The organism is Mesorhizobium captivum, assembly GCF_033977165.1.
In the GTDB taxonomy this organism is placed as follows: domain Bacteria; phylum Pseudomonadota; class Alphaproteobacteria; order Rhizobiales; family Rhizobiaceae; genus Mesorhizobium; species Mesorhizobium captivum.
On record NZ_JAVIJB010000036.1, the window covers coordinates 1 to 57,265 of the forward strand.

The 57,265-nt window shown below is 64.1% G+C and carries 49 protein-coding genes, 1 tRNA gene, 2 pseudogenes and 1 riboswitch (1 of these 53 cut by a window edge); of the genes and pseudogenes, 22 read left to right on the top strand and 30 right to left on the bottom strand.

Annotated elements, in window-relative coordinates:
* Positions 1-451, top strand: a 451-nt coding sequence (locus RFM40_RS25230) for an aminotransferase class I/II-fold pyridoxal phosphate-dependent enzyme (protein WP_320278517.1), incomplete at its 5' end; no start/stop codon positions are given.
* Positions 452-606: 155 nt separating this feature from the next.
* On the opposite strand, the gene RFM40_RS25235 is transcribed toward RFM40_RS25230, so the two are convergent.
* Both RFM40_RS25235 and mscL read right to left on the bottom strand, forming a co-directional pair.
* Positions 607-1,773 (bottom strand): pyridoxal phosphate-dependent aminotransferase, encoded by a 1,167-nt coding sequence (locus RFM40_RS25235; protein WP_320228701.1) that lies wholly within the window; start codon positions 1,771-1,773, stop codon positions 607-609.
* A gap of 111 nt (positions 1,774-1,884) precedes the next feature.
* Positions 1,885-2,304 (bottom strand): large conductance mechanosensitive channel protein MscL, encoded by a 420-nt coding sequence (gene mscL, locus RFM40_RS25240; protein ID WP_320228702.1) that lies wholly within the window; start codon positions 2,302-2,304, stop codon positions 1,885-1,887.
* A 236-nt stretch (positions 2,305-2,540) separates the two neighbouring features.
* Between mscL and RFM40_RS25245 the strand changes: the two genes are divergently transcribed.
* The gene (locus RFM40_RS25245; protein WP_320278518.1) at positions 2,541-6,026 is read left to right on the top strand and encodes a PAS domain-containing hybrid sensor histidine kinase/response regulator; all 3,486 of its coding nucleotides are present in this window, start codon (positions 2,541-2,543) and stop codon (positions 6,024-6,026) included.
* 25 nt (positions 6,027-6,051) lie between these two features.
* Here the strand turns inward: RFM40_RS25245 and RFM40_RS25250 are convergent, their stop codons facing one another.
* Entirely contained in the window at positions 6,052-6,687 is a 636-nt protein-coding gene (locus tag RFM40_RS25250; protein ID WP_320228704.1) for a TetR/AcrR family transcriptional regulator, read from the bottom strand.
* Positions 6,688-6,781: 94 nt separating this feature from the next.
* Here RFM40_RS25250 and RFM40_RS25255 point away from each other — a divergent pair, with 94 nt between their 5' ends.
* On the top strand, positions 6,782-7,438 hold the full coding sequence (locus RFM40_RS25255; RefSeq protein ID WP_320278519.1) for an O-methyltransferase: 657 nt from the start codon (positions 6,782-6,784) through the stop codon (positions 7,436-7,438).
* A gap of 115 nt (positions 7,439-7,553) precedes the next feature.
* Positions 7,554-7,802, top strand: coding sequence for a hypothetical protein (locus tag RFM40_RS25260; protein WP_320228706.1), 249 nt, complete (start codon positions 7,554-7,556; stop codon positions 7,800-7,802).
* A 63-nt stretch (positions 7,803-7,865) separates the two neighbouring features.
* On the opposite strand, the gene RFM40_RS25265 is transcribed toward RFM40_RS25260, so the two are convergent.
* Entirely contained in the window at positions 7,866-8,525 is a 660-nt protein-coding gene (locus RFM40_RS25265) for a response regulator transcription factor (RefSeq protein WP_320228707.1), read from the bottom strand.
* 135 nt (positions 8,526-8,660) lie between these two features.
* On the bottom strand, positions 8,661-9,098 hold the full coding sequence (locus tag RFM40_RS25270; protein ID WP_320228709.1) for a hypothetical protein: 438 nt from the start codon (positions 9,096-9,098) through the stop codon (positions 8,661-8,663).
* 171 nt (positions 9,099-9,269) lie between these two features.
* Between RFM40_RS25270 and RFM40_RS25275 the strand changes: the two genes are divergently transcribed.
* From RFM40_RS25275 to RFM40_RS25285, 3 genes are read left to right on the top strand one after another with little or no spacing between them, the layout of a single operon-like run.
* The gene (locus RFM40_RS25275) at positions 9,270-9,620 is read left to right on the top strand and encodes a DUF952 domain-containing protein (RefSeq protein WP_320278520.1); all 351 of its coding nucleotides are present in this window, start codon (positions 9,270-9,272) and stop codon (positions 9,618-9,620) included.
* A complete protein-coding gene (locus tag RFM40_RS25280; protein ID WP_320278521.1) occupies positions 9,617-10,690 on the top strand; it encodes a quinone-dependent dihydroorotate dehydrogenase in 1,074 nt (357 codons plus the stop codon). Before RFM40_RS25275 ends, RFM40_RS25280 begins: the two co-directional genes overlap by 4 nt.
* Positions 10,596-11,681 carry a PLP-dependent cysteine synthase family protein gene (locus tag RFM40_RS25285; RefSeq protein WP_320278537.1) on the top strand — a complete coding sequence of 362 codons (1,086 nt, stop codon included), beginning with the start codon at positions 10,596-10,598 and terminating at the stop codon, positions 11,679-11,681. Before RFM40_RS25280 ends, RFM40_RS25285 begins: the two co-directional genes overlap by 95 nt.
* Positions 11,682-11,709: 28 nt before the next feature.
* Here RFM40_RS25285 and RFM40_RS25290 read toward each other — a convergent pair.
* Positions 11,710-12,961 (bottom strand): annotated as a pseudogene (locus RFM40_RS25290) (MATE family efflux transporter).
* Between the two features lie 205 nt (positions 12,962-13,166).
* On the opposite strand from RFM40_RS25290, the gene RFM40_RS25295 reads away from it, so the two are divergent.
* Positions 13,167-14,069 (top strand): histone deacetylase family protein, encoded by a 903-nt coding sequence (locus RFM40_RS25295; RefSeq protein WP_320228714.1) that lies wholly within the window; start codon positions 13,167-13,169, stop codon positions 14,067-14,069.
* A gap of 10 nt (positions 14,070-14,079) precedes the next feature.
* Here RFM40_RS25295 and RFM40_RS25300 read toward each other — a convergent pair whose 3' ends face one another.
* On the bottom strand, positions 14,080-14,343 hold the full coding sequence (locus tag RFM40_RS25300) for a DUF6460 domain-containing protein (protein ID WP_126096252.1): 264 nt from the start codon (positions 14,341-14,343) through the stop codon (positions 14,080-14,082).
* A gap of 218 nt (positions 14,344-14,561) precedes the next feature.
* Between RFM40_RS25300 and RFM40_RS25305 the strand changes: the two genes are divergently transcribed.
* Positions 14,562-14,635, top strand: a tRNA-Gly gene (locus RFM40_RS25305).
* A 252-nt stretch (positions 14,636-14,887) separates the two neighbouring features.
* On the opposite strand, the gene RFM40_RS25310 is transcribed toward RFM40_RS25305, so the two are convergent.
* A complete protein-coding gene (locus RFM40_RS25310) occupies positions 14,888-15,229 on the bottom strand; it encodes a protamine-2 (modular protein) (RefSeq protein ID WP_320228717.1) in 342 nt (113 codons plus the stop codon).
* 104 nt (positions 15,230-15,333) lie between these two features.
* Positions 15,334-16,323 (bottom strand): LysR family transcriptional regulator, encoded by a 990-nt coding sequence (locus RFM40_RS25315; protein ID WP_320228718.1) that lies wholly within the window; start codon positions 16,321-16,323, stop codon positions 15,334-15,336.
* A gap of 292 nt (positions 16,324-16,615) precedes the next feature.
* On the opposite strand from RFM40_RS25315, the gene chvE reads away from it, so the two are divergent.
* The 5 genes from chvE to RFM40_RS25340 all read left to right on the top strand — a co-directional run bounded on the left by chvE (position 16,616) and on the right by RFM40_RS25340 (position 22,223).
* Complete coding sequence (chvE, locus tag RFM40_RS25320) at positions 16,616-17,683, top strand: multiple monosaccharide ABC transporter substrate-binding protein (RefSeq protein ID WP_320278522.1); 1,068 nt, start codon at positions 16,616-16,618, stop codon at positions 17,681-17,683.
* Between the two features lie 190 nt (positions 17,684-17,873).
* Entirely contained in the window at positions 17,874-19,409 is a 1,536-nt protein-coding gene (gene mmsA / locus RFM40_RS25325; protein WP_320218919.1) for a multiple monosaccharide ABC transporter ATP-binding protein, read from the top strand.
* Positions 19,406-20,698, top strand: a complete 1,293-nt coding sequence (gene mmsB, locus RFM40_RS25330) for a multiple monosaccharide ABC transporter permease (RefSeq protein WP_320228721.1) — start codon at positions 19,406-19,408, stop codon at positions 20,696-20,698. The genes mmsA and mmsB overlap by 4 nt, the downstream gene beginning before the upstream one ends.
* Positions 20,699-20,906: 208 nt before the next feature.
* Positions 20,907-21,896 (top strand): AraD1 family protein, encoded by a 990-nt coding sequence (gene araD1 / locus RFM40_RS25335; protein WP_320228723.1) that lies wholly within the window; start codon positions 20,907-20,909, stop codon positions 21,894-21,896.
* 27 nt (positions 21,897-21,923) lie between these two features.
* Positions 21,924-22,223 (top strand): hypothetical protein, encoded by a 300-nt coding sequence (locus RFM40_RS25340; RefSeq protein ID WP_320228724.1) that lies wholly within the window; start codon positions 21,924-21,926, stop codon positions 22,221-22,223.
* Between the two features lie 106 nt (positions 22,224-22,329).
* Here the strand turns inward: RFM40_RS25340 and RFM40_RS25345 are convergent, their stop codons facing one another.
* Both RFM40_RS25345 and RFM40_RS25350 read right to left on the bottom strand, forming a co-directional pair.
* Positions 22,330-23,100: an ABC transporter substrate-binding protein gene (locus RFM40_RS25345; RefSeq protein ID WP_320228725.1), complete on the bottom strand. Its 771-nt coding sequence runs from the start codon at positions 23,098-23,100 to the stop codon at positions 22,330-22,332.
* A 93-nt stretch (positions 23,101-23,193) separates the two neighbouring features.
* Positions 23,194-24,288 (bottom strand): 2'-deoxycytidine 5'-triphosphate deaminase, encoded by a 1,095-nt coding sequence (locus RFM40_RS25350; RefSeq protein ID WP_320228726.1) that lies wholly within the window; start codon positions 24,286-24,288, stop codon positions 23,194-23,196.
* Positions 24,289-24,498: 210 nt separating this feature from the next.
* Positions 24,499-24,576: riboswitch (SAM riboswitch) on the top strand.
* Positions 24,577-24,631: 55 nt separating this feature from the next.
* Between RFM40_RS25350 and RFM40_RS25355 the strand changes: the two genes are divergently transcribed.
* Positions 24,632-25,819, top strand: a complete 1,188-nt coding sequence (locus tag RFM40_RS25355) for an O-succinylhomoserine sulfhydrylase (protein WP_320228728.1) — start codon at positions 24,632-24,634, stop codon at positions 25,817-25,819.
* A gap of 37 nt (positions 25,820-25,856) precedes the next feature.
* Here RFM40_RS25355 and RFM40_RS25360 read toward each other — a convergent pair whose 3' ends face one another.
* Entirely contained in the window at positions 25,857-27,002 is a 1,146-nt protein-coding gene (locus tag RFM40_RS25360) for a ceramide glucosyltransferase (RefSeq protein WP_320228729.1), read from the bottom strand.
* 218 nt (positions 27,003-27,220) lie between these two features.
* Here RFM40_RS25360 and apaG point away from each other — a divergent pair, with 218 nt between their 5' ends.
* A complete protein-coding gene (apaG, locus tag RFM40_RS25365) occupies positions 27,221-27,613 on the top strand; it encodes a Co2+/Mg2+ efflux protein ApaG (protein ID WP_292339828.1) in 393 nt (130 codons plus the stop codon).
* Between the two features lie 177 nt (positions 27,614-27,790).
* Here apaG and RFM40_RS25370 read toward each other — a convergent pair whose 3' ends face one another.
* The 3 genes from RFM40_RS25370 to RFM40_RS25380 form a co-directional block, all read right to left on the bottom strand.
* On the bottom strand, positions 27,791-28,798 hold the full coding sequence (locus tag RFM40_RS25370) for an Hsp33 family molecular chaperone (protein ID WP_320228730.1): 1,008 nt from the start codon (positions 28,796-28,798) through the stop codon (positions 27,791-27,793).
* A 117-nt stretch (positions 28,799-28,915) separates the two neighbouring features.
* Entirely contained in the window at positions 28,916-29,827 is a 912-nt protein-coding gene (gene argF / locus RFM40_RS25375) for an ornithine carbamoyltransferase (protein WP_320228731.1), read from the bottom strand.
* Positions 29,828-29,843: 16 nt separating this feature from the next.
* On the bottom strand, positions 29,844-31,043 hold the full coding sequence (locus tag RFM40_RS25380; protein WP_320278523.1) for an aspartate aminotransferase family protein: 1,200 nt from the start codon (positions 31,041-31,043) through the stop codon (positions 29,844-29,846).
* Positions 31,044-31,399: 356 nt separating this feature from the next.
* Here RFM40_RS25380 and RFM40_RS25385 point away from each other — a divergent pair, with 356 nt between their 5' ends.
* Positions 31,400-31,918, top strand: coding sequence for a GcrA family cell cycle regulator (locus RFM40_RS25385; protein ID WP_320228734.1), 519 nt, complete (start codon positions 31,400-31,402; stop codon positions 31,916-31,918).
* 149 nt (positions 31,919-32,067) lie between these two features.
* Here RFM40_RS25385 and RFM40_RS25390 read toward each other — a convergent pair whose 3' ends face one another.
* From RFM40_RS25390 to RFM40_RS25400, 3 genes are all read right to left on the bottom strand, one after another.
* Positions 32,068-33,078, bottom strand: coding sequence for a magnesium and cobalt transport protein CorA (locus tag RFM40_RS25390; RefSeq protein ID WP_320278524.1), 1,011 nt, complete (start codon positions 33,076-33,078; stop codon positions 32,068-32,070).
* A gap of 88 nt (positions 33,079-33,166) precedes the next feature.
* Entirely contained in the window at positions 33,167-33,892 is a 726-nt protein-coding gene (phoU, locus tag RFM40_RS25395; protein WP_320228736.1) for a phosphate signaling complex protein PhoU, read from the bottom strand.
* 107 nt (positions 33,893-33,999) lie between these two features.
* Entirely contained in the window at positions 34,000-35,265 is a 1,266-nt protein-coding gene (locus tag RFM40_RS25400; protein ID WP_320228738.1) for an ATP-binding protein, read from the bottom strand.
* A gap of 192 nt (positions 35,266-35,457) precedes the next feature.
* On the opposite strand from RFM40_RS25400, the gene ppk2 reads away from it, so the two are divergent.
* Positions 35,458-36,363, top strand: a complete 906-nt coding sequence (gene ppk2 / locus RFM40_RS25405) for a polyphosphate kinase 2 (protein WP_320228739.1) — start codon at positions 35,458-35,460, stop codon at positions 36,361-36,363.
* 86 nt (positions 36,364-36,449) lie between these two features.
* Here the strand turns inward: ppk2 and RFM40_RS25410 are convergent, their stop codons facing one another.
* From RFM40_RS25410 to RFM40_RS25420, 3 genes are all read right to left on the bottom strand, one after another.
* A complete protein-coding gene (locus RFM40_RS25410; protein ID WP_320218743.1) occupies positions 36,450-37,196 on the bottom strand; it encodes an enoyl-CoA hydratase-related protein in 747 nt (248 codons plus the stop codon).
* An 11-nt stretch (positions 37,197-37,207) separates the two neighbouring features.
* Positions 37,208-37,846 (bottom strand): acyl-homoserine-lactone synthase, encoded by a 639-nt coding sequence (locus tag RFM40_RS25415; protein ID WP_126096273.1) that lies wholly within the window; start codon positions 37,844-37,846, stop codon positions 37,208-37,210.
* A gap of 277 nt (positions 37,847-38,123) precedes the next feature.
* The gene (locus tag RFM40_RS25420) at positions 38,124-38,855 is read right to left on the bottom strand and encodes a LuxR family transcriptional regulator (protein ID WP_320228741.1); all 732 of its coding nucleotides are present in this window, start codon (positions 38,853-38,855) and stop codon (positions 38,124-38,126) included.
* A gap of 227 nt (positions 38,856-39,082) precedes the next feature.
* On the opposite strand from RFM40_RS25420, the gene RFM40_RS25425 reads away from it, so the two are divergent.
* On the top strand, positions 39,083-39,955 hold the full coding sequence (locus RFM40_RS25425; RefSeq protein WP_430691728.1) for an ABC transporter substrate-binding protein: 873 nt from the start codon (positions 39,083-39,085) through the stop codon (positions 39,953-39,955).
* A gap of 25 nt (positions 39,956-39,980) precedes the next feature.
* Here RFM40_RS25425 and RFM40_RS25430 read toward each other — a convergent pair whose 3' ends face one another.
* Positions 39,981-40,391, bottom strand: coding sequence for a tellurite resistance TerB family protein (locus RFM40_RS25430; RefSeq protein WP_292339817.1), 411 nt, complete (start codon positions 40,389-40,391; stop codon positions 39,981-39,983).
* Positions 40,392-40,548: 157 nt separating this feature from the next.
* Here RFM40_RS25430 and RFM40_RS25435 point away from each other — a divergent pair, with 157 nt between their 5' ends.
* Entirely contained in the window at positions 40,549-42,198 is a 1,650-nt protein-coding gene (locus RFM40_RS25435) for a lysine--tRNA ligase (protein ID WP_320278526.1), read from the top strand.
* Here the strand turns inward: RFM40_RS25435 and RFM40_RS25440 are convergent.
* From RFM40_RS25440 to RFM40_RS25475, 8 genes and pseudogenes are all read right to left on the bottom strand, one after another.
* Positions 42,161-43,048, bottom strand: coding sequence for a thermonuclease family protein (locus RFM40_RS25440; RefSeq protein ID WP_430691729.1), 888 nt, complete (start codon positions 43,046-43,048; stop codon positions 42,161-42,163). The two genes, RFM40_RS25435 and RFM40_RS25440, sit on opposite strands and share 38 nt — an antisense overlap.
* A gap of 10 nt (positions 43,049-43,058) precedes the next feature.
* A complete protein-coding gene (locus tag RFM40_RS25445) occupies positions 43,059-43,700 on the bottom strand; it encodes a S24 family peptidase (RefSeq protein WP_320278528.1) in 642 nt (213 codons plus the stop codon).
* A gap of 101 nt (positions 43,701-43,801) precedes the next feature.
* Positions 43,802-44,338: pseudogene (locus tag RFM40_RS25450) on the bottom strand (thioesterase family protein); the annotation flags it as partial.
* 61 nt (positions 44,339-44,399) lie between these two features.
* A complete protein-coding gene (locus RFM40_RS25455) occupies positions 44,400-46,619 on the bottom strand; it encodes a 3-hydroxyacyl-CoA dehydrogenase NAD-binding domain-containing protein (RefSeq protein ID WP_320278529.1) in 2,220 nt (739 codons plus the stop codon).
* Positions 46,620-46,632: 13 nt separating this feature from the next.
* A complete protein-coding gene (locus tag RFM40_RS25460) occupies positions 46,633-47,841 on the bottom strand; it encodes an acetyl-CoA C-acetyltransferase (protein ID WP_320278530.1) in 1,209 nt (402 codons plus the stop codon).
* Between the two features lie 33 nt (positions 47,842-47,874).
* On the bottom strand, positions 47,875-49,044 hold the full coding sequence (locus tag RFM40_RS25465; protein WP_320278531.1) for an acyl-CoA dehydrogenase family protein: 1,170 nt from the start codon (positions 49,042-49,044) through the stop codon (positions 47,875-47,877).
* A 114-nt stretch (positions 49,045-49,158) separates the two neighbouring features.
* Entirely contained in the window at positions 49,159-50,955 is a 1,797-nt protein-coding gene (locus RFM40_RS25470) for an acyl-CoA dehydrogenase (protein ID WP_320278532.1), read from the bottom strand.
* Between the two features lie 237 nt (positions 50,956-51,192).
* Complete coding sequence (locus RFM40_RS25475) at positions 51,193-51,654, bottom strand: MerR family transcriptional regulator (RefSeq protein ID WP_320278538.1); 462 nt, start codon at positions 51,652-51,654, stop codon at positions 51,193-51,195.
* A 460-nt stretch (positions 51,655-52,114) separates the two neighbouring features.
* Between RFM40_RS25475 and RFM40_RS25480 the strand changes: the two genes are divergently transcribed.
* Positions 52,115-56,236 (top strand): peptidoglycan-binding protein, encoded by a 4,122-nt coding sequence (locus RFM40_RS25480; RefSeq protein WP_320278533.1) that lies wholly within the window; start codon positions 52,115-52,117, stop codon positions 56,234-56,236.
* Between the two features lie 211 nt (positions 56,237-56,447).
* Positions 56,448-57,265, top strand: the 5' portion of a protein-coding gene (locus RFM40_RS25485) for a sulfite exporter TauE/SafE family protein (RefSeq protein WP_320228775.1). It continues 106 nt past the right edge of the window; the window shows 818 of its 924 coding nt (coding positions 1-818); the start codon lies at positions 56,448-56,450; the stop codon falls past the right edge of the window.

Here is a 57,265-nt window from a genome sequence, read left to right on the forward strand (position 1 = left end):
CACCGCGCTGCCGCCGGCGATCGCGGCCGCCGCCACCACCTCGATCAGGCATCTGAAGCGCTCGCAGGCCGAGCGCGACGCGCAGCAGCGCCAGGCGTCACGCACCAAGCAGGTGCTTGCCGCGGCCGGCCTGCCGGTGATGGAATCGGCCACCCATATCGTGCCGGTGCTGGTCGGCGATCCGGAACTCTGCAAGATGGCCAGCGACCGCCTGCTCGGCGTCCACGGCATTTACATCCAGCCGATCAACTATCCGACGGTGCCGCGCGGCACCGAGCGGCTGCGCATCACGCCGACGCCGTTCCATTCCGACGCGCTGATCGCCGAACTGCAGGACGCGCTGGTCGAGACCTGGGATGCGCTCGGCATCCCCTATGCCACCTCCGGCCGACCTGCGGTCGCCAAGAGCGACCGGATCATTCCGCTGCTGGTGCCGAAGTCAGGCGGCTGAAGCCCGTTTGAAACTCTACTCCGGCGGCCATCTGACCCGGTTTTCTGTGCTTCCGGTGCTCACGGACCTGAATGTCCGCTGCGCTCCGGATCTCGAAAGCTGCACCGGCTGACTCGCCAGAGCGAGTTTCAATTCGGGCTTCATCGTCGGTGTAACTAGATCGTCTTCATCCATTTCGCCAGGCGATGCGCCGCTTCCTCGAGCTGATCGAGGCGGCGGTGGAAGCATAGCCTGAGGAAGGCCTCGCCGCCGGGGCCGAAGGCCGTGCCGGGCGCAAGGCCGACATTGGCATTGTCGACGATGTCGAAGGCGGCGGCGCGGGAATCGGTGATGCCGTCGACGGTGAAGAACAGGTAGAACGCGCCTTGCGGTACGGTGAAGCGCGCCTTGCCGGTCGCACCCAGGATATCGCAGACGAGGTCGCGCGCCGCGCGTGCACGCTCGACTTGGCTCTCGATGAAGCCGTCGCCCTCGTCGAGGGCGGCAACCGCGCCGCGCTGCATGAACTGCGCGACGCCCGAGGTCGAATACTGGATCAGGTTCTCGAACACCTGCTGCAAGGCGGGATGCGTCTTGATCCAGCCGACGCGCCAGCCGGTCATCGCCCAGTTCTTGGAGAAACTGTTGACGAACAGGATGCGGTCTTCGGCCGTGGCGACGTCAAGGAAGGACGGCGCGCGGCCGTGGCCATAGTGGAACAGCGCATAGATTTCGTCGGCAATGATCCAGAGATTGCGGGCGCGGGCCAGATCGAGGATCGCTAGAAGAGTCTCCTCGTCGGCGGTCCAGCCGGTCGGGTTCGACGGGGTATTGATGAACAGCGCTTTCGTGCGCGGGGTGATGGCGGAGGCGATCTTTTCTACATCGCAGGACCAGCCATTGCCGGACTGGTCGAGCGTGACCGCAACCGGGACGGCGCCGGCGACACCGGCGGCGGCAGCGAAATTCGGCCAGGCCGGCGACAGATAGATCACCTCGTCGCCGCTGCCTGCGATCGCGTCGATGGCCAGTTGGATGGCATGCATGCCGGAAGCGGTGACGATGAACTCCTCCTCGGCGACGTGCTTGCCGAAATGCCTGGCGTAATAGCGGGCGAGCGCCTGCCTGAGCTCTGGAACGCCCTTCTGCCAGGTGTAGAAGGTCTCGCCGTTGGCGAGCCCGCGGGCGGCGGCGTCGCTGATGAAGGAAGGCGTCGGCAGGTCACCCTCGCCGGCCCAAAGCGGGATCAGGCCTTCACGCAGGCGGCCGTGGTTGACGACGGCGACAATGCCGCTTTCGGGTGCGGCGCGGGCCTCGGTGCGCAAGGTCTGGATCAGGGTCATGCAAGAATCCGTCCGGTTTTCCATGACTGCTAACGTCTTTTACGAGAGCCGCAAACAGAAAACCCCGGCCGCGAGCGGCCGGGGTTTTGGTCCAGCGTGTCTGTCTTGATATTACTTCCTGGCGAGCAGGTCGCGGATTTCGGTCAGAAGCTGGACGTCCGCCGGCGGCGCGGCAGCGGCAGCAGGCTTCTCGCGCTCCAGCCGCTTGCGCAGATTGTTCACCGCCTTGACCATCAGGAAGATGATGAAGGCAAGGATCAGGAAGTTCAGCACGACGGTGATGAAGCTGCCATAAGCAAAGACCGCCCCCTCTTTCTTGGCGTCGGCCAGCGCGGCTGAATGGACGTTCGAGGACAGTCCAAAGAAATAGTTGTTGAAGTCCAGCCCGCCGAAGATCGCGCCGACGATCGGCATGATGATGTCGTTGACCAGCGAATCGACGATCTTGCCGAAGGCGGCGCCGATGATGACGCCGACGGCCAAGTCCATAACATTGCCCTTGGAAATGAATTCCTGGAATTCTTTCAGCATTCGGCCCTCCTTGCCGCGACAGGCCGCGAGCCGCCTCCCTGCCCTCCGGCGCCGACCCGAAACCACAATAGCAAAAACCCCCAGTTGCAAAACCGGAAAAAGGGCGAAGCCACCGGTTTGTCTTAGGCTGCGTCATCAGCCACATATGCGCCGAAAGCCGCGATGGACTTGGGCTCCAAGCTGTGGTTGCGTCTTAATGACCGGGCGAGGAACCGGTCAGGGAGGAAGTTCGAACCGTGCAAGGCTGGTTCGTCGTCATCATTGCGATCGCCTATGTGACGCTGCTTTTCGCCATTGCGAGCATCGGCGACCGGCGCTCGGTGGCAGCCGGGCTCGGCCGCGCGCGGCCCTTCATCTATGCGCTGAGCCTCGCCATCTACTGCACCTCCTGGACCTTCTTCGGCTCGGTCGGCCTTTCGTCTGAGCGCGGCCTCGAATTCCTCGGCATCTATACCGGCCCGGTGCTGGTCTTCGTGTTCGGCTTCCCGCTGCTCAACCGCATCGTAAAGTTAGCCAAGGGCGAGAAGATCACCTCGATCGCCGATTTCCTCGGCGCCCGCTACGGCAAGAGCTTCATCGTCGCGGCGATCGCGACGCTGATCGCGACGATCGGCGCCGTGCCCTATATGGCACTGCAGCTGAAAGCGATCTCTGGCTCGGTCAGCCTGATGATCGAGCACTATACCGGCTCGCCGCCTTCCTTCGATCCGTTCGTCAGCGACATCTCGTTGGTGGTGGCAATGCTGCTTGCATTGTTTGCCGTTCTCTTCGGCACGCGCCATGCCGACGCCACCGAGCATCAGGACGGGTTGGTGCTGGCGGTGGCCGCGGAGACCGTGGTCAAGCTCGCCGCTTTCCTCGCCATCGGCCTGATGGTGACCTTCCTGATCTTCGGCGGCCCCGGCGACATGCTGGCGACGCTCGCCGCAAATGCCGAGGTGCGCCAGGCCATGGGCTACAACACCTCTTTGGCCACCTGGCTGGTGCTGACGAGCTTGAGCGGCTTTGCCATCCTGATGCTGCCGCGCCAGTTCTACGTCACCATCGTCGAGAACCGCAGCGAGGCCGAGCTGCGCACCGCGACCTGGGTGTTCCCGCTCTACCTGGTGGCGATCAACCTGTTCGTGCTGCCGATCGCCTTTGCCGGCCTGTCGCTGGTCGGCGCCAGGACCAGCAGCGACCTCTATGTGCTGTCGCTGCCACTGTTCAGCGGCCATGACGTACTGGCCATGACCGCTTTCATCGGCGGCCTGTCGGCGGCAACGGCCATGGTCATCGTCGAGAGCGTCGCGCTGTCGATCATGATCTCCAACGACCTCGTCATCCCGCTCTTCGTACGCCGATTGCTCAAGACCACCTCTTCGCAGAACGAGGACTGGTCGACGCTGATCCTCAACGTGCGCCGCGCCTCGATCTTCATCATGCTGTTCATCGCCTTCCTCTACTATCGCGAGAGCACCAACAGCGCGCGGCTGTCCTCGATCGGGTTGATGTCGTTTGCCGCGATCGCCCAATTCGCGCCGGCGCTGATCGGCGGGCTGATCTGGCGCGGCGCCAATGGCCGGGGTGCGGCGCTCGGCATGGTCGCCGGCATTCTGGTGTGGGGCTATACACTGCTGCTCCCCTCGCTCGTGGCTCCAGAGACCGATATCGTCGTCTACGGCCTGTTCGGCTTCGAGGCGCTCCGACCGCAGGCACTGTTCGGCACCGTGGGTGAGCCGCTGAACCACGGTGTGCTGTGGAGCCTGTCGATCAACGCGCTGTTCTTCGTGCTGGGATCGCTGTCCCGCGCGTCCGTGCCATTGGAGCGCATCCAGGCGGCGATCTTCGTGCCGCGCGAAGCCAGCCCGATGCCGAGCCTGCGCCGCTTCCGCACCGCCGTCACCGTCAATGATCTCAAGGACACGATCTCCCGCTATCTCGGCGTCGAGCGCACCGAGCGTTCCTTCCAATCCTTCGAGAAGAACGCGAGCGTCTCCCTGCATGGCAAGGAACAGGCCAGCATGGACGTCATCCGCTTCTCGGAACAACTGCTGGCGAGCGCCGTCGGCTCGTCCTCGGCGCGGCTGATCCTATCGCTGCTGTTCCGCCGCAACGATCGCGACTCCAAGGATGCCTTCCGGCTGCTCGACGACGCCACCGAGGCGCTGCAGCACAATCGCGACCTGTTGCAGATCGCGCTCGACCAGATGGAGCAGGGCATTACCGTCTTCGACCGCGACTTCCGGCTGATCTGCTGGAACCGACAGTACCGGGCGCTGTTCGACCTGCCGGACGAGATGGGCCAAGTCGGCGTCTCGCTCGACCAGATTCTGCGCCACCTTGCCGAGCGCGGCGACATTCCCGCCGACCAGCGGGTGACGATGCTCAACCGGCTGACCAGCTTCGTCAGCCCCTGGCAGATGGAGCTCAAGACCAGCGGCCGGATCCTGGAGCTGCGCTCCAACCCGATGCCGGACGGCGGCATCGTCGCCACCTATGCCGACATTTCCGGCCGCGTCGAGCAGGACCTGGCGCTGAAGCGGGCGAACGAATCGCTGGAGCAGCGGGTCAGGACCCGCACCATCGAACTGACCCGCGTCAACGAGGAACTGGCGCAGGCGCAGATGCTGGCCGAGGAAGCCAATCTCAGCAAGACGCGCTTCCTCGCCGCCGCCGGCCACGACATCCTGCAGCCGCTGAACGCCGCCAGGCTCTACTGCTCCTCGCTGATCGAGAAGGCCGGCAAGGGACCGGCCGGCAAGGCTGCCATCAACATCGAATCCTCGCTGGAATCGGTCGAGACCATCCTCGGCGCGGTGCTCGACATCTCGCGGCTCGACGCCGGGGCGTTGAAGCCCGAGGACACCGCCTTCAGCCTCGGCGGGTTGCTCAGCCAGATCGGCAACGATTTTCGCCCGCTTGCCGCCGAAAAGAGGCTCGGTCTGAAAATCATGCCGTCGTCGCTCGGGGTCATGACCGATCGCAACCTGTTGCGCCGGCTGATCCAGAACCTCGTTTCCAACGCCATCAAATACACGCGCGAGGGCCGCATCCTGGTCGGCGTCAGAAGGCGCGGCGAGCTGGCGGAAATCCAGGTGATCGATACCGGCATCGGCATTGCCGGCGACAAGCTGAACACTGTCTTCCACGAATTCACCCGGCTGGACGAAGGCGCGCGCGAGGCGGAAGGCCTCGGTCTCGGCCTCTCCATCGTCGACCGCATCGCAAGGGTGCTCAGGCTCGAAATCCGCATCTACTCCAATCCGGCCAAGGGCACGCGCTTTTCCGTCATCCTGCCGGTCGCGGCGGTCGCGACGCCGCCGCGTGAGGTTGGCAAAACGCCAGCGCGCGCGGCATCCTCGCTTGCCGGGCTCAATGTGCTCTGCATCGACAATGACGCTCGCATCCTCGACGGCATGCGGCTGCTGCTCGAAGGCTGGGGCTGCAGCGTCGAGACGGCTTCGGGAGCGGGAGACCTTATGCGGCCCGGCGCGGTAAGGCCGGATGTCGTGCTTGCCGACTACCATCTCGACGGCAGCACCGGGCTCGACGCGATTCACAGGCTGCGCGCCGCTTACGGCCAGGACCTGCCTTGCGTATTGGTCACCGCCGACCGTTCCAGCGAGGTGCGCACCGCTGCAGGCAAGCTCGATATTCCGGTGGTCAACAAGCCGCTGAAGCCGGCCGTACTGCGCTCGATGATGGCGCGCGTCAGGGCGCTGGCGCTGGCCGCGGAATAGGGCCAGGCCGGCCACGCCGTTTGCCTCAGCCCTGATGCCCGAGGCTTCTGAGATAGGCGCAGAACATGTCGGCGAGCGCGTCGGCATAGGCTTCGATCTCGGCCGATGTTCGCGGGCTCGCCGAAAAATCCTGCCCGACTGTGCTGAGCGTCGTCATGATGAGCTCGCCAGCCATGGCGCGAGCGGCTTGCGAGGCCTCTGGCAACACCTCGAGCATGAATGCCTCGGCCGTGCGCTCCGCCGAAGCCTTTGCCTCCCGTGCCTCGGGCGCGTCCCTGTAGAGGGGTGCTGCGTCGTTCAGCGCGACACGCACCGCGGCCTCTTCGCATTCGGAGCGGATGAAGGCGTGCACCAGGGTGCGTACCCGTTCGAGCGGCGGCATCTCGACGTCCTCGAGGATGCCGCACAAGAGGTCCGTCGTCTGCCGCCATTCGTCGCTCTGCAGCCGGAACAGAAGTGCCGCCTTGTTGGGGAAATATTGATAGAGCGAGCCGACGCTGACGCCGGCCTTCTCGGCCACGCGCGTGGTGGTGAAACGCTGCGCGCCCTCGCTCGCCAAAACCTGAGTAGCTGCCTGCAAAATCGCCGCGACAAGCTCTGTCGCGCGGGTCTGTTTGGGCTGTTTTCGGGTGGAAATTGAAGGGCTTGGGCGTTGGATCATGGCGGCGCTCGGGAATGCGAATTGGAAACCTGAAGGATTATTCGTATTTTTCGAGACGACACAAGAACGCATTTGTTCCCGACTGGAGACAGCCATGACCACTCTGACCGCAACCCCGCTCGCGCCCCTGCTCACCCGCCTGTTCAAGGAAGCCGCCGCGGCGACCAGCCCGGCGCTGGCCCGGTACTCGAGTGAGGAACGGGCGCGCCTGCTCGGCAGCAAGACCGAATATCTCGATTTCTACGGCAGCCTGAAGGACCTCTGGCTCGCGGTTTCGCCGGAGACCGGCACATTGCTCTACATGCTGGCGCGCAGCACCGGTGCGCGCATCATCGTCGAGTTCGGCACCTCGTTCGGCATCTCGACGCTCTACCTTGCCGCGGCGCTCAGGGACAATGGCGGCGGCCGCCTGATCACGACGGAGTTCGAGCCATCCAAGGTGGTGCGCGCCAAGGCCAATCTCGCCGACGGCGGCCTTCTCGACCTGGTCGAGATCCGCGAAGGCGACGCGCTGGCGACGCTGAGCAAAGACCTGCCCGACCGAATAGACCTTCTGCTGCTCGACGGCGCCAAGGCGCTCTATCCGGAAATCCTCAGCCTGGTCGAGAGCCGGCTCAGGCCCGGCGCGCTGGTCATCGCCGACAATGCCGACTTCTCTCCGGAATATCTGGAGCGGGTGCGCTCGCCGGCAGGCGGCTACATGTCGACGCCGTTCGGCGACGACGTGGAACTGTCGATGCGGCTCGGCTGAGCAAGCCCGCCACATGCAAACCAAGAACTCATGCTGTTCGTCGAGCGGCCGTAGGCGTTAACGTCAGCCAACGCGCAATCCCGGGCCTTCGGGCCCCTGACGCGCAGGTGACATCATGATCATCCCATCCTCCTGGCGCGGGTTGCCGCGCCCGGCGCTGCTCGGCTTGCTCCTGCTCTTCTCTGCAGGTTTCGCAATCGGAACCGCGCTTTATGCGCTCGCCCCGCATTTGCTCCCCTGGGTCGCCGGCATTTCGCTGGTGACCCTCGGTCTTGGAGCCGCAATCGGAAGAACGCAACGCCCTTCAGGTTCGCCCGAGGACAATACCGTGCTGGAGGCAAGTCCGGTCGAAAACTATCGCTGACCTGTTATAGCCTTTCATGCGACCTGCGAACGGCGGAACCGGGGCCGCGGCACCGGCGCGCGGTCAGGCGACCGGCTGCAGCGGGTCGCCGCCGATCTTGGAAAGCTGGATGACCGCCTGGGTGCGGCTGTCGACGCCGAGCTTCTGCAGGATGGCCGAGACATGCGCCTTGATTGTGGCCTCGGAGACACCGAGCTCATAGGCGATCTGCTTGTTGAGCAGGCCTTCGGCCAGCATGCCGAGCACCCGCGTCTGCTGCGGCGTCAGCGCCTGCAGCCGCTTGATCAGGTCCGAGATTTCCGGGTCGCGCTCGACGCCGAGCTCGATGCCGGCTGGTGCCGCAATATCGCCGGCAAGCACGGCCTGCACGGCGCTGCGTATCTCCTCCATGCTTGCCGATTTGGAGATGAAGCCGGAAGCGCCGAGATCGAGCGCGCGGCGGATGGTGATTGGATCATCGTGCGCCGAAACCACCACCAGCGGCACCGAGGAATGGATGCCACGCAACGAGATCAGGCCGGACAGGCCGCTGGCACCCGGCATCGAGAGGTCGAGCAGCACCATGTCGACGTCCTCATTGGCAAGGACCAGCGCCTTGGCACTTTCGAAATCGCCGGCCTCGTGAATGGCGGCGACCTCGCCGATGCCGGCAAGCGCCTCCTTCAGCGCGCCCCGAAACAGCGGATGGTCGTCGGCAATGACGAAGGTGTGGCCCGACGGCAAATATTCCTCCCCGGATCCCATCGCTGATTATGTGCTTCTTGCGGGATCGGAATGATTATGCGGCGGCGCGGCCTGTTTTCAAGCGGCAAAGACCGCGCGCGGGTTTTTCCCCAGAGCGGTTCAATTTTTGAGAGCTCAGGTCTTTTGCGGGCTGGGCTTCGCGCCGCCGTCGCCTTCTTCCTTGTCCATGTCCTTGACGATGTCCATGAAGCTGCGGAAGAAGCGCTCCATGTAGCTCATCGTCTTGTTGAAGTCCTCCTCACTGGGCAGGTTGGACTCGAGCCGGGCGGACGGCGTATTCTCGAGCTTGGCGACGCGCTCGTCCAGCGCCTTGACCGAGCTCTGCAGCCGGTCGATTTCTTCCTGGAAGGCGGCGCGCTCGTCGGCCGCCATCTTGCAGACCAACTGGCCGGAGCGTTCCTCGCAGATCGACATGGCGCCGGTCTGGGTGTCCATACGGACATAACCGTTGCCGGACTTTTCCAGCCGGTAGCGGTCGGTCTCCTGTGAATAGGCCGATGCGGCGACCAGCGAGCAAAGCGCCGCCGGGATCAGCATGTGCTGCAGACGCATGTTGTTTATCCTCCATGAGCCGTTGAGCCAAGAATATCACAGGTTTGCGCCTGAAATGGGGACGAGTGCGGTTTGGTCCTGCAGCAGGTTCTTACAGGAAAACCGCGTGACACTTTTCCGGAACCTGCTTGCCCCCTTTCCCCCATGGTTCGTTCGGACTATAGCGCGACAATGTCTCAGATTATCTACAAGATCGCGCCTGAAGCCATGTGGCGTGAAGCGGAGCGCAACGGCCGCTTCGCCGGAGCGCCGATCGACATTGCCGACGGCTTCATCCATTTCTCCACCGGGAGCCAAGTGCGCGAGTCCGCGGCCAGGCATTTCGCCGGGCAGACGGATCTGCTTCTGATCGCGATCGACCAAGCAAAGCTGGGCGATGCGCTGAAATACGAAGTCTCGCGCGGCGGCGCCTTGTTCCCGCATCTCTATGCTGCGCTCGATCTCGATGCAGTCGTTTCGGTCTGGCCGCTGCCGCTCGGCGCGGACGGCTCGCATCGATTTCCGAAACTGGAGGGCGAATGAGCGTGCTCGACCGGATCGGCCAGAAACTGCTTTTCTCATTCGATCCGGAAACCGCGCATGGCATGTCGATCGCGGCGCTGCGCTGCGGCCTGCCGGTCGCCTCGCCTCCACCGCAGGACGCTCAGCTGAAGGTCAGCCTTTGCGGGCTCGATTTCCCGAACCCGCTCGGCATGGCGGCCGGCTACGACAAGAATGCCGAAGTGCCGGATGCGCTGCTCAAGCTCGGCTTCGGCTTCGCCGAGGTCGGCACGATCACGCCGCTGCCGCAGCCGGGCAACCCGAAGCCGCGCATATTCCGGCTGACCGCGGACGAAGCCGTGATCAATCGGCTCGGCTTCAACAATGAAGGGCACGCAGCCGCCGAAAAGCGTCTCGCGGCGCGCAAGGGACGCCGTGGCATCGTCGGCGTCAACATCGGCGCCAACAAGGACAGCGCCGACCGCATCGGCGACTATGAGCGCGGCGTGACCCGCTTCGCGCCTCATGCCAGCTATCTCACCGTCAATATCTCCTCGCCCAACACGCCCGGTCTGCGCAACATGCAGGCGCGCGAGCAGCTCGGCGAGCTGTTGTCGCGCGTGATGGCGGCGCGCGTGAAAGCGTCGGCGCAGCCGCCGGTCTTCCTCAAGATCGCGCCGGATCTTGTCGAGGCCGAGCTGGAAGACATCGCCGCCGAGGTCGCCGAGAAAAAGATCGACGGCATCATCGTTTCCAACACGACGCTGTCGCGGGCCGGGTTGCGCAGCGCAAGCCTGGCGGGCGAAACCGGCGGACTGTCGGGCAAGCCGCTGTTCGAGCGCTCGACCGCGGTGCTGGCGAAAATGCGCAAGCTGGTAGGCCCGGAAATGGCGATCATCGGTGTCGGCGGCGTCGACTCGGCGGAAACCGCGCTGGAGAAGATCCGCGCCGGCGCGGACTTGGTCCAGCTCTACACCGGGTTGATCTATGCAGGTCCGGCGCTGCCTGGGCGCATCGTTGCCGGCATGGCGCGGTTCGCGGATCGGGAACGGCTCAAATCCATCGGAGAGCTCCGCGACACCGCCTGCGCAAACTGGCATAAACGACTCTGAGGAGCCCCACGAAACCGGGAAGGCAGACAATGGCCGAGGTTCTGAACTCCGTCGTAGATTCGATCGGCGGAACTCCATTGGTCCGGCTCGGAAGGCTGACGGCGCAGGCGGGCGTCAAGGGCAAATCCTCGCCAAGCTGGAATATCTCAACCCGGGCTTTTCCAAGAAGGATCGCGCGGCGCTTGGAATAATCGAGGAAGCCGAACGATCCGGTGCCATCAAACCGGGGCAAACGGTGGTCGAGCTTACCTCCGGAAACATGGGCACGGGCCTCGCGATCGTCTGTGCGGTCAGGGGCTACCCTTTCGTCGCGGTGATGTCGAAGGGCAACTCTGAAGAGCGCGCGCGAATGATGACGGCGCTCGGCGCGGAAGTGATTCTCGTGGACCAACTGCCGGGGTCGGTGCCGGGGCAGGTATCGGGTGGCGATCTGGCGCTTGTCGAGCAGACCGCCAGGGCGGTGACGGCGGAACGAGGCGCATTTCGCGGCGATCAGTTCCACCGCGACGGGAACTGGCTTGCGCATTATCACGGGACCGGACCGGAAATCTGGGACGCCAGCCATGGCGCAGTCGACGCATTCGTCGACTTCGTCGGCTCGGGCGGAACCTATGCGGGGGTAGCGAGGGCGCTCAAGGAACGCGATCCCCTGATCAAGTGCTTCATCGTCGAGCCCAATGGCGCCGCCGCCATCGCTGGAGAACCCATCACCCAATCCGAACATCCCATTCAAGGCGGCGGCTATGCCATGCCGGAACTGGCGTTCCTGAACAACGTCCCGGTCGATGGCTATCTTCAGGTTTCCGGCGATGAGGCACGCCAGGCCACGCGCCTGCTCGCGCGCAGCGAAGGCATCTTCGGCGGCTTCTCCTTCGGAGCGAATGTGGCCGCCGCGCTGAGCCTCCTGCGCGGCGATCAATCAGGCAAGACAATCGCTGTCGTGATTTGCGACTCCGGGCTGAAGTACCTCTCGACCGATCTCTGGAGCTAAGAAACGCCTCAGACGCACGCATCCGGCACTAAAATGCCGTGCGTACCCTGAGCCTTAGCACCGCAACCAAACTCACTCCTCGCACCAACAGGAAGACATGCAACGACGCCCAAAGGCCGTTGTTGCCGAAGGCCGGCGCCAGCGTGATGAGCGCGGCGGAAAAGGCCAGGAAAGACAAGAGCATCATGTTGCGCATGTCGCGCGACCAGGTGGCGCCGATGAAGACGCCGTCCATCTGGAAGGCGAGCACGCCGCTCAGCGCCGTGAAGGCGGCCCAGGGCAGATAGGTGTCGGCGGCCTGGCGCACATCCGCCGAGGTCGTCACCAGCGCCACCAGATTGGCGCCCGCCGTCAGCAGCACCAGGGTCGCAACGCCGGCGAGGCCGAAACCCACATCAGCGTCAGCCGCACGGCCTGCCGGAATGGTGTCGCCGCATGCGCGCCGATGGCGCGGCCGGCCAGTTGCTCGGCGGCGGTGGCGATGCCGTCGAGGAAATAGCCGGCGATCAGGAAGAAGTTCATCAGCACGGCGTTGGCGGCGAGCGTCACCGTGCCGAACTGCGCGCCCTGCCGGGTGAACAGCGCGAAGGCCGCAAGCAGCGAGAAGGAGCGGATCATGATGTCGCGGTTGAGCGACAGCATGCGACGGTAGGCCGGCAAGTCGAGGATACGCCCGCGCGACGGCCGCTTCAGCTTGCGGAAGCGGCTGAGCACGATGGCAAGGCCGAGCAGCATCGCCAGGAATTCGCCGGTGACGGTCGCCCAGGCGACGCCGGCGACGCCCCAGCCAAGCTTGAGGCCGAGCAGGAAACAGAGCGCGATGTTGATGCCGTTGAGCACGGCCTGCAGCATCAGCCGAGCCCGCCCTCGCCGCGCCCCAGCACATAGCCCAATATGGCGTAGTTGACGAGCGAGAAGGGCGCGGCAAGCAGCCTGATGCCGATATAGACCGACATCGCCGCGCTGACGCGCGGCTCGGCGCCCATGAACCACTGGCCGGCAAAGAGCGGCGCAAGTGCTGCAAGCACCACGCCGGCGACGACCGCGATCAGCACGGCGCGCCACGGAACGGCCTGTTCCTCCAGCGGATCGCCGCGCCCGAAAGCCTGGGCGACGAGGCCGGTGGTGCCGGAACGCAGGAAGTTGAAGGTGGTGAAGACGACGTCGAACACCAGCGCGCCCGCGGCCAGGCCGCCGAGCAAGGCGGCGTCGCCGAACTGGCCGACCACCGCCGTGTCGACGATGCCGAGCAGCGGCGTCGTCAGATAGGCAAGCGTCATCGGCACCGCGATCGCCAGCACCGAGCGATTGGTGACGATGAAGGATCTGACGTTGGCCCGGGTCGCATCCAAAGGGACTGCTGCCTTGCTGCTTGATCGAACCGCCGATGTGCCCCAGTTTGCCGCTGCCGCGCAATCGCCATCCAGTGGCGGCCAACCGAATTCCCAGACTGGTGCAGAAAGACTGGCGCAGGCCGCCCCCATCATGCCTTTGCAGATCGTCCACCACCCCGACTATGACGCCGGTTTTGCCGTCAACCATCGCTTTCCAATGAGCAAATATCCGCTGCTGATGGAGGCCTTGCGCGCCCGCGGGCTGGCCATACCGGAAGCGCTTTCGATGCCGGAACCAGCGCCGGCGAAGTGGCTAAAACTCGCGCATGCGGCCGACTATGTCGACCAGGTGCTCGCATGCGAAGTGCCCGAAAGAATAGAGCGCGAGATCGGCTTCCCGGTCGGCCGGCGCGTGTCGCTGAGGGCGCAGCTTGCCACCGCGGGCACGGTGCTGGCGGCGCGGCTGGCGCTGAAACACGGCATTGCCTGCAACGCCGCCGGCGGCAGCCATCATGCCCGGCGCGCGCAGGGCGCCGGCTTCTGCACCTTCAACGATGTGGCGGTCGCCTCGCTGGCGCTGCTTGCGGAGCGTGCCGTCGAAAACGTCCTGGTCGTCGATCTCGACGTGCATCAGGGCGACGGCACGGCGGACATCCTGAAGGATGAACCTCGCGCCTTCACCTTCTCCATGCATGGCGATCGCAATTACCCGGCGCGCAAGATCGCCTCCGATCTCGATATCGCCTTGCCCGACGGCACCGGCGATGCCGCCTATCTCGACCGACTCCGCGCCATTCTGCCGGAGCTCTCCACAAGACGGCGCTGGGACATCGTCTTCTACAATGCCGGCGTGGACGTCCATGCCGAGGACCGACTTGGCCGGCTGGCGCTCTCCGATAACGGCCTGCGCGCCCGCGACGAGATGGTGATCAATCATTTCCGCACAGCCGGCATTCCGCTGTGCGGCGTCATCGGCGGCGGCTATTCGACCGACGTGCCGGCGCTTGCCGCACGCCACGCCATCCTGTTCGAGGCGGCAGCCCGCTGTGCGTGACGCGTCGAGGCTACTTCCTGTAACTGGCAATCCTGAGCAGGATGAAGGCCGGGACGACGATCGCCGCGCCGAGCAGGATATAGCCCAGGAAGCGGTCGACGGCGTGGAAGCCGAGATTCCACAAATCGATGAAAAACTGGCGGATGCCATAGAGCACGTCCATCGGGCTCCAGCCGAAGGCGTGCATGACGAGGCCGACGAGGAAGGAAACCACCAGCAGCTTCACGAGCACCCTGAGTGGCGTATCGCCGAGAAAGCGTGTCAGTGCGGACAAGACCGTTCTCCGGTTCGAGCTGCCCCGATTCGGCAGCATGGCCCCAGAAATACGCATTCGGTCGACCAGCATCAAGCAGTGCAACTGTGTGCGGGCCGCCGCGCCGCGTCGAGGAAAGCGTACTGTCGGCCAGGTGGCGCAGGCATCGAAACATATCCGGGTCTCGCTACAAGAGCCGATTGCTTGAGACCCCGCCATCATGGTAACGAGGCTGCTGCGCGGGTATGATGTAATGGTAGCTTGTCAGCTTCCCAAGCTGAACGCGCGGGTTCGATTCCCGCTACCCGCTCCACCTTGCCATGCAGGGTTTGAGCCAGACTTCACCAGCGGCCAAATGCGCAGTTTTATACCTGGGTTTACGCGACCGATTCCCGGTCGGTTGCCGGGACTGCGGCGTGGAGTTGCATTGGGAACTTGAGGCCGGGCCTATGCGCAAGGGTGGAGCCGGCGGTTTTGCAAATAAAGCCGCTGGGTCTTGCACACCAGCGCAAGACCCAGCCTGCGAATTCACCCGGCAGGCGCCGGGTACGTGGTTGCTATCGGCTCAGAGATAGAAGCTGATCCAGACGCGACGGCGCCAGCAGCGGACATGGCGCCGGCCATAGCGCCAGTAACGGCGGCAGACCCTTCTCCAAACCCGCCGGCGGCGACGGCGGTAATAGCGATCGCGGTAGTAGCGACGGCGGCGGTAGTAGTACTGAACCGGCTGCAGCAGATCTTCCTGGTCATCCTCCTCGTAGATGGCCGGATCCGGCTTGTCCAATTCATCGAGAATCCCGTTGCCTTTGGGGATGCCGGCAACCGCCTTGGCTGGTCCGGCCAGGCTTGCAAGCGCTGCCGCCCCCGCAACGCCAAGCATTCCAGTCAGAAACAACCGACGTTCCATCGAAACCTCCCGAGCTGTTTAGCATCCGCGGCTCGTCCCTCACCCGAAACAGGCTCCAGCGAACCGCCGATCGGTTTGAACGTACAAGTAGCATTCTCGTTCCATTACCCCACTTCGCGCAAAATGAAGTCGTGCAGCATCTTGGCGGCGGGCGAGAGCACGCGGTTCTTGACCGTGATCAAGCTGTAGGGCCTGACCTCGATGTCGAATTCGGTCTGCACGACGTCGATCGCTCCCGCCAGCCCGTCGGCGCTCTGGATGAACCTAGCCACCTGGACCGAAACGGGGGCGATGGCGTCGGATTGCGCCACCATCACCAGCGTCAAGAGCAGCGAGGAGGTGTTGAGGATGCGGTCGGGAAGCGGGATGTTGCGGTTCAGGAAATTGCTTTCCATCGCCTGGCGCAGCGGCGAGCCGCCGGACTGGAAGACCCAGTCATGGGCAGCCGTTTCCTCCAGGCCGACCATCTTGCCGCTGGCAAGCGGATGGCCGCGGCGCACGATCAGGCAAGCCTTCTCGATGCCGATGACGCGCGATTCGAACAGGCGCGGATTGAGGTCGTCGGGAATGCGGGCGATGATGAAGTCATGGCGCGAGGCGATCAGCTCGCGGGCGAGCACGTTGGACGTCTCGACCTGCATGGTGATCTCGATGCGCGGGTAGATGCGGCGGATCTCGCGAATCGCGGGTACGGCAAGCTCGATCGCCGGCGCGGTCACCGCGCCAAGGAACACCGAGCCGCCCTTGCCGGCCTTGAGCTCCGAAATCTCGCGGTCGGCTTCGCGCATCTCGAGCAGGATGGAGCGGGCGCGCCTGGCGAGCGCCTGGCCGTAGGGGGTCAGCGTGATACCGCGCGGCAGCCGCTCGCACAACTTCACGTCGAGCACCGCCTCCATCTCGGCGATCATGCGCGAGGCGGCCGGCTGGGAGATGTTCATGACCTGGGCAGCGGCGCTCACCCGTCCGTGATCGTCGAGGGCGGCGATCATGCGCATGTGGCGCAGGCTCAAGCCGCTGCGCAGAAGCGTCTCGCCGTCTCCGGGAAGCTTTTCGTAACTTACTGAAATTGCATCAGGATCACGTAGTGCCGCCATGATTTCCCAGCCGCTCCGCCAGTGTTTCGCCGTACGCTTAACCATACCAGTTTCGGTATAGCAATCATCAAAGATCGCATTTGACAGTTATGTCAAAGGGACACACCCTTCGCGCGTTCCGAGGCGCAAGGATCGGCAACGAGCAAAATCGTATTGATTGAAACTGCGCCGCGGGACCGATTGGGAGGATACCGGAGATCGATAAAGTCGACAGTGGCGCGCCAGCGCTCCTGTCCGACTGCGCGGCCCGCGAAGCCCCGAGGTGTCGCGTCCATCAACCAGGGAGAGTAATGTGAAGATCATCAAGACATTGGCCGCCGTGGCGGCCCTTGGCATCGCGGCTATGACGCTGCCGGCGCATGCAGGCGAAGGCCTCGTCGGCGTGCTGATGCCGACCAAGACCTCGCAGCGCTGGATCAACGACGGCGACGCCGTCAAGTCCCAGCTCGAAGCGCTCGGCTACACGGTCGACCTGCAGTATGCGCAGGACGATATCCCGAACCAGCTCAGCCAGCTGGAAAACGAAATCACCAAGGGCCCGAAGGCGCTGATCATCGCTTCGATCGACGGCACCACCATGGCCGATGCGCTGCAGAAGGCCAACGATGCCGGCGTGGTCACCGTCGCGTATGACCGCCTGATCAAGAAGACCCCGAATGTCGACTACTACACCACTTTCGACAATTTCGGCGTCGGCGTCATCCAGGCGAATTCCCTGGTCAAGGGCCTCAAGGACCGCTTCCCGAACACCAAGCCGTGGAACGTCGAGCTGTTCGGCGGCTCGCCCGACGACAACAACGCCTTCTTCTTCTACAATGGCGCGATGTCGGTCCTGCAGCCGCTGATCGACGACGGCTCGATCAAGATCAAGTCCGGCCAGATGGGCATGGACAAGGTCGGCACGCTGCGCTGGCTCGCCGCCACCGCCCAGGCGCGCATGGACAACCTGCTCTCGGCCAACTATTCGGACGGCAGCCGCGTCGATGGCGTTCTGTCGCCCTATGACGGACTGTCGCGCGGCATCACCGCCTCGCTGCGCGCCGTCGGTTACGGCACGGACGCTCAGCCCTGGCCGATCGTGACCGGTCAGGACGCCGAGACCGCCTCGGTGAAGCTGATCATCTCGGGCGAGCAGTACTCGACCGTGTTCAAGGACACCCGCGAATTGGCCAAGGCCACCGTGCAGCTGGTCGACAAGGTGCTTTCCGGCGGCAAGCCCGACGGCCTCGACGACAAGACCTACAACAACGACGTCAAGGTCGTTCCCTCGATCCTTTTGACGCCGCATGAGGTCGACAAGTCGAACTACCAGGCGCAGGTCGTCGAGTCCGGCTACATCAAGGCCGACGAGCTGAAGTAATCCGGTTTGAAAAACGAGGGGTCCTGCGCGACGCAGGGCCCCTTTTCGTTCAGAAGCGACCCCGGTATTGTTTTTGCCGGCTTCTGCAGCGCCCTGCGCCGTCCCGGCACAAGGGAAGGTGTAGTATGTTGATTTCGCGCAATCACGCCTTCCGGAAACGGAAGGCATGCGCCAGGGAGTGGAATTCCTGATGACCTCGACGATTTTGGAGATGCGCGACATCACCAAGACGTTTCCCGGCGTCAAGGCGCTGTCGAACGTTAACCTCAGCGTCGAGGAAGGTGAGATCCACGCCATCGTCGGCGAGAACGGCGCCGGCAAATCGACGCTCATGAAGGTGCTGTCGGGAGTCTATCCGTCCGGCACCTATGAAGGCGAGATCGTCTTTCGCGGTCAGGAATGCCACTTCAAGGGTATTCATGACAGCGAGCATATCGGCATCGTCATCATCCACCAGGAGCTTGCCCTGGTGCCTATGCTGTCGATCGCGGAAAACATCTTCCTCGGCAACGAGCACGCCACCTATGGCGTCATCGACTGGAACGCCAACGAGAAGCGCACCGGCGCCCTGCTCAAGAAAGTCGGTCTCAAGGAAGACCCCAAGACGCTGATCACCAATATCGGCGTCGGCAAGCAGCAGCTGGTCGAGATCGCCAAGGCGCTCAGCAAGGAAGTGAAGCTCTTGATCCTCGACGAGCCGACCGCCTCGCTGAGCGAGAAGGACAGCCAGGCGCTGCTCGATCTCCTGCTCGAGTTCAAGCGGCAGGGCATGACCTCTATCCTGATCTCGCATAAGCTCAACGAAGTGAACCGCGTCGCCGACAAGGTGACCGTGATCCGCGACGGACGCACCATCGAGACCCTGCCCAGGAAGGACATCAGCGAGGACCGTATCATCACCTCGATGGTCGGCCGCTCGCTCGACGACCGCTATCCGCCGCGCGAGCCGCAGATCGGCGAGGTCATCTTCGAGGTCAAGGACTGGTCGGTCTACCATCCGATCCACGCCGAGCGGCAGGTCATCAAGAACATCAACCTCAACGTGCGCAAGGGCGAGGTGGTCGGCATCGCCGGGCTGATGGGCGCCGGCCGCACCGAATTCGCGATGAGCCTTTTCGGCCGCTCCTATGGCCGGCACATCACCGGCGAGGTGTCGCTCCACGGCAAGCCGATCGATCTCTCGTCGGTGAGCAAGGCGGTGGAGAACCGCATCGCCTATGTCACCGAGGACCGCAAGACCTACGGCCTCAACCTCATCGATCACATCAAGCACAATGTGACCTTAGCCAACCTGGGCGGTGTCTCCAGCCGCGGCGTCATCGACGACATGCGCGAGATGAGCGTCGCCAACGACTATCGCAAGAAGACCAACATCCGCGCTTCCAGCGTCTATCAGCTGACCGGCAATCTCTCGGGCGGCAACCAGCAGAAGGTGGTGCTGTCGAAATGGCTGTTCGCCGATCCGGAAGTGCTGATCCTCGACGAACCGACGCGCGGCATTGACGTCGGCGCCAAATACGAAATCTATACGATCATCGCGCGCCTCGCCGCTGAAGGCAAAGCGATCATCGTCATCTCGTCGGAAATGCCGGAACTGCTCGGCATCACCGACCGCATCTATGTCATGAACGAGGGGCGTATCGTCGGCGAAATGGCGGCAAGCGACGCCAGCCAGGAAAAAATCATGCGCGCCATCGTTCGGGGAGAAGGAAAAAAAGCATCATGAGCACAGACAGCGCTCCCGCACCGCAAAGCGGCGTCGCCGAAGACGTCAAACAGGGTCCGCGCATCGCCGTCTCGGCGCTGACGACAAACCTGCGCGAATACGGCCTGATCATCGCGCTGATCGTCATCATGCTGTTCTTCCAGTACACGACGTCAGGAACCCTGTTCAAACCGGTCAACCTCAGCAACCTGGTGCAGCAGAACTCGTTCATCATCGTGATGGCGCTTGGCATGCTGCTGGTGATCGTCGCCGGCTACATCGATCTCAGCGTGGGGTCGGTCGCCGGCTTCATCGGCGCACTCGCCGCGATGATGATGGTCATCTGGCCGCTCGGGATATTCAGCAATCCGCTCGTGGTTTCGATCGTCTGCCTGATCGTGGGCGCCCTTATCGGCGCGGCGCAAGGCTATTGGATCGCCTACCACCGGATACCGAGCTTCATCGTGACGCTGGCGGGCATGCTGATCTTCCGCGGCATCTGCCAGGCGCTGCTTGGCGGCGGCTCTTCAGTCGGGCCGCTTCCCGCCAGCTTCAAGGCGCTAAGCTCCGGCTTCATCCCGGACGTCATCGGCCCGCTGATGCTGATCCCGCCGACGGTGAATGCCGCCGGCAAGACCATCGTCGGCAGCGGCCTTACGCTGCATATGACGACGGTGGTGCTGGGCGTCGTCGCGGTGCTCGCCTACGCCTATTTCGGCCTGAGGGCCCGCCGCAAGCGTGAGCGCCATGGCTACGAGGCCGAGCCTTTCCCGCTGTTCGTCATCAAGACGCTGGTGGGCAGCGCGCTGGCGCTGTTCCTGGTGTTCCAGTTCGCGAGCTACAGGGGCCTGCCGGTGGTGCTGCTGGTGATGGGCGTGCTGATCTCGATGTTCGTCTTCGTCACCAAGCGCATGACCATCGGCCGCCGCATCTATGCGATGGGCGGCAACGCCAAGGCGGCACAGCTGTCGGGCATCAATACCGAAAGGCTGACGCTTCTGGTGTTCATCAACATGGGCGTGTTGTCGGCGCTCGGCGGCCTGATCATCGCGGCGCGCCTCGGCCAGGCCGTGCCGGCCGCCGGTCTCGGCAGCGAGCTCGATGTGATCGCGGCCGTCTTCATCGGCGGCGCCTCGGCTATGGGCGGTGTCGGACAGGTTATCGGCGCCGTGGTCGGCGGCTTCATCATGGGCGTGATGAACAACGGCATGTCGATCATGGGCGTCAATGTCGACTGGCAGCAGGTGGTCAAGGGCCTGGTGCTGCTCGGCGCCGTCATCTTCGACGTCTACAACAAGAACAAGGCCTGACAGGCTAGCGAGGAAAGCAGGAGGCATACGGGTCCAGATCGCGAGGCTGCCGGCTGTCTGCCGGCGCCAAGAAGTCCCCGAAGGACCGGGCTCGCGAGCGCAATCCGGACGAAGAGTTTCAACCGCGGCGCGGATCGGTTCCGGGCCGCGCCGGTCAAGGTTTGCCCGTCGGCAGCCAGGCCAAGGCAAAAGAGAAGAGGGTTTCATCATGCTGATTTCCCAGATCCTCGACGACGCCGAGACGATCCGCGTCGTTGCCCGCAGCGGCGGCAAGACCCGGATCATCAACGGCGCGCGCAGCGTCTATTCGCTGGCGATGGAGGCGGCGCGCACCGGCGCCGGCCTCGAAGCGCTGATCGAGCGCAAGGGCTACGGCGAGACGGTCGATCTCGACGCCGCCTACAAAAAGGGACGCCTGGTGTCGCCGATCAATCACCCGGATCCCGCGCATCTCCACCTCACCGGCACGGGGCTGACGCATCTCGGCTCCGCCGCAACGCGCGATTCCATGCACAAGAAGCTCAGCGACGGCGAGGAGCAGCTCACCGATTCCATGAAGATGTTCCGCATGGGACTGGAAGGCGGCAAGCCGGCCAAGGGCCAGATCGGCGTGCAACCGGAATGGTTCTACAAAGGCAACGGCACCATGGCGGTGGCGCCGGGCGCGGCGCTGAAGTCGCCCGCCTTCGCGCAAGACGCCGGCGAGGAGCCGGAGATAGCCGGCATCTATGTCATCGGCGATGACGGCGCGCCGTTCCGCGTCGGCTTCACGCTGTCCAACGAATTCTCCGACCATGTGACCGAGCGGGTGAACTACCTGTTCCTCGCCCACTCCAAGCTGCGCAACGCCTCGTTCGGTCCGGAGATCCTGATCGGGGACTTGCCCGCCGATATCAGGGGCTCTTCACGCATCCTGCGTGACGGCAAGCTGCTTTGGGAAAAGCCGTTCCTGTCGGGCGAAGCGAACATGTCGCACACCATCGCCAATCTCGAGCATCACCACTTCAAGTACTCGGCCTTCCGTCAGCCCGGCGACGTGCATGTGCATATGTTCGGCACGGCGACGCTGTCCTTCGCCGACGGCGTCAGGACAGAAGCCGGCGACGTGTTCGAGATCGAGGCGAAGGATTTCGGCCTGCCGCTGCGCAACCCGCTGGAAATCGAAAAGCCGGTCAAGGTGGCGGTGAAGGCGCTTTGATCTCGCGAACAACTCGGAGCCGGGTCAATGAACTATATTCCGCCAAGCGCCGGAAATCTGGGCATCGCGCTGTTGATCGCTTGCTGGTCATCCGCGGCCTATGGCGCCGCACAATGCAGCAAGACCTCCTATGGCGAGGCGCGCACCCTGATGACCAGCCGACTGCTGGGCACCGGATATTCACGAACTCAAACCAGCTTCCTGATGCGAAATGCCGATCTACGGATTTCACAACTTCGCAGCCCCGCGCTGAACGACAGACCCAAGCCTTGCCGCATTGACTCCGCTCGCGCCTATGTCCTTGGGTGTGTGGACGATCAGGGGTAAAACGCGGCTGTCTGGACGCGAGCTGCTTTTTATCGGCAGCTTCAATGCGTGCCTCGGCGCCGCGAAACAAGCGCTGTTTCGCGGCTGACCAAAGGCCAAACCAACCTCAATAAATATCGAAGTCGAAATACTTCGCCTGGATCTTTTTGTAGGTGCCGTCGGCGACGATGGCGTCGATGGCCGCGTTCAGCCTGTCGCGCAGCGCGGTGTCCTCCAGGCGCACGGCGATGCCGGCCTCGGTCTCGGTGCCCTTGATGTCGCCGACCAGCTTGCAGCAGCCGTCGCTCGCCTTCTTCATCCAGTCCACCAGCACGAACTTGTCCGAGATCACGGCGTCGAGACGGCCGTTGAGGAGATCGGTGACCGCCTCTTCCTGGGTCGGATAAAGCTTCGCCTCGGCGCCGGCCTTGGCGTAGACGTCCTGCGCGTAGTTGGCCTGGGTGGTCGAGGCCTGGGCGCCGACGGTCTTGCCGGCAAGCGCCGCCGGCTCGGTGGACGCGATGTCGCTGTCCTTGAGCGCGACCAGCGAAAGCGGCGTGGTGTAGTATTTGTGGGTGAAGGCGACCTGCTTCTTGCGCTCCTCGGTGATGCTCATCGAGGCGATGATGGCGTCAAACTTCTTGGCCTGAAGGGCCGGAATGATGCCGTCCCAGTCTTGGGTGACGATCTCGCATTCGAGCTTCATCTGGGCGCAGAGCGCATTGGCGATGTCGATGTCGAAGCCCTCGACCTTGCCGTCCGGCGTGATGGTGTTGAAGGGCGGATAGGCGCCCTCGGTGCCGATCTTGATCTTTTCCGCCGCGATCGCGGAACCGGCGCCGAGCGCCAGCATTGCAGCGGCCGCCGCTGCCGATATGATCCATCTGGATTTCTGCATTTTTGTCTCCCTCAGTCAGGTTCTCGACCAGTGAACCGCAGCCAAGCATGGCGCGCGGGGACTGGGCAAGCAGAGTTTGGCGTTGACGATGGATCAGCGCGCGGCGCGGAAATGCTTGGAGAGCTTGAGCCCCTGCGCCTGATAGTTGGAGCCGAGGTCGCTGCCATAGAGCGCCTGCGGGCGCTTGAGCATATGCTCGTAGACCAGGCGGCCGACGATCTGGCCGTGATCGAGGATGAAGGGCACCTCGTGGCTGCGCACTTCGAGCACGGCGCGGCTGCCGCTGCCGCCGGCGGCGGAGTGACCGAAGCCCGGGTCGAAGAAGCCGGCATAGTGGACGCGGAACTCGCCGACCAGCGGGTCGAAGGGCGTCATCTCGGCGGCATAGAGCGGCGGCACGTGCACGGCTTCGCGCGAGACCAGGATGTAGAATTCGTCCGGGTCGAGCACGAGCTCGCCGGCACCGCTCTTGTAGAGCGGCTCCCAGAAGTCGACGACGTCCTGCGCGGCGCGCTTGTCGACGTCGACCAAGCCGGTATGGTGCTTGCCGCGATAGCCGACCAGGCCGTCCTTGTCGCCGTCGAGATCGATGGAGAGCGCGATGCCGCCGCCGGAGATGTTGGGAGGCTCGGTGGCGACCAGCATCTCGGCGCGATGGAGATCGCGCAGCTCGTTCTCCGACAGCAGCGCGTTGCCGGTGCGGAAGCGTATCTGCGACAGCCGCGAGCCGGCGCGCACGACGATCGGGAAGGTGCGCGGGCTGACCTCGAGGTAGAGTGGGCCATGATAGCCGGCGGCGATCTTGTCGAACTCATGGCCGCGGTCGGTCATGACGCGCGTGAAAATGTCCAGCCGCCCGGTCGAGCTCTTCGGATTGGCCGATGCCGACACTTCTGCCGGCAACGCCAGGCTCTCGAGCAGCGGTACGATGTAGACACAGCCCGTTTCCAGTACCGCGCCCTCGGCAAGGCTGATCTCGTGCAGCTTCAGCCGGTCGAGCTTGTCGGCCACCAGGTGATCCGGACCGGGCAGGAAGGAAGCGCGCACGCGAAAAGCCTTGTCGCCGAGTCTCAGATCGAGACTGGCCGGCTGGATCTGGTTGGTGTCGAGCGCGCGCGGCGATTTCAGCGCATTCGCCTCAAACAGCGCCGCGATGTCCTGATCCGGAAGAATGCCTGTCTGCCGCAAGGTCTGGCTCCGCTAGAGCAATTCACCGTTTTATGGAAACGGCGAACCGCTCTACCTCTTTGTTTTGACGCAATTCCGGACGGAAAACCGTTTCACACTTTTCCGGGAATTGCTCTAAGGCCGGGCAAGCGCATGGGTGCAGGCTCCTGCCTGGTACAAACCTCTTAATCAAGCGGGCAATTGACGCAAGCGCAGTGCAGGTCTAAAGGGTCGTTATCCCGTGGTGATTTGGCCGGTCGGCTTGCAGCCACGTTAAACAAGTCGCTAAAGGACCGCTGGCCGCAAGGCCTTATGGACCGGTTGCGACATCGCGGCCGGTTTTTTTGTGTTTGGAAGCAGGGCGATGACCAAGACGCGTAACTGGAAGCATCAGACGGCACTCGTGCATGGCGGAACGCTGCGTTCCGGTTTCGGCGAGACCGCCGAGGCGATGTATCTCACCCAGGGCTATGTCTACGAAACGGCGCAAGCCGCGGAAGCCCGCTTCAAGGGCGAGGAGCCGGGCTTCATCTATTCGCGCTACGCCAATCCGACCGTCGACATGTTCGAGAAGCGCATGTGCGCGCTCGAAGGCGCGGAAGACGCGCGCGCCACCGCTTCCGGCATGGCGGCGGTCAGCGCTGCACTGCTCTGCAGCGTCAAGGCCGGCGACCACATCGTTGCGGCGCGGGCGCTGTTCGGCTCCTGCCGCTGGGTGGTCGAGACGTTGGCGCCGCGCTACGGCATCGAGGCGACGCTGATCGACGGCACTGACATCGCTAATTGGGAAAAGGCGGTCAAGCCGAACACCAAGCTGTTCTTCCTGGAAAGCCCGACCAATCCGACGCTGGAAGTGGTCGACATCACCGCTGTCGCCGCTTTAGCCCAATCGATCGGCGCACGCGTGATCGTCGACAATGTGTTTGCCACGCCGCTGCAGCAGAAGCCGCTGCAGCTTGGCGCCCATGTCGTGGTCTATTCGGCGACCAAGCATATCGACGGACAGGGCCGCTGCCTCGGGGGCGTCATCCTGTCGGACAAGAAGTGGATCGACGAGAACCTGCACGACTATTTCCGCCATACAGGCCCGAGCCTGTCGCCATTCAACGCCTGGACGCTGCTCAAAGGGCTTGAGACGCTGCCGCTGCGCGTGCGCCAGCAGACGGAAAGCGCCGGCAAGATCGCCGACTTCCTGGCCGGACGGCCGGAGATCGCCCGCCTCATCTATCCGGGCCGGGCCGACCATCCGCAGGCCGATATCGTAAAGAAGCAGATGTCGGGCGGCTCGACGCTGATCTGCCTCGACGTCAAGGGCGGCAAGCAGGCGGCCTTCGCCTTCCAGAACGCGCTCGACATCGTGCTGATTTCCAACAATCTCGGTGATGCCAAGAGCCTGATCACCCATCCGGCGACGACGACGCACAAGAACCTCAGCGACGAGGCGCGCGCCGAGCTCGGCATCGGCCCGGGAACACTGCGTCTGTCTGTCGGGCTTGAGGACGCCGACGATCTGCTGGCCGATATCGACGAAGCGCTGAAAGCGGCGAAGTAGCCGCCCCAGGCCGATCGAGAGAGCGCCTGAGCGAGGCTCAGGCAATCTCTTCCAGCTCGGTCAATGCCTTGGTGTGGATGGTCATGGCGTTGCCGCGCCATTCGACCGCGCCGCTGAGCCAGCCGCGCACCCAGACGGCGGGAAGCATCGCGTCGCGCACGATCATGGCGGTCACGCTGCGCGGCGACAGATACCAGCCCTTCGACCAGGCGAGCAGGCATTCCGGCACATAAGCGATCGCCAGCACACACAGCGCCGTGGTGGGGAGGCTGACGCCGGCGCTTGCCGCCGCTATCAGCGCGAAAATCAGCGGCATAACCACGCCGGTCAGGATTTCGGGGGCAAAAAACAGCGGGAAAGTGACGCGGCGCAGCCGCGCCCAGCGCGCCTGACGCGACCAGATTTCGGCGAACGTGCGCTGGCCGAGCGGCTGTTCGAAGGGCGACGCGACGAGATTGACGCGCAGTCCCAAGCCGTTGACCAGCTTGGTGGCGGCCGCGTCCTCGGCGATCTCGGCGGCTAAAGCCTGGATGCCACCGTTCGCGTCGAGCATCGGCTTGTTCCACAACATGCTCTTGCCTTGGGCGAAGCCAAGGCCGAGCGCTTCGCCCGTATATTGCCAGCGCGCCTGCAGCGTGTTGAGGAAGGCGCATTCGACTTCGGCCCAAAACCCATCCGGCCGCGAGCCGATCGGCGTCGAGCAGACGAGGCCGGTATCCGGCCGCCAGGCCGCCATCAGATGCTGGACATAATCCTTGGGCATCAGCACGTTGGAATCGGCAAGGATCACCCAGTCGTGCCGCACCGCCTGCCAGCCCTTCACGCAATTGTTGAGCTTGGGATTGGCGCTGATCCTGTCGTCGCCGACGAGCAGCCGCGCCGGAACCTTGGGGAAGCGCGCGATCGCGGCATTGATCAGCTTGACCACGGGGTCTTCGGCGCCGGCAACGCAGAAGATCAGCTCATAGCGCGGCCAGTCGAGCGAGAAGGCGCGATTAAGCGTCTCCTCGGCGAACGGCTCGACGCCGCGCGACGGCACGATGATGGAGACCGGTGGCTGCTTCTCCGCGGGCGGAGGAATGATGCGACACGCCTTCAGCCGCGACGATGCGAGCATGATGCTGGCGAAATTGGAAAGAAGAAGGGCTGACGATGCAAAGGCGGCTGCGAGAGTCAGTTCCATCGAGATCTGGTCACTCCGGAAAAGCCGCCCGCGGCCGTTTCAATCAGTCGACAGAGCGCCCGAGTCGCCCGGCATGGTTTGTGCACACCAACATTGTCATGTGTCACTTAAATGACATTGTTTTTCGGCACGTGCGCTAGAAACTGGCAGGATGGCGCCTCACCTAATAACCACGAAGCGCGACAAACGTTCCCTTCGCCGGCAAACCGGAGTGGCCCATGTATCGCGCCGTGACGCGCAACATCGAAGTGCAGGTCAGGCCGTTCTATCTGGAGGATCGTTCCGATCCGTCCGAGAACCGCTATGTGTGGGGCTACCAGGTGACGATCGACAACCGGTCGGACGAGTTCGTGCAGCTTATGTCGCGCTACTGGCACATCACCGACGGGCGCGGCCGCGTCGAGGAAGTGCGCGGCGCGGGCGTCGTCGGCGACCAGCCGGAGCTCAACCCCGGCGACAGCTACCAGTACACGTCGGGATGCCCGCTCTCGACGCCATCAGGCATCATGGTCGGCCATTACACGATGCGCAACGGGCGCGGCGAGACGTTCGATGTCGCCATCCCCGCCTTCTCGCTCGACATGCCGGGGACGAGGCGAACGGTGAATTAACTGCCGGCGAGAGCGTTTTTCTCCCCGTCACTATACGGGGAGAAGTGCCCGGCAGCGCCAAGCTTTTGAGATTTTCTTTCGGACGGAGCGAGGGGCGCTTGTATGGCCAACGCAGGCGCCGCCCCTCATCCGTCCTTCGGGCACCTTCTCCCCGTGAAACGGGGAGAAGGTAAGGGCTTATTCCGCCGCGAATTCAGCCGGGTCGAAGTCGTACTGCGTCGAGCAGAATTCGCAGGCGACATGGATGCCGCCGTCCTCGGTCGAGTCCTTGATCTCGTCGGCCGAAAAGCCTTCGAGGATGCCGCGGATCTTGTCGCGCGAGCAGGAGCACTGGTCGGCGACGGGCACGCTACGGAAGACGCGCACGCCGTGCTCGTGGAACAGCCGGTAGAGCAGCCGCTCGGCGCCCACCGTCGGATCGATGAGCTCGGTCGGCTCAATGGTGCCGAGCAGCGCCAGAAGTTCCCGCCAGGAATTGTCGGCCGGCTCGTGCGCCACGTCGCGCGGATCGCCGTCGCCGCCGGAAATATCGGGCACGCGCATGCGCTCCGGCGCCTGCGGCAGGAACTGCGCAAGGATGCCGCCGGCGCGCCATTGCTCGCGGGCGCCGCCGGGGCCCGGCGTCACCAGTTTGGCGACCGACATCTTGAGATCGGTCGGGATCTGCTCGGACTGGCGAAAATAGGTGCGCGCGGCCTCTTCCAGCGACGTGCCGTCGAGCTGGACGATCCCCTGATAGCGCTGGGTGCGCGCGCCCTGGTCGATGGTCAGCGCCAGCACGCCGGTGCCGAGCAGTTTCTGCTGCGAGGTCTCGCCGGCGGCAACCAGCGCCTGCAACCGGTCGGCATCGAAGCGCGCATAGGCGCGCAGCGCATGCGGCGTGGCGAAATCCGCCACCAGCATGTCGACTGGCCCATCGGTGCGCGTCTGCAGGATGAACTTGCCCTCGAACTTCAGCGACGTGCCGAGCAGCACGGTCAGCACGCAGGCTTCCGCCAGTAGGCGCGCTACCGGTTCGGGATAGTCGTGGCGGCTGAGGATGGCGTCGAGCATCGGCCCGAGTTGCACGGTGCGGCCGCGCACGTCGAGCGGCGCCACCTCGTAAGGCACGACATGGTCGTCGCCGGCGAAGCCGAATTCACCGAGTTTGGGTTGATGTTCAGCCAACGGACGGATTTCCAACATGACAAAGCTCCGGGGCGCGTCCACCCCGCTTTCCAGGCGGCATGGGGCAAAGCGCGTTCGATTTGCGTGATGGCCCGCAAATAGGCATCACGCATCCGCGGATCAAGTCGGCCTCGATCAAGCGCCCAGGCACCAGGCCAGCACCGCCTTCTGGGCGTGTAGCCGGTTCTCGGCCTCGTCGAACACCACCGAATGCGGTCCGTCGATGACCTCGTCGGTGACCTCCTCGCCGCGATGCGCCGGCAGGCAGTGCATGAAGAGCGCGTCGGACTTCGCTTTGGCCATAAGCGCTGCATTGACCTGGTAGGGCAGGAAGACGTTGTGACCGCGAGCGCGATGCTCCTGGCCCATCGACACCCAGCTGTCGGTGACGACGCAATCGGCCTGGTCGACCGCCTCCTCGGCCGAGCGGGCGAACCTGACTTTGCCGCCATTGGCCTTCGACCAGTCGACATATTTCTCGAACGGCTCGCTGCCCTCCGGCACCGCGACATTGAGATTGAAGCGGAACCGTGCCGAGGCTTCGAGCAGCGAGTGCAGCACATTGTTGCCGTCGCCGGTCCAGGCGAAGGTCTTGCCCGCCACCGGACCGCGATGCTCCTCGAAGGTCATGATATCGGCCATGAGCTGGCAGGGATGGGTATCGTCGGTCAGCCCGTTGATGACCGGCACGGTCGCATTCTCGGTGAGTTCCAGCAGCCGGTCATGCGAGGTGGTGCGGATCATGATGGCGTCGACATAGCGGGACAAAACCTTGGCGGTGTCGGCGATGGTTTCGGAACGGCCGAGCTGCATCTCGGTGCCGGTCAGCATGATGGTCTCGCCACCGAGTTGGCGCATGCCGACATCGAAGGACACGCGCGTGCGCGTCGACGGCTTGTCGAAGATCATCGCCAGCACCTTGCCTTCGAGCGGCCTCGAACGCTCGCCGGCCTTGAGCCTGGTCTTTCGCGCCACCGCATCGTCCAGCATGATGCGCAGATCGCCTGCGGAAACGGCTGACAGATCGGTAAAGTGGCGAACGTTCATCGGCAGGATTCCAGAATTATTTCGCGGCTTCGGCCGCAATCGCGTCGGTCAGGCCCTTGGCGCCCGAGCGGATGCGCTTCAGCGCCTCGCCGATCTCCGCGTCTGTGACGGTAAGCGGCGGCAAGAGACGAATGACATTGTCGCCGGCCGGCACCGCCAGCAGGTGCTGGTCGCGCAGCGCCATGTTCACCTTGTTGTTGGGCATGACGCATTTCAGGCCAAGCATCAGGCCGGTTCCCCGGATGCCGTCGATGATCTCGGGGAATTCATCGGCGACCGCCGCAAGGCCCTGCTTCAGGAGAAGCGCCTTGCGCTGCACATCCTCGAGGAAGCCGTCGGCCAGCACGACGTCGAGCACCGCATTGCCCACCGCCATCGCCAGCGGATTGCCGCCGAAGGTGGTGCCGTGCACGCCCGCCGTCATGCCGGTCGCGGCGTCGTCGGTTGCAAGGCAGGCACCCATCGGGAAGCCGCCGCCGATGCCCTTGGCGATCGCCATCAGGTCAGGCGTCACGCCGGCCCATTCATGCGCGAAGAGCTTGCCGGTGCGGCCGATGCCGCACTGGACCTCGTCGAAGATCAGAAGCGGTCCGTGCTTGTCGCAGAGCTGGCGCAGGCGCTTCAGCGACTGCGTCGGCACCGGGCGGATGCCGCCTTCGCCCTGCACCGGCTCGATCAGGATCGCCGCGGTCTCGGGCGTGATCGCCTTTTCGGCGGCGTCGATGTCGTCGAACGCGACCTGGTCGAAGCCCTCGACCTTGGGCCCGAAGCCTTCGAGATATTTGTACTGGCCGCCGGCGGCGATCGTGGCCAGCGTGCGGCCGTGGAACGCGCCCTCGAAGGTGATGATGCGGAAGCGCTCGGGGTGGCCCTTGACGAACTGGTAGCGACGCGCCGTCTTAATGGCGCATTCCAGCGCCTCGGCGCCGGAATTGGTGAAGAACACCTTGTCGGCAAAAGTCGCCTCGACCAGCCGCTCGCCCAGCCGGCGCTGCTCGGGAATCTCGTAGAGGTTGGAGACATGCCACAGCTTTGCGGCCTGCCCGGTGAGCGCCGCCACCAGATGCGGATGGCTGTGGCCCAGCGAGTTCACGGCGATGCCGCCGGCGAAATCGAGATATCGCTCGCCCTTGTCGGTGACCAGCCAGGTCCCCTCCCCGTGATCGAAAGCCAGGGGTGCGCGGGCAAAGGTCTCGTAAAGCGCCGAACCGCTCATTATATGCGTCTCCGGAACCGGAAATCAAAAAAGCCGCCAATGCGGCGGCCTTTGCGGCTTATCATGTTTTTCGGCCATGAAGTCAACGAAAACGTCGCGCAGAAGCGCGCGGCAAGGCTCCGACGGCACGCCGGCTCATGAGCTGTCAGGCAAGTTGGGGAAAACCCAAAAAACCGAATCGTGTTGCCCTGGGGACTCTTGTCACCGAGTCAGCGCATAAGGTATTTGTAGTTGAGAAATAACTAGATTTCGTGCGGCGGATCTAATCACCCGGTATATGTGGTGTTGTTTGCCCGGCGAGAGCCGGGGCGGGAAAGGATTCCGACTGCCGTACGCCTCAGCAGGAGCGCGGTCTCATGAACTGGACTGACGAGCGAGTCGAACTTCTCAGGAAATTGTGGTCGGAGGGCCTCAGCGCTAGCCAGATCGCCGCACAGCTCGGCGGAGTGAGCCGCAACGCCGTCATCGGCAAGGTGCATCGCCTAAAACTCTCGGGCCGCGGCCGCGCGACCGCGGCGCCGGCGCGCCAGAAGAAAGCGACACAAGGAGCTTCTATGCAGAAATCGGTGGCACGCGCCGCAAGTCCCGCACGCCATGTGACAGCCTCCATCGGCGCGACCGCGCTGCAGGTGCAGTTCGACGCAGAGCCGGTGGCGCGCCACTATATCCGCCCGGTCGAGAATGTCGTCGTGCCGATCTCGCGGCACCTGCAGCTCGTCGAACTGACCGAGCGCACCTGCAAATGGCCGAACGGCGATCCGCTGTCGGAGGACTTCAGCTTCTGCGGCAACGACGCCGCCGAAACCGGGCCATACTGCAAATATCATTCCCGCGTCGCGTTCCAGCCGGCGGCGGAAAGACGCCGCGCTCGCTGATAGCGAATAGCGAATAGCGAATAGCGAATAGCGAATAGCGAATAGCGAATAGCGAATAGCGAATAGCGAATAGAACAGTGTCGGCATCCAAGTCCGGCACAAGCTTCTTTTGTCCCTATTGGCTACTCCCTATTTGCTATTCGCTTTTTTCACAGCCATCCATTCTTCTTGAACCGCCAATACAGAAACACGCAGATTAGCGCGATCGCCACCAGCACGGCCGGATAGCCATATTCCATCTTCAGTTCAGGCATGTCGGTGAAGTTCATGCCGTAGATGCCGGCGAAGGCGGTCGGCACCGCCAGGATGGCGGCCCATGAGGCGAGTTTCTTGGAAATCGCCGTTTCCTGGCTTTGTCCGACCAGAAGACTGGCTTCGAAGGCGAAGGCCAGGACCTCGCGCAGGCTGTCGATCTTTTCCTGCACGGTGCGGATGTGATCGGTCACGTCGCGGAACAGCGGGTGCATGGCGCCGTGGATCTGCGGCAGCTCGGCGCTGGTCAGCCGCCGGCAGACCTCGACCAGCGGCAGCGCCGCGTTGCGCAGCCTCAGCAGATCGCGGCGCAGCATGTAGAGCCGTTCGATGTCGGCGCCGGTCATCGGCTTCAGCAGCACCTTGTCTTCGATCTGCTCGACCTCGTCCTCGATCTGCTCGAGCACCGGCATGTAGTTGTCGACGATGAAATCGAGAATGGCATAGAGGACGAAATCCTCGCCCTTGGCGAGCGACGAGGGGCAGCTTTCCCAGTGCTGGCGCACCGCGGCATAGGAGGTCGACGGGCCGTGCCGGACGCTGACGATATAGCCGGTGCCGACGAAGAGATGCGTCTCGCCGAAGGTGACGCGGCCATCGATCAGCTGGGCGGTGCGGGCGACGATGAACAGGGCATCGCCATATTGCTCGATCTTCGGCCGCTGATGCGGATGCTCGGCGTCCTCGATCGCCAGATCGTGCAGGTGAAACTGCGCCTGCACCCTGAGCAACAGGTTGCGGTCAGGCTCGAGCAGGCCGATCCAGACGACATGGCCGGGCCTTGTCGCCCATTCGCCAGCCTCTTCGACCGAGATGTCGGCGACCCGCTTGCCGGCGGAATAGACGCTGGACGCAATGATGCCGGATGTCGGCTGCGGGACCGGGGTCAGGTTTCGAACTTGTTCCATCGCAAACCTCCCGAGACAGCGACTGACAAAATCGCTGCATTTGGAGGAGCTTAGCCTAAATTAGAAAGCCGTTCGAGAGGCTAGCTGTTCACTTAGCCGATATCGTCCCCGGGGACACCACCTGGTCGGTCTTGTCGCCCTTCGGCCGATCGGCCGGCATCTGGTCGCCGGTGACGATGTAGTAGATGGTTTCGGCGATGTTGGTGGCGTGATCGCCGATCCGCTCGATGTTCTTGGCGCAGAAGAGCAGATGCGTACAGGGCGTTATGTTGCGCGGATCTTCCATCATATAGGTCAGAAGCTCGCGAAACAGCGAGGTGTACATGGCGTCGATCTGGTCGTCGCGGTCGCGCACGAACCCGATCTTCTCGACCGAGCGCGACGCATAGATATCAAGCACTTCCTTGAGCTGCGTCAGCGCCAGGTTGGCCAGCGCCTCGAGGCCCCGGAACAGGCTGTTCGGCTGGCGGCCGTCGATGACCGCCGCGACGCGCTTGGCGACGTTCTTGCCGAGATCGCCGACGCGCTCGATGTCGGCGGAGATGCGGATGGCGCCGACGATCTCGCGCAGATCCGTCGCCATCGGCTGCCGCCTGGCGATGATGATGATTGCCTTGTCGTCGATCTCGCGCTGCCCCTCGTCCAGGATGAGATCGTCCTGGATCACTTTCTGGGCGAGGCCTGGGTCGGCGTTGACCAACGCCGCGATCGCCTGCTCGACCATGCGCTCGGCATGCCCACCCATCGCAGCGATGCGCTTCGACAGGAATTTCAGTTCTTCATCATAGGCACTGATCGTATGAACGGATTGCATGGATATGCCTTCCCGGTTCTGCCGGCTGGTGCGTTCCCTCAATCTGTCGCTGATACGCGAACCGGATGACAGAAAGACGAAATTGCCGGTTGGCAACCAGTATAGGATCAGCGAGCCGGCAAATGAACCGTGAACGCCGCGCCCTTGCCGACTTCCGACTTGATCGACAGCCTTGCGTTATGACGGGTCAATATATGCTTGACGATCGAAAGGCCAAGACCGGTGCCCTTCTGGGCGCGGCTGCTCTCGACATCGACGCGGTAGAAACGCTCGGTGATACGAGGGATGTGTTCCTCGGCAATGCCAGGGCCATAGTCTCTTATGGTGACGTCGATGCCTGCATTCTGGCCATCCTCGCTGCGGGCGATGGACACGGTAACATGCCCGCCCGACTGACCGTATTTGCAGGCGTTCTCCAGGAGATTCTCGAAAACCTGGAAGAGCTCGTCACGGTCGCCGGGCACGGAAAGCGGGCCATCGACGAAATCCCGCTCGATGACGAGGCCGTTTTCGCTGGCCAGCGGGCCAAGCGAATCGATGACGCTCTCGATGGTCTGGCGAAGATCGACCTCGGTCCCCGGCCCGAGATAGGGTTTCATCTCCAGCCGCGACAGCGACAGCAGGTCGTCGATCAAACGCGCCATGCGGCCCGTCTGGTTCTGCATGATCTGCAGGAACTGGTCGCGTGCCGCCGGATCGCCGCGCGCCGGGCCGCGCAATGTCTCGATGAAGCCGGCGATCGAGGCGAGCGGAGTGCGCAACTCGTGGCTGGCATTGGCGATGAAGTCGGCGCGCATGCGGTCGATGCGGCGCGCCTCGCTCTGATCCTTGAACACCAGAACGTAGAGATCGGTGGCATGGCCGACCGAGGATGCGCTCACCCGGTATGTGCGCTCGACCGGCAGCTTCTCGGTATAATCGACGACATCGGAGGCCATGGTCCCCGAGACGATGCCGTCAAGCAGGGCCTGCATTTCGGGCGCACGGAATTTGAGCGACAGCGACATGCCGGGCGCCAGCCCGCCGAAGGCGGCAAAGGCGGCCGCGTTGGCGTGGACGATTGTTGCCGCGCGGTCGAAGATGATCAGCGGGTCGGCAACGGCCGCGGCAAGATATTCGCCGGAGAGCCGCTGCAGCCCGCCGGCCTCGATCGCCGCCGCGTCATCGGCGGACTGGCGTTCGACATCGGCCGGCAACATTGCCGCCGCGACCAGCAAGACCAGGGCCAGCAACGGCACATAGATCGAGATGCCGCCGAAAGCGTAGACGGAGAGGACCGCAACGATGGCCGCGGCCAGCAACCAGCGGCTGCGCCGCAGCCGGGCAGCGACGGCTTCCATCGCGCCTCTTCGCTCTGCACCCGTGTCGACCATGCGCTGCCCCGTATCTCCGCCGGTGAAAGTTCGCCCGACCGGACCGGCGCATGACCCCGCAAAAATCGGAATCGATTTTCTGGAATGTTCATGCGCAAAATCAAAGTGCTACGACGCCCCCACGCCCGGACGGACGCGGGCGTCGTGGAGGCTCCATAGCATGAGTCCGCAAGCTGGAAAGGGTTCGCTTCGATGAAAAATGCCAAGGAAGAAGCCGAAGCGGCGCCCGCCGCTGGACCGATCAGGATCAGGATCGGCGGCAAGGAACGCGAGTTCGACATCGACAACCCGGCGCTTCCGGACTGGATCGAGGACAACAAGCTGACCGCCGGCGGCTATCCGTACGACAAGAAGATGAAAAGCGAAGACTACGACAAGGAACTCGAGCGCCTGCAGATAGAGCTGGTCAAGGCGCAGGCCTGGCTGCAGGCGACCGGCAAGCGGGTGATGGCGTTGTTCGAGGGGCGGGACGCGGCGGGCAAGGGCGGCACGATCTTCGTACTGCGGCAGTACATGAATCCGCGCACGGCGCGCAATGTGGCGCTGACCAAGCCGACGCCGACGGAGCTTGGGCAATGGTACTTTCAGCGCTATGTCGACCATTTCCCGACTTCGGGCGAGTTCGTCACCTTCGACCGCTCCTGGTACAACCGGGCCGGAGTCGAGCCGGTCATGGGGTTCTGCACGCCGGAGCAGCACGAGAAATTCCTCGACGAGACACCGCATTTCGAGCGCATGATCTGCAACGAGGGCATCCATTTCTTCAAATTCTGGCTGAACATAGGCCGCGAGACGCAGCTCGAACGCTTCCACGACCGCCGCTGGTCGCCATTGAAGAACTGGAAGTTCTCGCCGATCGACATTGCGGGTATCAACAAGTGGGACGACTACACCAGGGCGCGCGACCTGATGGTCGAGCGCACCCACAAGGAATTCGCGCCCTGGATCATCGTGCGCGCCAACGATAAGCGCCGGGCGCGGCTCGCCGTCATCCAGCGGATCCTGTTGTCGCTGCCTTATGACGAGCGCAATCTCGACACTATCGGCAAGGAAGACAAGAAAATCGTCGGCGAAGGACCGTCGTTCCTGGAGAAATAGATTTTCCAGGAGCCCGCGGACCGGCGTCCAACGTTACAGCGCCGCGCATCTTTCGGGTGCGCGGCGCTGAGGCTTTACGAGAATGCTTAGGCGGCCAGGCGGGCGATCCGCTGCAGCCGCTTCAGCGTGGCGTCGTCCTGGAGCGCCTGCTGGAACAGCGATATCTCATGGTCGATGCGGTCGCACAGAACGTCCGTATCGCCTTTGAGCAGACCGCGTGTCTGCAACAGCGCTGCAACCGGCTTCTTGGCGAGCTGCCTTGCCCGCGCCAAGGCCGTCTCCTCGGCGCTGCCTTCCACGATCTCGCCGACCAGGCCGAGCGCCTTGGCGTCGTCGACGCCGAGTGTGTCGCCCAGGCAGAAGAAGCGGAAGGCACCGGCATAGCCGAGCTTCTGGGGCGCCAGGATGCTGGTCGCCGCGTCCGGCACGAGGCCGAAATCGACGAACGGCACCCTGAAGGTGCTCCCTCTCGAGGCAATCACCATGTCGCAGTGGAACAGGATCGTGCAGCCGACACCGACTGCGTCCCCGTCCACGCAGGCTAGGACCGGCTTGGGGAAGGTCGCCAGCATGCGGAACATGTCGGTGACGGCGGCGATCAGCTGCTGGTGCTTGGTGGCGTCGAGGAACTCCGAAAAGTCACCGCCGAGGCAGAAGCAGCCGGCAAGGCCGCGCAGCACGACCACGCGGACGTCGTCATTGACGGCGGCCTCGTGGAAGGTCCTGGCGAGGCTCGCGTAGGCATGCCTGTCCAGCACCGGCCGGCCGTCATGCGAAGATACGGTGACGACCAGAGTGTGGCCGTGCAGTTCCGGTTCGGGATGGAAGCTCATGACCACCTCCATCACGAAGCCTGCCTCAGGCCGAGTTGTCCGGGATAGCCCCGGTTAAGCACCGGCAGGAAGTGGCTGCGGCGCTGGCGCACCACCTCAAGCGTATGCTCGGTGAAGGTGAGCAGCGTCGCCACGACCTGCTGGTTGCCATAGGTGCGCTGGTAGCCGAGCGGCGTCGCCAGGAAGTGCAGCTGCAGCGCGCGCAGCACCCACATCGGTTCGAACTCGATGATGACCTGGTTGACGTCGCGCTTGAGGCCCCATTCGACGAAGCCGGCGATCAATTCGGTGCCGACCGTCGAAACGCCGCGCTTGCCGTCGCGAAAGCCCGGCGCCACAGCATAGCGGGTCAGCTCCCAGACATGGGGCCCCGAAGGGGGCGTCCCTTCGTAGAGATCCGACAGGACGTCGGTCAGAAGGTGCGCCCGTGTCGTCGGCAGCATGCGCTGGTAGCCGGCGAGCTCGCCGTTGCGGATGACGAGGTGATGTTCGGCCTCATCATGGTCGAACTGATCGATCTCGAGCCCGTCCGGGCGATCGAGATCGGCCCATCCCATCTCCTCGACGAAGATTTTGTAGCGCAGGCGATGGACCGCTTCCCAAAGGTCGGGGCGTTCCATCAATTCCTGAGTGGTGAGGGAAAAAAGCATTAGCCGTCTCCTGGGCTTAAGAGGAAGATACGGCCGGGCTTTCCCGAAAATATTACGCGATCGCGTAGGCAAGAATTTCTAGGTCGGCACCGACCGACCTCGCTAATATAGCCGCGCCTATTCGCCTCCGCGACCGTCTGCACGCAGTTGACGGCGGCCAGTTTGCTTTGGCGTTAAGAAAGTATTAGCCCTTTCTTAAGCGGAGGACACGGTCGGCCTTTGCCTAAAATATTACGCGAATGCGTAGGCGACAATTTCTGGGTCGTTACCGGCCGACCTAGCTAATATAGCCGCGCCTAATCGCCTCGGCGACTGCCTGCACGCGGTTGGCGGCGCCCAGTTTGCTCTTGGCGTTGAGAAGGTGTTTCTCGGAGGTGTGCTCCGAGATGCCGAGAATCTGCGAAATCTCCCACTCGGACTTGCCGACGGCCGCCCATTGCAGGCATTCGCGCTCACGCGGCGTCAATTCTATGTGATCGATGACCTTGCCGGCCATCGTGTGAAGCTGCATGGCGCGTCCGATGGCGTAGGTGGACGCCAGCGAAACCATCCCAAACTCGGCCTCCGACAACTCGACGGATTCGCCGCCCAGCGAAACCATGACGATCTGACCGTCGAGCGTGACCAGCGGGAAGGCGAGGCCGTCGCGGAGCTTGAACTCGCGGGCATCGCCCATGACCTCGTCGCTGCTCTTGTCGATGACGATGGCCTGCGAGGCTTCCCGCCACTGGAACGGAGCCTGCAATTGCTTCATGTGGCTGACAACCGGATCATGGTCGACGTAGTTGCGCGCCACGTAGCGCTCCAGCCACTCGCCCGGCCAGTCGCAGAGCAGGACGTGGTCCTTCTGCTGGCCGCGCGGGGTGCCGGGCTGCGGCACGGTTCCAGCCATCAGCGCCGTCAGGCCGAAATTCGAGGTGACGCCGAGCAGGCGCTCGCACACCGCCGCCGCCGTGCTGGCGTGCTGCAGTTGGTCTATATATTCCAGAGTTCTATCGAACATGCTCATCGCAACATCTACCCCATGTTGCTTTCTGCTTTCATCACCGACGCTAGATGCCCGAACCACCCTTCGCCATCAACCCCCGGGCTGCAAGCTCCCTCGACGCGCCGGTGATCTCCCCCGTTGCCGGCGCGCGCTGCCACTTGCAAACATGCTAAACCATACGCCGAATTCCCGAGTTTGAAATCAAAAACAATTGTGCCCGCTCCGTTTTCATACGAAAAGCCAAGAACATGACTGGGCGGAGCCTTATCGTGACTTTCCGGTGGATATTTCTGATCCTGCTGTCGGCGCTGATCGGGGCGCTGCCGCTTGCCGGCGCGACTCAGGCCGCGGAGCCGCAGGTTCCGGTGCTGTGGGATGCCAAGGAGCGGCTGCCCAAACCCGATCTTTCGGCGCTGCCACGGTTGCGATTCCTCACCACCACCGATTTTCCACCCTTCAATTTCCTCGACGGCTCAGGCCGGTTGTCGGGTTTCCACATCGACTTGGCAAGGGCGATCTGCGCGGAGCTCGGCATCGTCGAGAAATGCCAGATCCAGGCCTTGCCCTGGAACGAGCTCGACGCCGCGTTGCAGAAGGGGGAAGGCGAGGCGATCATCGCCGGCATCGCGGCAACTCCGGAAAGCCGCGAGAAATACGCCTTCTCGCGTTCCTACCTGCAGTTCCCGGCGCGCTTCATTATGCCGAAGGCCAAGGCCTTCACCGAGCCGATCCTCGACAAGCTGCGCAGCAAGCGGGTCGGCGTCATCGCCGGCTCGGCGCATGAGAAGATGCTGCGTGACTATTTCAGCACGGTGCAGGTGGTGCCCTTCGACAAGCCTGAGAACCTCTATGCCGACCTCAAGGCCGGCAAGATCGATGTCGCCTTCGGCGACGGCATGCGGTTTTCGTTTTGGCTTGGCGGTTCCGACGCCGCCGGGTGCTGCCGCTTTGCCGGCGGCCCGTATCTGGCACCGGAATATCTGGGCTCGGGCATGGCGATCGCCACCAGGGCCGGCGATCCGGCGCTGGCGGCCGCCTTCGACTACGCGCTGCAGGAAATCTCGATCAAGGGAACCTTCGCCGAGTTCTACCTGCGCTATTTCCCGGTGAGCTTCTTCTGAGAACTGTCCTCGGTCCACGCCAATGTCAGGTCAGCGTGCGCAGACGCGCCTTGGCGGCGCGAGCGATCGCGGCGACGGTCAGCGTGTCCAGATCGAGCTTGAGGCGGATGAGCTGCAACACCCGCACCTCCTCCATGCGCATTTCGAGATCGACGGCGGCGACCTCGAAAGCGGCCGCATAAGCCGTGTCGCGCAGCCGCTCGGGCAGCGCTTCCGCAGCGCCGGCGAGCACACCCTCCAGTCCGTCCTTCTCATGCAGCGCCTTCTGGCAGGCTTGAGCCACCGCAACCAGCCTGTCCTGGTTGAAGTCAACGAACACCGGCCACGAGCGGACGACGTCGCCGATCCGCGCCAGTTCGACATCGGTCATGTCGCGGTCGGAAGCCGAGGTGATGACCATCAGATGGATCAGGGCTTCGTGCGGCGTCAAAGGCATTCAAAACTCCTTGATAGTATGGCGCCAACGTAAGAACGCCATTGTAGCACCGCAAGGAAAACCGCCGCAAATCGTTGACGCTCCGGCCGGTCGCGCCTAGAGACCGGTTGAAAAATCTTACCAGCGGCGAAAGCCGGCACATGACTGGAACTTTGACATGACGGGATCAAACATCATCGATCTCAATCCCGAGATGCTTGCGGCGGCCGCCGAGAGCAAGGCGTGGCCGTTCGAGGAAGCCAAGAAGATCATTGCCCGCTACAAGGACAAGGACTTCCCCGAGACCATCCTGTTCGAAACCGGCTACGGCCCGTCCGGCCTGCCGCATATCGGCACCTTCGGCGAGGTGGCGCGCACCACGATGGTGCGGCACGCCTTCCGGGTGCTGACCGGGGACAAGGTCAAGACCAAGCTCATCTGCTTTTCCGACGACATGGACGGCATGCGCAAGATTCCCGACAATGTGCCGGATCGCGCAGCGCTGGAGCCTTATCTGCACAAGCCGCTCACGGCGGTACCCAATCCCTTTGGCGGCGACTATGCGAGCTTCGCCGACCACAACAACGCGATGCTCTGCCGCTTCCTCGACACGTTCGGCTTCGACTACGAGTTCGCCAGCGCGACGCAGTACTACAAGGAAGGCCGCTTCGACGAGGTGCTGCTGCGCGCCGCCGAGCGCTATGACGAGATCATGGCGGTGATGCTGCCGACACTCGGGCCGGAGCGCCAGGCGACCTACAGCCCGTTCCTGCCGATCTCGCCGAAAAGTGGCCGCGTGCTCTACGTGCCGATGAAGCATGTCGACGCCAAGGCCGGCACCATCACCTTCGACGACGAAGGCACCGAGACCACGCTGCCGGTCACCGGCGGCAAGGTGAAGCTGCAGTGGAAGCCGGATTTCGGCATGCGCTGGGCAGCGCTCGGCGTCGATTTCGAGATGTTCGGCAAGGACCACCAGACCAATGCGGCGATCTACGACCGCATCTGCAACATCCTCGGCGGCCGCGCCCCGGAGCATTTCGTCTACGAGCTGTTCCTCGACGAGAACGGCCAGAAGATCTCGAAGTCGAAGGGCAACGGGCTCACCATCGACGAGTGGCTGACCTATGCGCCGACCGAGAGCCTCGGCCTCTACATGTACCAGCGGCCGCGGCAGGCCAAGAAGCTCTACTTTGACGTCATCCCGAAGGCGGTCGACGAATATTATGCCTTCCTCTCCGCCTATCCGCGGCAGGACTGGAAGGAGCGGCTCGGCAACCCCGTCTGGCACATGCATGACGGCAACCCGCCGGCGATCGACCTGCCGGTGCCGTTCGCGCTGCTGCTCAACCTGGTCAGCGCTTCCAACGCGCATGACAAGGCGGTGCTGTGGGGCTTCATCTCGCGGCATGCGCCGGGCGTGACGCCGAAGACGCATCCGGAACTCGACCGGCTGACCGGCTACGCGATCCGCTATTTCGACGACTTCGTGAAGCCGACCAAGGTTTATCGCGCACCCGACACGGTGGAACGGGAGGCGCTGGCGAAGCTTTCCGAGGCGCTTGGCGCCCTGCCGCAGGGCGCGGACGGGGAAGCGATCCAGAATGCCGCGCTCAACGTCGCGCGGCGGATCGAGCGCTATCAGGACCATTCCAAGCAGAGCCCGGAAGGCGGCCCCGGCGTGTCGGTCGCCTTCTTCCAGATGATCTACCAGGTGCTGATCGGGCAGGAACGCGGGCCGCGCTTCGGGTCCTTCGCCGCACTTTACGGCATCACAGAGACGCGCGCGCTCATTGAGCGGGCGCTGGCTGGTCAACTGGCGGCGTAACCGCGCCGTCGTCCGCCGGCAGGATAGAGGTCGGCGCGGCGGGCGCCGGGCCAGTGGCGGCCGGCAACGCCGGCAGGCCGCCAAGACTTGGCCCCGCGCCGAAGATGCCTTTCCTGGCCGCGCGCGCCTTGTCGCCCGCCTCGGCATAGGGGCTGCCTTGCGCGGCGCGCGCCCAGCCGTTTTCCACCAGCCACTCGCCGATATCCTTGTTGCCGACGCGGCATTCGGCCGAAATTGTATCGCGGCTGCCCTCCGGCGGCACGGTGCAGACCACCGTGCGCCCGCGCAGGAAGGCGCGGAACGCTGTTCTGGCGCGCGCGCCGCAAGCCCAGGACTTGCCTTCGTCGCTGCAGGTTTCGTCCGCTTTGACGACGTCAATGCCGGTGATGGCGACAGCGTAGCCCTTTGCCTCGATCAGGCCGGCGGCGGTGGCAACCGGCTGGAACAGCTTGGTGCCATTCCAGTCGTCCGGCATTTTCAGCTTGGGCGGCTTGGGCGGACCGGCCAGCGCCAGATCGCTGAGCGGCGCCCGCGGCTCGACACGTTCGAGCGTCTCGTCAAGCATTTCGGGCGGCGCCATCACCTCGGGATCGATCGCCCGCGAATGGGCGGCCGCCGGCTTGGGCGGCTGCGGAGCGGCCGGCGCCAGAATGGCGGAGGTCGCCGGTTCCTCGGTCGCCGGTTCCTGGGGCACCGCGTCGGTGCCTTGCCCTGGAAGCGTATCGGCCGGATCGATCTCATCGACCGCCACGACGCTTTCGCTGTCTTTCAGCGAGCGGCCTCCGGCAATAACCAGCGCCGCCATTGCCGGAACCGCCAGAACCGCGAGGGCAACATGGAGGACCCGCACCGGCCCGGACCTACTGGCTTGCCCAGACGATCCGCGCCACCCATTCGACATCGCGCATCGGGATGTCGCGGTCCGGGTGAGCGGGATTGAGCGAGACCAGCACGATCGACTTGGCGGTCTGCCGTTCGAGCACCTTGGCCATGACCTCGCCGGCGGCGGTCTTGACGACGACGCGGTCGCCTTTGCGCGTCGGCGCGCCCGGCTCGACGATCAGCACGTCGCCATTGCGGTAGAGCGGCAGCATGGAATCGCCCTGGACCTTCAGCGCATAGGAGGTTTCCGCCGCCCGCGCCGGAAGCTCCACCAGATCCCAGCCCTGCCCCGAGGGATAGCCGGCATCGTCGAAGAAGCCGCCGGCGCCGGCTTGGGCGAAGCCGAGCAACGGCACTGCCATGCGCGACTGCGGCGCGACAGGGCTTGCGCGACCTTCGACCAGCACGGTGAATTCCTCCAGCGAAGCGCCGGTGGCCTCGATGATCTTGGCCAGGGATTCGGTCGAGGGCCAGCGCGGGCGGCCGTCGGAGGAGAGACGTTTCGACTTGTTGAAGGCGGTCGAATCGAGGCCCGCGCGCCTGGCGAGACCGGAGGCCGAGAGCGAATAGCGCTCGGCGAGAGCGTCGATTGCGGCCCAGACGCGATCGTGTGAGAGCAAGTCCGCTCTCCTTCGAAAACAGGAAAAAATGCCTCAACGTTGTCTAGCGTGTGATCGCCTCGATGTCCACCGGCGAAGCGCCGAATTGCCGACAATAAGGCCCCTTTGGCCTGCTCGCGCAGGTTCCGGTGCGAGATCATGAACGCCCGCTCGGCTTCGGTCGGCGGGCGCGGTTGCGCGGAATGGCCGAGCGCTGCGACAACCTCGCCGATCTCGAGAAAGCGGCGGCCGCGACGGTCATAGACCCCGCCCGTGGTCAGGATCAGCGCGGCCGCCTCACCATTGTCGAGGACGAAGCGGTGCTTGCCGATGACTGAAGTGCCTTCCCAGGTCTCGATCGACGACACCACCTCGAAGTGGCGCCACAGCCTGATCTTGCGCACATAGGCCGATTGCAGCCCGCCGATCATCGGCGCCCAGCCGTTTTTACGCGCGAGCGCGACGAGACCGACGCGGAGAAAGACATCGATGCGGCCAAGATCGGCCAACATCATGTAGCGCGCATTGTTGAGATGGCTGTTGAAATCGATGTCGGTCGGCAGGCAGCGAAAGCCCAGCCGACTCTGATCGCCGACGACGTAAGGGCCACGGCTGGACGCCGTGGCCATCATGCGCGCGAGGCGCCCCCAGACATACATTACGGCGCCGCGCGTCCCATTGGGCGCGCAAAGGACGCGGTAACACTTTTGCGCATGTTCGTCAGGCGGCCTTCTTCACCTCGCCCTTCTGGTAGGGGTCGAAACGCTGGTAGAAGGTCTCGCCCTTCTCGGCCATGTCGAGCAAAAGCTTGGGCGCCTTGAACTCGGCCCCGTATTTCTTCTGCAGGCCCTTGGCGATCTTGACGAAACGCTTGGCGCCGATGCCGTCGATGTAGGAAAGCGCGCCGCCGGTGAAGGGAGCGAAGCCGAAGGCGAGGATCGAGCCGACATCGGCCTCGCGCGGATCGGTGACGATGCCCTCTTCCATGACGCGAACCGCCTCGAGCGCGATGGTGACCAGCAGCCGCTCCTTGAGCTCCTCATAGTCGACCTTCTCGGGCTTCAGCTGCGGATAAAGATCCTTGAGGCCCGGCCACAGCTTCTTCTTCGCCGGCTTGGCGGGGTAGTCGTAGAAGCCCTTGCCGTTCTTGCGGCCGAAGCGGCCATGCGTGTCGACCATGGTGTTGATCAGCGCCATCTGCTTCGGATCGACGGCTTTTTCGCCGAGATCCTTGATGGTCTGCTTCATGATCTTCTGGGCAAGATCGATCGCCGTCTCGTCGGTCAGCGCCAGCGGCCCGACCGGCATGCCGGCGGCCCTGGCGGCGTTCTCGATCATCGCCGCGGGGACGCCTTCGATCACCATCTTGTAGGCTTCCGACATGTAGCGGAGCACGCAGCGATTGACGTAGAAGCCGCGCGTGTCGTTGACGACGATCGGCGTCTTCTTGATGGCACGCACGAAGTCGATCGCCGTGGCCAGCGCCTTGTCGCCTGTCTTCTTGCCGAGGATGATCTCGACCAGCATCATCCTGTCGACCGGCGAGAAGAAGTGGATGCCGACAAAATTCTTCGGTCGCGCCGAATTCTTCGCCAGCGACGTGATCGGGATGGTCGAAGTGTTCGAGGCGAAGATCGCCGAGGACTTCAACACCGCTTCGGCCTTTTCGGTGGCGAGCTTCTTGACGCCTGAATCCTCGAACACCGCCTCGACGACGAGGTCGCAGCCGGCAAGGTCGGCATAGTCGGCCGTCGGCGTGATCAGCGACAAAAGCTTGTCCTTCTCCTCGGGCTTGGCGCGACCCTTCTTCACTTGGTCCGCCATCAGGCTGTCGGAATGCGCCTTGCCCTTCTCGGCCGATTCCATGTCGCGGTCGAGCAGCACCACCGGAATGCCGGCCTTGGCCGTGACATAGGCTATGCCGGCGCCCATGAAGCCGGCGCCGAGGATGCCGATCTTCTTGAACTTGGTGTCCGGCACGCCGGCCGGGCGGCGTGCGCCCTTGTTCAGTTCCTGCAGCGACACGAAGAGCGAGCGGATCATCGCCGCCGCTTCCTTGGTCTGCATGATCTCGGTGAAGTAGCGCTGCTCGATCCTGAGCGCCGTGTCGAAGGGCACAAGCAGGCCTTCATAGACGCATTTCAGGATCGCGGCCGCGGCCGGATAGTTGCCGTAGGTCTCGCGGCGCAGGATGGCGATGGCCGGCGGCCAGAGATTGGCGCCGGCCGCCGAATAGATCGGGCCGCCGGGCAGCCTGAAGCCCTTCTCGTCCCAGGGCGCCACCGGCTTCAGGCCGTTCCTGATCATCGCCTTTGCGGCTTCGACGAGCTTTTTCGGCTCAGCGATCTCGTGGATCAGGCCCATCGACTTTGCCTTCTGCGGCGTGAGATTCTGGCCGGAGGTCAGCATCTGCAGCGCCTGCTGCTGGTCGGTCAGCCGCGGCACGCGCTGGGTGCCGCCGGCGCCTGGGAAGATGCCGATCTTCACTTCGGGAAGCGCCATCTTCACCTTGTCGGAATCGGCGGCGACGCGGCCGTGGCAGGCGAGCGACATCTCGAAGGCGCCGCCCATGCAGGTGCCGTTGATTGCCGACACCCATGGCTTGCCGCAAGTCTCGATCTTGCGAAACAGACCGGTCATATAGCCGGCATTGTCGAACAGCGCCCTGGTCGCCTTCTCGAGGTCCTTCTCCTTTTCGACGGCAAAGGTGGCGAGCATCTTCTGCAGCATGGTGATGTCGGCCCCGCCGGAGAAGCTGTCCTTGCCCGAGGTGATCACCGCGCCCTTGACGGCGGCGTCGCCGGCCACATGATCGACAATGGTGTTAAGCTCGCGCATCGCCTCTTCGGTGAACACGTTCATCGAGCGGTCCGGCATGTCCCAGGTGATGAGCACAATGCCGTCGGCGTCGGTGTCGAGAGTGAAATTGGTGTAGCTCATCGTTCTCTCCCCGTCAGACGCGTTCGATGATGGTGGCGGTGCCCATGCCGGCGCCGATGCAGAGCGTGACCAGCGCGGTGTTCATATCGCGACGTTCCAGTTCGTCCAGCACCGTGCCGAAGATCATGGCGCCGGTGGCGCCGAGCGGATGGCCCATGGCGATCGCGCCGCCATTGATGTTGATCTGGTCGTGCGGGATGTCGAAGGCTTGCATATAGCGCAGCACAACGGAAGCGAACGCCTCGTTGAGCTCGAACACGTCGATGTCGGAGAGCTTCATCTTGGCGCGCTTCAAAAGCTTCTCGGTCACATCGACCGGGCCGGTCAGCATCAGCACCGGCTCGGAGCCGATATTGGCGAAAGCGCGGATGCGGGCGCGGGGCTTGAGGCCCATCGCCTTGCCAGCCTTCTTCGAGCCGAGCAGCACGGCGGCAGCGCCATCGACGATGCCGGAGGAATTGCCGGCGTGGTGGACATGGTTCACTTCCTCGACTTCCGGATGCTTCTGCACGGCGACCGCGTCGAAGCCCCCCATCTCGCCCGGCATGACGAAGGACGGATTGAGCGAGGCGAGCGACTGCATGTCGGTCGTGGGCCGCATATGCTCGTCACGGTCGAGGATGGTGAGGCCGTTCTGGTCCTTGATCGGGATCACCGAATTCTTGAAGCGGCCCTCTTCCCAGGCCTTGGCGGCGCGTTTCTGGCTCTCGACCGCATAGGCATCGACGTCGTCGCGGCTGAAGCCGTATTTCGTGGCGATCAGGTCGGCCGAAATGCCCTGCGGCACGAACCAGCCGGGCAGGCCGACCGACGGATCCATGAACCAGGAGCCGCCGGACATGCCCATGCCGACACGCGACATGGATTCGACGCCGCCGGCAATGACGATCTCGTCCGCGCCTTGCGCGATCTTGGCGGCGCCGAAATTGATGGCGTCGAGGCCCGAAGCGCAGAAGCGCGAAATCTGCATGCCGGGCGCCTTGGTGTCGTAGCCGGCCTCGAAGGCGGCAGCGCGCGGGATGACCGATCCCGCCTCGCCGACCGGATCGACGCAGCCGAAGATGATGTCGTCGACATTGCCGGTGTCGAGCGCGTTGCGGTCGCGCAGCGCCTCAAGCGTCTTTGCCGCGAGCCGCACCGCCGGCACCTCATGCAGCGAGCCATCCTTCTTGCCCCTGCCGCGCGGCGTGCGCACGGCGTCATAGACGTAAGCTTCGGCCATTTTTCTGCTCCTTGGGTTTGCCGGCCACGACGCTCAGAGAGAGCGCCCGATCAGCAATTTCATGATCTCGTTGGTGCCGCCGTAGATGCGCTGGACGCGGGCGTCGCGATACATGCGGGCGATCGGATATTCATTCATGTAGCCATAGCCGCCATGCAGTTGAAGGCATTCGTCGACGACTTTGCCCTGCAGATCGGACAGCCAGTATTTGGCCATCGAGGCGGTGACCGGGTCGAGGCCTCCGGCGATATGGCGGGCAACGCAGTCATTGTAGAAGACGCGGCCGATCGTGGCCTCGGTCTTGAGCTCGGCAAGCTTGAACTGGGTGTTCTGGAAATCGATGATCGCCTTGCCGAAGGCCTTGCGTTCCTTGACATAGTCGATGGTGATCGCCAGCGCCCGCTCGATCATGGCAATGGCGCCCGTGCCGATCTGCAGCCGCTCCTGCGGCAATTGCTGCATCAGTTGGACGAAGCCCTTGCCCTCCTCGTGGCCGAGCAGGTTCGAGGTCGGCACGCGCACGTCGTTGAAGAACAGCTCGGACGTGTCGTTGGCCTTGAGCCCGATCTTGTCGAGGTTGCGGCCGCGCTCAAAACCTTCGACCTCGTCGGTCTCGACGACGATCAGCGAGGTGCCCTTGGCGCCCTTTTCCGGATCGGTCTTGGTGACGACGATGATCAAATTGGCGAGTTGGCCGTTGGTGATGAAGGTCTTGGAGCCGTTGATCCGGTAGTGGTTGCCGTCCTTTTCGGCGCGGGTCTTGACGCCCTGCAGGTCGGAGCCGGCGCCAGGCTCGGTCATGGCGATGGCGCCGATCAGTTCGCCGGTCGCCAGCTTCGGCAGCCACTTCTCTTTCTGCTCCTCGGAGCCGTAATGCAGGATGTAAGGTGCGACGATCGAATTGTGCAGGCCGATGCCGAAACCGTCGACGCCGACGTGGCCGATCGCCTCGATGATGGCGCTCTCATGCGCGAAGGTGCCGCCCGAGCCGCCGTATTTTTCCGGCATGGAGGCGCAGAGCAGGCCGGCGGCTCCGGCCTCGAGCCAGCTCTCGCGGTCGACCATCTCGTTCTTCTCGAACTCGTCGTAGCGCGGCGCGATCTCTTCCGCCATGAAGCGGGTCGCCATGTCGTAGAGCATGCCGACCTCGTCCGCCGCCCAGGCGGGTTTTGGGAGACCAAGGATGTCGGCTGGGTTGGTCATGCTCTTCTCCTCACAAGGCACGTCGTCGGAGTTGGCGTCGAGTTCGTCGCGGGCGACCCCTCCCGGCCCTTCGGGCCACCCTCCCCTCGAGGGGGAGGGGGACGCCGAGCATTTCTAGAACGCTTCCGCCGGCAGCGCCATTAGCGTATCCGCGCCACTGGAAATCCGCGCGAGGCGCGTCGCCGTCTCCGGCATGATCCGCTCCATGAAGAAGCGGGCCGTCACCAGCTTGTTGTCATAGAACGACGCGGCCCCATTGGCGCCTTCCGCGAGCTTCATGCGGGCGGCCTTGGCCATCTGGCCCCACATGTAGCCAAGCGCGACCAGGCCGAAGAGATGCATGTAGTCGGTCGAGGCGGCGCCTGCATTGTCGGGCTTGGCCATGGCGTTCTGCATCAGCCACATCGTCGCCGCCTGCAGGTCGTTGAGACCCTTCTTCAGCGCTTTGGTGAAGGGCGCCATCTTCTCGTCGGCGCGGTTCTCCTCGCAGAACTCGCCGACTTCCTTGAAGAAAGCCTGCACCGCGCGGCCGCCATTTTGCGCCAGCTTGCGCCCGACGAGATCGAGCGCCTGGATGCCGTTGGCGCCCTCATAGATCATGGCGATGCGGGCATCGCGCACGAACTGGCTCATGCCATGCTCTTCGATATAGCCATGGCCGCCGAAAACCTGCTGCGCCATCACCGCGTGATCAAAGCCCTTGTCGGTCAGCACGCCCTTGACCACCGGCGTCATCAGTCCGGTGTAGTCGTCGGCCGCCTGGCGGTCCTTGTCATCGCCCGCGCGGTGCGCGACGTCCGACTTGATCGCCGTCCACAGCGCCAGCGCGCGGCCACCCTCGTTGAACGCCTTCATGGTCATCAGCGAGCGGCGGATGTCGGGATGGACGATGATCGGGTCGGCCTTCTTGTCAGGCGCTTTGACGCCGGACAGCGACCGCCCCTGGAGACGATCCTTGGCATAGGCGGCGGCGTTCTGATAGGCGATCTCGGAGACCGAAAGCCCTTGCAGGCCGACGCCCAAGCGGGCCTCGTTCATCATCGTGAACATGGCCTTCAGGCCGCCGTTCAGCTCGCCGAGCAGCGTACCTTCGGCCTCGTCATAATTCATCACGCAGGTCGAGTTGCCGTGGATGCCCATCTTCTCCTCGATCGAGCCGCAGGAGAGCGCGTTGCGCTCGCCGACGTTGCCCGAGCCATCGAGCTTGAGCTTCGGCACGATGAACAGCGAAATGCCCTTCACGCCTTCCGGCGCCCCCTCGGCGCGGGCCAGCACCAGATGGACGATGTTGTCCGCCATGTCGTGCTCGCCGGCGGAGATGAAAATCTTTTGGCCGGAAATCTTGAAGGTGCCGTCGCCGTTGGGCACCGCCTTGGTGCGCAGCAGGCCAAGGTCCGTGCCGCAATGCGGCTCGGTGAGGTTCATAGTGCCGGTCCAGGTGCCCTCGATCAGCCTGGGCAGCCAGGTGGCCTTCTGCTCCTCCGTGCCGTGGGTGACGATGGCCGCGATCGCGCCCTGCGTCAGGCCGGGGTACATCATCAGCGCCATGTTGGCCGAGACCATGTATTCGGAGACCGCGGTGTGGATGGTGTAAGGCAGGCCCTGGCCGCCGAACTCGGCCGGCGCCGCCAACCCCATCCAGCCGCCCTCGCGATACTGGTCGAAAGCCTCCTTGAACCCCTTGGGCGTGGTCACCGAGCCGTCGTCATGACGCACGCAGCCTTCCATGTCGCCGACGCGGTTCAGCGGATGCATGACGTTCTCGGCAAGCTTCGCGCCTTCGGCGAGGATCGCCTCGACGACGTCGGGCGTGGCGTCCGAGAAGCCTGGGAGATTGGAATAGCGCTGATAGCCAAGCACCTCGTTGAGCACGAACAGCGTGTCCTGGACGGGCGCCCTGTAGATCGTCATGCCTTCCTCCACCCTTGCGGTCCTGGCCAGCCAGCAAGTTCCCGATCCAGGTCCGGATGGAAGGCCGAGCCAATGTCGAGGCCCCGATAGCAAAAATTGACGTTTGCGTAAACGTCAATCTTGTCGCAGTCGGAAAAATTTTGGTGAACACAAAGCGCAAGGCAACAAAAAAGCCGCGCGGCCAAGGCCACGCAGCTCTCTGTTTTCGGGGTCGTCGCTGCTGAAGCGCGAGGGCGATCAGCCGGCGGCGCTTGCCTGCGGCGCAGCCCGCTCGGTGAGCATCCGGCGAACGGTCGTCATCGAATTGCTCAGCTCGTTGATGGCGTCCTCGATCAGCGCCCGCTGCTTCTGCAGGCGGGCGAGCTGCTTCTCCGACTTGTCGAGCGCCAGCCGCAACTGCTTGGTGTTGGAGCCGGTCGGATCGTAGAGGTCCATCATCTGCTTGACGTCGCGCAGCGAGAACCCGACCTTGCGGCCGAGCAGGATCAGCTTCAGCCGGGCCTTGTCGCGGCGCGTATAAAGACGGGTCGAGCCGTCGCGCTTCGGATTGAGCAGGCCCTTGTCCTCATAGAAACGCAGCGTGCGCAAGGTCACGCCGTATTTCTTGGCCATCTCGCCGATGCGGACGAATTCCTCACCGGCCTCGGCCGGAATGTCATTGCTATTGGCCGCGGCTTCGCCGGGCGAAACAAGTTTCATGGTCACTGGCTTTCCCCTGATGGCGTCGCGGTCACGGACCAAGCATCGCCTGAGTGGAAGCGGGGGCGTGCTTCCAATCGTGGTTTCGACAAATCAATCGCAAGAGGCACGGCTTCGCACCTTTTACGTTTACGTCAATTCTATACCGACAGCCGGCACCTGACGCAAGGGCGTTGTCGGAACGGAACTTTATGCCGCACCCAGATGCCCACCTAGGGTAGGCTTACGATTATGCGCGACTTCTTAAGCTTGGTTAACGCCTTGTTTACCACGTTGGGCGAAATGTGCGCATGTCGGTCACCCGTGTTTATCCTGTAGCGAATTTTTCACGGTCTTCGAAGCGTGGGTGAAAACCCGGGAAGCCCGTCTTCCTCCGCAGCAGAACCGCGCGGCCGTCTTCGTTCCCGGCAGGACTTTGGGAAACCGGCCACGGCCGGTCATTCTGAACACGGGCGCATCGATGAACAGCAAGCGGTCTTATCTCGATACACTCAACGCCGGCAGGCAACGCCGGCCGCACACCTCGCTGGAGGAGCTGAACCGCTCGCTCGAGACGCTGGAGCAGCGGCTGGAACGGACCCGCACCGACATGCCCGAACGTCCCGATCCGCGGCGGCCGGCCGCCGAGCCGCGCTACGCGGCCGCGCAACCTTATGGTTCGCCGCGCTGGTACGAGGACCCCTACGCCGCGCAGAGGGAGCAAAATCGGGGTTCGCAAAATCGGGAGCTGCAAAATCGAGAACCGCAAAACCAAACACCTTCCGGCGTCGGCCCCAATTATCAGGCTATCGCCCGCGACATCGACCGGGTGCGCGGACAGGAAGACGGCGTCGCGATGGTCGGCAAGATCGCCGTCGAACTGCGCGGCCTGCGTGAAGAGCTGCGCCACCAGATGACCGCCGGCCTGCAGCGCGAATTCGACGCGCTGCGCAAGGACATCGACCGTGCCATGCAGGCGAACAGCCAGCATGGCTCCCCCGCCGACAAGAGCAGCGCCGAGCTCGGCCTCGAGTTCGAGCGGCTTTCCGGCGCCATCCACACGCTTGCCGAAAAGAGCGACGACCGCAGCGTCAATCTGCTGCGACTGGAACTGGAGCAGGTCAAGGCGGCGCTCGACACGCTGGCGCGCGAGGAAAGCGTGCAGGCCGTCGATCAAAGTGTGCGGGCCGCCGATCGGCGCTGGGACGACTTCGACCGCCGCTGGAGCGCGTTCGAGGATCGCGTCGACGCCGACCAGCGCCAGCGCGCCGAGGGTCCCAACCTTTCGAGCCTCACCGACCGGCTCGAACAGATCAGCAGCGCGGTCAACAATCTGCCGCAGTCGCTATCGCTAGCTTCGCTGGAGGAAAAGGTGCGCACCCTTGCCGGCGCAGTCGACCGTTTCGCCAGCCAGCAGACGATGCGCGGCGGCGAGACGCTTGCGATGATCGACGAGCGGCTGGACGAGATCTCGCGCGCCATCGTCGCCTCGACGGTGGCCGCTCAGGCCAATGCCTTCGACCCGGAAACTTTCGGCCGGATCGAGAAGCGGATCGCTTCGCTGGCGCAGCAGATCGAGGAGGTCGCGCAGTCGCGGCCCGCTGAGGTCATCGACCGTCTCAACCTTCTGTCCAGCCGGGTGGATGAACTCGCCGGACGCGCCAACCTGCCGGAGCAGGCGATGGAGCGTCTGGGCAAGCAGATCGCTTTGATCACCGACAGAATAGACCGCGCGCCGGCGATTCCCGACACCGACCATATCTTCCAGGGCCTGGAGCAGCGCTTCGACGCGCTGTCCAGCCTGCTCGAGCGCCGGCAGGGCGATGCGATCGAGCAGGGCAACATGCTGTTCCGCGACCTCGAGCGGCGGCTGGACGAAGTCGCCGACAGGCTCGACCAGCGCATGCAGCAGGATGACGGCGCCGGCATCATGGAGGCGATCGACGCCCGCTTCACCGCGCTTGCCAACCGCATCGAGACGCGCGCGCCCGATGCCGCCAACGACATGGCGATCCGCGGCCTGGAAAGCCGGCTCGAAGACATTTCCAGCCGGCTGGAATCATCCGCCGCGCAGGTCGCCGGCATCGATCCGGCGCTGATTCGCAGCCTGGAATCGCAGGTGACCGCGCTTTCGGCGCATCTTTCGAAGCCGAGCGCTGCGCTGCCCGATTTCGAGGACATCAGCCCGCGCCTCAACGAGATCGAAAAGTCGCTGGCCGGCACGCGCGATTCCATCCTCAGCGTCGCGCGCGAGGCGGCAGAGAACGCCGTCAGGTCGCTGGCAGAGTCGGGTTCCAGCACGGCCGCTTCCAACGCGGCCGCCGTGGGCGGCCTTGCCCAGGACCTGAAGACGCTCGAAGCGCTCACCCGCCGTTCCGACGAGCGCAATTCGCGAACCTTCGAGGCCATCCACGACACACTGCTCAAGATCGTCGACCGGCTCGGCTCGCTGGAAGCGGACGACCACAGCGAAGCGGTGAGCGAACTCGTCGATGCGCAGCCGGGCGGCAGACGAGCCGCTCGCACCGGCAAGATCGCGGTGCAGGATGCCCCGTCGATGGATATCGACCAGCCGCTGCCGTTGGTCGGGGACATCGCCGATCTCGACGCACGCGCCGGCGCCATCCTGCGCAACGAGCCGGTTACGCGAAGCGAACCTGTTACGCGAAGCGAACCTGCTGCGCGTGACGAACCTGGCCCGCGCACGCCCGCCGAAGCCGCGGCAGCCGCTGCCATGGCGGCGCTCGGATCGGACGCGATCGGCGAGAAGCCCGAGAAAACCGGCCGCAAGAAATCGTTGTTCGGCGGGCTGGCGCGGGCCTTCAAGGGCAAGAAGGACGAGGACACGCCACCGCTTGCCGGCTCGGCGCCCGCCGGTGACGCTCCGACCGTCGACATCGACGAACCGCTCGATCCCAAAGCGGCCAACCGGCCGCTGGAGCCGGGCTCCGGCGCGCCGGATCTCAACGCCATCATGAAACGTGTGCGCGACGAGCGCGGCCAGCCGGCCAAGCGCAGCGAGACCGACGCCGCCAAATCCGATTTCATCGCGGCCGCCCGCCGGGCGGCGCAGGCCGCCGCCGCGGAAGCCGACGCGCTGAAGCGGCAGTCGACGATGACCGGCCCGGTGAAGGCGCTCAGAATCGGCGACCTGCTCAAGGCGCGGCGCAAGCCGATCCTGATGGCGGCCGCGGCAATCATGATGGCGCTGGCCGGCCTGCAGCTCGGCAAGGCCTTCTTCTCCGACCCGGCGCCGGTGGCCCGCAACGACGCGGCGCCGATCGTGTCCACGCAGGCGGTCGATACCGCATCGCTCAATGCCGCCGGCGCGCCCAAGGCCGACACGGACGCCGCGAAGCCCGAGGGCGCGCCGGCCCGCGCCGTCAGGCGGGCCGAGCCCTCGAAGGACGATCCGGTGCCACAGGTCGTCGCTCAGCCGTCCGGCCCCGAAATGCCAGCAGCCGCGGCGCCGGCCGAACCGGCGCCTGCCCCGACGACTCTCTCCGCGCCAGCCCAGCCGACACCGGTCCCGATGGCGTCGACCATGCCGTCCGAACCCGTCTCTCCAGCCGCGATGGACACGGATGCGGATGCGCAGCCCATGACCGGCGTGCCGGCGGCCAGCACACCAGTGCCCGGTGCTCCGGCAGCCGGCGCTTCTTCGGCCAACACGCCGGCAACCACCTCCGCCGACACCACGGGCACGGTCCCGCCGGCCGGCGGCCAGCCCGCAATGTCGGCCGCCAAGATCGACATCCCGACCGACATCGGCCCGGTCGCCCTGCGCGACGCGGCCGCGGGCGGCGATGCCAAGGCGCTGTTCGAGATCGGTTCGCGCTACGCTGAATCGCGCGGCGTCAAGGAAGACATGGCGGCGGCCGCCAAATGGTACGAGAAATCAGCCGAACTGGGCTTCGCGCCGGCCGAATACCGCATCGGCAATTTCTACGAGAAGGGCATCGGCGTCGCGCGCGACATCAAGAAGGCCAAGACCTACTACCAGCTCGCCGCGGAACAGGGCAACGCCAGCGCTATGCATAATCTGGCGGTGCTGTTCGCCATGGCGGCGGACGGCGTCACCGACAATGAATCGGCGGCGCACTGGTTCCAGGAGGCCGCCGATCTCGGCGTCAAGGACAGCCAGTTCAACCTCGGCATCCTTTCGGCCAAGGGCGTCGGCATGAAGCAGAATCTGGAGGAATCCTACAAATGGTTCGCGCTTGTCGCCAAGACCGGAGACAAGGACGCCGCGTCCAAGCGCGACGAGATCGCCAATGCGCTCAGGCCCGAGCAGCTCGAGCGCGCCCGCGCCGCCACGGAACTGTGGAAGGCCAAGCCCCTCGACGCGGCCGCCAACTCCTCCGACATTCCGGAAACCTGGCAGGACAGCACGCCGCAGACCACCGCCAGCATCGACATGAAGAAGGCGGTGAAGAACATCCAGCTGATCCTCAACAAGAACGGCTATGAAGCCGGCGGAGCCGACGGCGTCATGGGCGACAAGACCAAGAGCGCCATCATGGCCTTCCAGACCGACAACAAGATGAAGCCGACCGGCGAGATCGATGCGCCGCTCGTCAAGGCGTTGCTGGCGCGCAAATAACGGTAGGCGCGTCGCTTCCGCGACGGCTTGCCACAGATTTGCCTGTTAACTGATTGAGATGGTTTTTGTTTCGGCGCGGCGGCGGGGTCTGACCCCGCCGCCGCGTCGGCGCAAGAAAAAATTGGCTTTTCGGTGCGAAACTGCTTTTTTCGGTGCGAAACTGCTGGGGACGGCGGCATTCGCCGAGAGGCAAACTGATCGAGACAGACGGGTGGGCATCTATCTCCCGATCGCGGAAATTTCCGTCAACGTCTTCGTGCTCCTGGCGATGGGCGCGGCGGTGGGTTTCCTGTCGGGCATGTTCGGGGTGGGCGGCGGCTTCCTCATCACGCCGCTCTTGATCTTCTACAACATCCCGCCGGCGATCGCGGTCGCCACCGGGGCCAACCAGGTCATCGCCTCCTCCTTCTCCGGCGCGCTGTCGCACTTCAAGCGCGGCACGCTCGACTTCAAGCTTGGCGGCGTGCTTCTGGCCGGCGGCATCGTCGGCTCGACCGCCGGCATCTTTGTCTTTGCGCTGCTGCGCCGGCTCGGCCAGTTGGACCTGTTCATCTCGCTGCTCTATGTCGCGCTGCTCGGCACCGTCGGCGGACTGATGCTGGTCGAGAGCGTGAATGCGCTGCGCGCCACACGCAGCGGCGCGGCTCCGGTGCTGAAGAAATCCGGTCAGCACAACTGGATCCACCGGCTGCCGTTCAAGATGCGCTTCCGCGCCTCGAAGCTGTTCGTCAGCGTCATCCCGGTGCTCGGTCTAGGCGCCGCCATCGGCTTCCTGTCGTCGATCATGGGCGTCGGCGGCGGCTTCATCATGGTGCCGGCGCTGATCTACCTGCTCAAGGTGCCGACCAACGTCGTTATCGGCACCTCGCTGTTCCAGATCATCTTCACCTCGGCCTACACCACGCTGGTCCATGCCACTACCAACCAGACCGTAGACGTCATCCTCGCCTTCCTCTTGATGGCCGGCGGCGTTGCCGGCGCGCAATATGGCGCCAAGGCCGGCCAAAGGCTGCGCGGCGAGCAGCTGCG

Coding starts and splice junctions, on each gene's coding strand:
- mscL (WP_320228702.1), bottom strand. CDS start 2,304: ATGCTGAAAGAATTCCAGGAATTCATTTCCAAGGGCAATGTTATGGAC.
- RFM40_RS25425 (WP_430691728.1), top strand. CDS start 39,083: ATGACTGGGCGGAGCCTTATCGTGACTTTCCGGTGGATATTTCTGATC.
- RFM40_RS25410 (WP_320218743.1), bottom strand. CDS start 37,196: ATGAGCTTCCATCCCGAACCGGAACTGCACGGCCACACTCTGGTCGTC.
- RFM40_RS25270 (WP_320228709.1), bottom strand. CDS start 9,098: ATGCGTCTGCAGCACATGCTGATCCCGGCGGCGCTTTGCTCGCTGGTC.
- ppk2 (WP_320228739.1), top strand. CDS start 35,458: ATGAAAAATGCCAAGGAAGAAGCCGAAGCGGCGCCCGCCGCTGGACCG.
- RFM40_RS25250 (WP_320228704.1), bottom strand. CDS start 6,687: ATGATCCAACGCCCAAGCCCTTCAATTTCCACCCGAAAACAGCCCAAA.
- RFM40_RS25315 (WP_320228718.1), bottom strand. CDS start 16,323: ATGGCGGCACTACGTGATCCTGATGCAATTTCAGTAAGTTACGAAAAG.
- RFM40_RS25345 (WP_320228725.1), bottom strand. CDS start 23,100: ATGCAGAAATCCAGATGGATCATATCGGCAGCGGCGGCCGCTGCAATG.
- RFM40_RS25360 (WP_320228729.1), bottom strand. CDS start 27,002: ATGGAACTGACTCTCGCAGCCGCCTTTGCATCGTCAGCCCTTCTTCTT.
- RFM40_RS25235 (WP_320228701.1), bottom strand. CDS start 1,773: ATGACCCTGATCCAGACCTTGCGCACCGAGGCCCGCGCCGCACCCGAA.
- RFM40_RS25475 (WP_320278538.1), bottom strand. CDS start 51,654: ATGAAACTTGTTTCGCCCGGCGAAGCCGCGGCCAATAGCAATGACATT.
- RFM40_RS25385 (WP_320228734.1), top strand. CDS start 31,400: ATGAACTGGACTGACGAGCGAGTCGAACTTCTCAGGAAATTGTGGTCG.
- RFM40_RS25370 (WP_320228730.1), bottom strand. CDS start 28,798: ATGTTGGAAATCCGTCCGTTGGCTGAACATCAACCCAAACTCGGTGAA.
- RFM40_RS25390 (WP_320278524.1), bottom strand. CDS start 33,078: ATGGAACAAGTTCGAAACCTGACCCCGGTCCCGCAGCCGACATCCGGC.
- RFM40_RS25260 (WP_320228706.1), top strand. CDS start 7,554: ATGATCATCCCATCCTCCTGGCGCGGGTTGCCGCGCCCGGCGCTGCTC.
- RFM40_RS25430 (WP_292339817.1), bottom strand. CDS start 40,391: ATGCCTTTGACGCCGCACGAAGCCCTGATCCATCTGATGGTCATCACC.
- RFM40_RS25480 (WP_320278533.1), top strand. CDS start 52,115: ATGAACAGCAAGCGGTCTTATCTCGATACACTCAACGCCGGCAGGCAA.
- RFM40_RS25460 (WP_320278530.1), bottom strand. CDS start 47,841: ATGGCCGAAGCTTACGTCTATGACGCCGTGCGCACGCCGCGCGGCAGG.
- araD1 (WP_320228723.1), top strand. CDS start 20,907: ATGCTGATTTCCCAGATCCTCGACGACGCCGAGACGATCCGCGTCGTT.
- mmsA (WP_320218919.1), top strand. CDS start 17,874: ATGACCTCGACGATTTTGGAGATGCGCGACATCACCAAGACGTTTCCC.
- RFM40_RS25420 (WP_320228741.1), bottom strand. CDS start 38,855: ATGAGCATGTTCGATAGAACTCTGGAATATATAGACCAACTGCAGCAC.
- RFM40_RS25275 (WP_320278520.1), top strand. CDS start 9,270: ATGTCTCAGATTATCTACAAGATCGCGCCTGAAGCCATGTGGCGTGAA.
- RFM40_RS25355 (WP_320228728.1), top strand. CDS start 24,632: ATGACCAAGACGCGTAACTGGAAGCATCAGACGGCACTCGTGCATGGC.
- RFM40_RS25470 (WP_320278532.1), bottom strand. CDS start 50,955: ATGACGATCTACAGGGCGCCCGTCCAGGACACGCTGTTCGTGCTCAAC.
- phoU (WP_320228736.1), bottom strand. CDS start 33,892: ATGCAATCCGTTCATACGATCAGTGCCTATGATGAAGAACTGAAATTC.
- RFM40_RS25295 (WP_320228714.1), top strand. CDS start 13,167: ATGCCTTTGCAGATCGTCCACCACCCCGACTATGACGCCGGTTTTGCC.
- RFM40_RS25340 (WP_320228724.1), top strand. CDS start 21,924: ATGAACTATATTCCGCCAAGCGCCGGAAATCTGGGCATCGCGCTGTTG.
- RFM40_RS25465 (WP_320278531.1), bottom strand. CDS start 49,044: ATGACCAACCCAGCCGACATCCTTGGTCTCCCAAAACCCGCCTGGGCG.
- argF (WP_320228731.1), bottom strand. CDS start 29,827: ATGAACGTTCGCCACTTTACCGATCTGTCAGCCGTTTCCGCAGGCGAT.
- RFM40_RS25400 (WP_320228738.1), bottom strand. CDS start 35,265: ATGGTCGACACGGGTGCAGAGCGAAGAGGCGCGATGGAAGCCGTCGCT.
- RFM40_RS25415 (WP_126096273.1), bottom strand. CDS start 37,846: ATGCTTTTTTCCCTCACCACTCAGGAATTGATGGAACGCCCCGACCTT.
- RFM40_RS25310 (WP_320228717.1), bottom strand. CDS start 15,229: ATGGAACGTCGGTTGTTTCTGACTGGAATGCTTGGCGTTGCGGGGGCG.
- RFM40_RS25435 (WP_320278526.1), top strand. CDS start 40,549: ATGACGGGATCAAACATCATCGATCTCAATCCCGAGATGCTTGCGGCG.
- RFM40_RS25255 (WP_320278519.1), top strand. CDS start 6,782: ATGACCACTCTGACCGCAACCCCGCTCGCGCCCCTGCTCACCCGCCTG.
- RFM40_RS25280 (WP_320278521.1), top strand. CDS start 9,617: ATGAGCGTGCTCGACCGGATCGGCCAGAAACTGCTTTTCTCATTCGAT.
- RFM40_RS25455 (WP_320278529.1), bottom strand. CDS start 46,619: ATGAGCTACACCAATTTCACTCTCGACACCGACGCCGACGGCATTGTG.
- RFM40_RS25380 (WP_320278523.1), bottom strand. CDS start 31,043: ATGAGCGGTTCGGCGCTTTACGAGACCTTTGCCCGCGCACCCCTGGCT.
- apaG (WP_292339828.1), top strand. CDS start 27,221: ATGTATCGCGCCGTGACGCGCAACATCGAAGTGCAGGTCAGGCCGTTC.
- mmsB (WP_320228721.1), top strand. CDS start 19,406: ATGAGCACAGACAGCGCTCCCGCACCGCAAAGCGGCGTCGCCGAAGAC.